The sequence below is a fragment of the Alkalimonas collagenimarina genome, assembly GCF_030717845.1.
GTDB lineage: Bacteria > Pseudomonadota > Gammaproteobacteria > Enterobacterales > Alteromonadaceae > Alkalimonas > Alkalimonas collagenimarina.
In genome coordinates this window covers 1-57,671 of sequence record NZ_JAUZVZ010000023.1, presented here as the reverse complement: position 1 = coordinate 57,671, position 57,671 = coordinate 1, and the positions used below count along the sequence as shown (strand labels likewise).

The 57,671-nt window shown below is 47.7% G+C and carries 52 protein-coding genes (1 of these 52 running past the window's edge); 24 read left to right on the top strand and 28 right to left on the bottom strand.

The window, feature by feature from the left end; translation table 11 throughout:
• The 8 genes from pabB to Q3O60_RS14255 all read left to right on the top strand — a co-directional run.
• A protein-coding gene (gene pabB, locus Q3O60_RS14290) for an aminodeoxychorismate synthase component I (RefSeq protein WP_305894622.1) crosses the window boundary here: on the top strand, positions 1-611 show its 3' end. The gene continues 751 nt to the left of window position 1, outside the view; 611 of the gene's 1,362 nt are visible here — the last part of the coding sequence; its start codon lies beyond the left edge, outside the window; the stop codon is at positions 609-611.
• 61 nt (positions 612-672) lie between these two features.
• Positions 673-1,968: a hypothetical protein gene (locus Q3O60_RS14285; RefSeq protein WP_305894621.1), complete on the top strand. Its 1,296-nt coding sequence runs from the start codon at positions 673-675 to the stop codon at positions 1,966-1,968.
• Between the two features lie 74 nt (positions 1,969-2,042).
• The gene (locus Q3O60_RS14280; protein WP_305894620.1) at positions 2,043-2,549 is read left to right on the top strand and encodes a hypothetical protein; all 507 of its coding nucleotides are present in this window, start codon (positions 2,043-2,045) and stop codon (positions 2,547-2,549) included.
• Between the two features lie 171 nt (positions 2,550-2,720).
• Positions 2,721-3,302: a hypothetical protein gene (locus tag Q3O60_RS14275; RefSeq protein WP_305894619.1), complete on the top strand. Its 582-nt coding sequence runs from the start codon at positions 2,721-2,723 to the stop codon at positions 3,300-3,302.
• A gap of 69 nt (positions 3,303-3,371) precedes the next feature.
• Positions 3,372-3,953, top strand: a complete 582-nt coding sequence (locus tag Q3O60_RS14270) for a CoA pyrophosphatase (RefSeq protein ID WP_305894618.1) — start codon at positions 3,372-3,374, stop codon at positions 3,951-3,953.
• A gap of 75 nt (positions 3,954-4,028) precedes the next feature.
• Positions 4,029-4,508 (top strand): YqhA family protein, encoded by a 480-nt coding sequence (locus tag Q3O60_RS14265; RefSeq protein WP_305894617.1) that lies wholly within the window; start codon positions 4,029-4,031, stop codon positions 4,506-4,508.
• A 95-nt stretch (positions 4,509-4,603) separates the two neighbouring features.
• Positions 4,604-5,827, top strand: a complete 1,224-nt coding sequence (locus tag Q3O60_RS14260; protein WP_305894616.1) for a dipeptidase — start codon at positions 4,604-4,606, stop codon at positions 5,825-5,827.
• Between the two features lie 201 nt (positions 5,828-6,028).
• Entirely contained in the window at positions 6,029-7,405 is a 1,377-nt protein-coding gene (locus Q3O60_RS14255) for an L-serine ammonia-lyase (protein WP_305894625.1), read from the top strand.
• Between the two features lie 47 nt (positions 7,406-7,452).
• Here Q3O60_RS14255 and Q3O60_RS14250 read toward each other — a convergent pair whose 3' ends face one another.
• The 5 genes from Q3O60_RS14250 to Q3O60_RS14230 form a co-directional block, all read right to left on the bottom strand.
• Entirely contained in the window at positions 7,453-10,620 is a 3,168-nt protein-coding gene (locus tag Q3O60_RS14250) for an efflux RND transporter permease subunit (protein WP_305894615.1), read from the bottom strand.
• A gap of 3 nt (positions 10,621-10,623) precedes the next feature.
• A complete protein-coding gene (locus Q3O60_RS14245; RefSeq protein ID WP_305894614.1) occupies positions 10,624-11,835 on the bottom strand; it encodes an efflux RND transporter periplasmic adaptor subunit in 1,212 nt (403 codons plus the stop codon).
• Positions 11,836-12,107: 272 nt separating this feature from the next.
• Entirely contained in the window at positions 12,108-13,277 is a 1,170-nt protein-coding gene (locus tag Q3O60_RS14240; RefSeq protein ID WP_305894613.1) for a beta-ketoacyl-ACP synthase III, read from the bottom strand.
• Between the two features lie 165 nt (positions 13,278-13,442).
• Positions 13,443-14,615, bottom strand: coding sequence for a vWA domain-containing protein (locus tag Q3O60_RS14235; RefSeq protein ID WP_305894612.1), 1,173 nt, complete (start codon positions 14,613-14,615; stop codon positions 13,443-13,445).
• Complete coding sequence (locus Q3O60_RS14230) at positions 14,615-15,454, bottom strand: AAA family ATPase (RefSeq protein WP_305894611.1); 840 nt, start codon at positions 15,452-15,454, stop codon at positions 14,615-14,617. The genes Q3O60_RS14235 and Q3O60_RS14230 overlap by 1 nt, the downstream gene beginning before the upstream one ends.
• 116 nt (positions 15,455-15,570) lie before the next feature.
• Here Q3O60_RS14230 and cysK point away from each other — a divergent pair, with 116 nt between their 5' ends.
• A complete protein-coding gene (cysK, locus tag Q3O60_RS14225) occupies positions 15,571-16,539 on the top strand; it encodes a cysteine synthase A (RefSeq protein WP_305894610.1) in 969 nt (322 codons plus the stop codon).
• 197 nt (positions 16,540-16,736) lie between these two features.
• The gene (locus tag Q3O60_RS14220) at positions 16,737-17,183 is read left to right on the top strand and encodes a hypothetical protein (RefSeq protein WP_305894609.1); all 447 of its coding nucleotides are present in this window, start codon (positions 16,737-16,739) and stop codon (positions 17,181-17,183) included.
• A gap of 38 nt (positions 17,184-17,221) precedes the next feature.
• Here the strand turns inward: Q3O60_RS14220 and Q3O60_RS14215 are convergent, their stop codons facing one another.
• Both Q3O60_RS14215 and ggt read right to left on the bottom strand, forming a co-directional pair.
• The gene (locus Q3O60_RS14215) at positions 17,222-17,965 is read right to left on the bottom strand and encodes an enoyl-CoA hydratase (RefSeq protein WP_305894608.1); all 744 of its coding nucleotides are present in this window, start codon (positions 17,963-17,965) and stop codon (positions 17,222-17,224) included.
• Positions 17,966-17,976: 11 nt separating this feature from the next.
• Complete coding sequence (ggt, locus tag Q3O60_RS14210; RefSeq protein ID WP_305894607.1) at positions 17,977-19,731, bottom strand: gamma-glutamyltransferase; 1,755 nt, start codon at positions 19,729-19,731, stop codon at positions 17,977-17,979.
• 105 nt (positions 19,732-19,836) lie between these two features.
• On the opposite strand from ggt, the gene rrtA reads away from it, so the two are divergent.
• The gene (gene rrtA, locus Q3O60_RS14205) at positions 19,837-20,454 is read left to right on the top strand and encodes a rhombosortase (protein WP_305894606.1); all 618 of its coding nucleotides are present in this window, start codon (positions 19,837-19,839) and stop codon (positions 20,452-20,454) included.
• A 39-nt stretch (positions 20,455-20,493) separates the two neighbouring features.
• On the opposite strand, the gene Q3O60_RS14200 is transcribed toward rrtA, so the two are convergent.
• The 4 genes from Q3O60_RS14200 to Q3O60_RS14185 all read right to left on the bottom strand — a co-directional run bounded on the left by Q3O60_RS14200 (position 20,494) and on the right by Q3O60_RS14185 (position 26,091).
• Entirely contained in the window at positions 20,494-21,288 is a 795-nt protein-coding gene (locus Q3O60_RS14200; RefSeq protein WP_305894605.1) for an NF038132 family protein, read from the bottom strand.
• A gap of 203 nt (positions 21,289-21,491) precedes the next feature.
• On the bottom strand, positions 21,492-23,987 hold the full coding sequence (locus Q3O60_RS14195) for a S9 family peptidase (protein ID WP_305894604.1): 2,496 nt from the start codon (positions 23,985-23,987) through the stop codon (positions 21,492-21,494).
• Positions 23,988-24,131: 144 nt separating this feature from the next.
• On the bottom strand, positions 24,132-24,800 hold the full coding sequence (locus tag Q3O60_RS14190; RefSeq protein ID WP_305894603.1) for an RluA family pseudouridine synthase: 669 nt from the start codon (positions 24,798-24,800) through the stop codon (positions 24,132-24,134).
• 127 nt (positions 24,801-24,927) lie between these two features.
• Complete coding sequence (locus Q3O60_RS14185) at positions 24,928-26,091, bottom strand: DcaP family trimeric outer membrane transporter (RefSeq protein ID WP_305894602.1); 1,164 nt, start codon at positions 26,089-26,091, stop codon at positions 24,928-24,930.
• Positions 26,092-26,331: 240 nt separating this feature from the next.
• Between Q3O60_RS14185 and acs the strand changes: the two genes are divergently transcribed.
• The 3 genes from acs (at position 26,332) to Q3O60_RS14170 (ending at position 29,306) form a co-directional block, all read left to right on the top strand.
• A complete protein-coding gene (acs, locus tag Q3O60_RS14180; protein ID WP_305894601.1) occupies positions 26,332-28,290 on the top strand; it encodes an acetate--CoA ligase in 1,959 nt (652 codons plus the stop codon).
• Positions 28,291-28,387: 97 nt separating this feature from the next.
• Positions 28,388-29,068, top strand: a complete 681-nt coding sequence (locus tag Q3O60_RS14175; RefSeq protein ID WP_305894600.1) for a LuxR C-terminal-related transcriptional regulator — start codon at positions 28,388-28,390, stop codon at positions 29,066-29,068.
• Positions 29,058-29,306 (top strand): DUF1289 domain-containing protein, encoded by a 249-nt coding sequence (locus Q3O60_RS14170; protein WP_305894599.1) that lies wholly within the window; start codon positions 29,058-29,060, stop codon positions 29,304-29,306. Before Q3O60_RS14175 ends, Q3O60_RS14170 begins: the two co-directional genes overlap by 11 nt.
• A gap of 72 nt (positions 29,307-29,378) precedes the next feature.
• On the opposite strand, the gene fabF is transcribed toward Q3O60_RS14170, so the two are convergent.
• The 8 genes from fabF to yceD all read right to left on the bottom strand — a co-directional run bounded on the left by fabF (position 29,379) and on the right by yceD (position 35,659).
• Positions 29,379-30,617 carry a beta-ketoacyl-ACP synthase II gene (gene fabF / locus Q3O60_RS14165; protein ID WP_305894598.1) on the bottom strand — a complete coding sequence of 413 codons (1,239 nt, stop codon included), beginning with the start codon at positions 30,615-30,617 and terminating at the stop codon, positions 29,379-29,381.
• 176 nt (positions 30,618-30,793) lie between these two features.
• Positions 30,794-31,030: an acyl carrier protein gene (gene acpP / locus Q3O60_RS14160; RefSeq protein WP_305894597.1), complete on the bottom strand. Its 237-nt coding sequence runs from the start codon at positions 31,028-31,030 to the stop codon at positions 30,794-30,796.
• 128 nt (positions 31,031-31,158) lie between these two features.
• Positions 31,159-31,905 carry a 3-oxoacyl-ACP reductase FabG gene (gene fabG / locus Q3O60_RS14155; protein WP_305894596.1) on the bottom strand — a complete coding sequence of 249 codons (747 nt, stop codon included), beginning with the start codon at positions 31,903-31,905 and terminating at the stop codon, positions 31,159-31,161.
• A gap of 9 nt (positions 31,906-31,914) precedes the next feature.
• Positions 31,915-32,850: an ACP S-malonyltransferase gene (fabD, locus tag Q3O60_RS14150; RefSeq protein ID WP_305894595.1), complete on the bottom strand. Its 936-nt coding sequence runs from the start codon at positions 32,848-32,850 to the stop codon at positions 31,915-31,917.
• An 88-nt stretch (positions 32,851-32,938) separates the two neighbouring features.
• Positions 32,939-33,898 carry a beta-ketoacyl-ACP synthase III gene (locus tag Q3O60_RS14145; RefSeq protein ID WP_305894594.1) on the bottom strand — a complete coding sequence of 320 codons (960 nt, stop codon included), beginning with the start codon at positions 33,896-33,898 and terminating at the stop codon, positions 32,939-32,941.
• A gap of 6 nt (positions 33,899-33,904) precedes the next feature.
• Entirely contained in the window at positions 33,905-34,945 is a 1,041-nt protein-coding gene (gene plsX, locus Q3O60_RS14140) for a phosphate acyltransferase PlsX (protein WP_305894593.1), read from the bottom strand.
• A gap of 6 nt (positions 34,946-34,951) precedes the next feature.
• On the bottom strand, positions 34,952-35,116 hold the full coding sequence (rpmF, locus tag Q3O60_RS14135) for a 50S ribosomal protein L32 (protein ID WP_305894592.1): 165 nt from the start codon (positions 35,114-35,116) through the stop codon (positions 34,952-34,954).
• A gap of 18 nt (positions 35,117-35,134) precedes the next feature.
• Positions 35,135-35,659 (bottom strand): 23S rRNA accumulation protein YceD, encoded by a 525-nt coding sequence (gene yceD / locus Q3O60_RS14130; RefSeq protein WP_305894591.1) that lies wholly within the window; start codon positions 35,657-35,659, stop codon positions 35,135-35,137.
• Between the two features lie 141 nt (positions 35,660-35,800).
• Here yceD and Q3O60_RS14125 point away from each other — a divergent pair, with 141 nt between their 5' ends.
• The gene (locus Q3O60_RS14125; protein WP_305894590.1) at positions 35,801-36,397 is read left to right on the top strand and encodes a Maf family protein; all 597 of its coding nucleotides are present in this window, start codon (positions 35,801-35,803) and stop codon (positions 36,395-36,397) included.
• A 36-nt stretch (positions 36,398-36,433) separates the two neighbouring features.
• Here Q3O60_RS14125 and Q3O60_RS14120 read toward each other — a convergent pair whose 3' ends face one another.
• Entirely contained in the window at positions 36,434-37,099 is a 666-nt protein-coding gene (locus Q3O60_RS14120) for an HAD-IA family hydrolase (RefSeq protein WP_305894589.1), read from the bottom strand.
• A gap of 7 nt (positions 37,100-37,106) precedes the next feature.
• Positions 37,107-38,060 (bottom strand): 23S rRNA pseudouridine(955/2504/2580) synthase RluC, encoded by a 954-nt coding sequence (gene rluC, locus Q3O60_RS14115; protein ID WP_305894588.1) that lies wholly within the window; start codon positions 38,058-38,060, stop codon positions 37,107-37,109.
• 488 nt (positions 38,061-38,548) lie between these two features.
• Here rluC and rne point away from each other — a divergent pair, with 488 nt between their 5' ends.
• A complete protein-coding gene (rne, locus tag Q3O60_RS14110) occupies positions 38,549-41,839 on the top strand; it encodes a ribonuclease E (RefSeq protein WP_440132265.1) in 3,291 nt (1,096 codons plus the stop codon).
• 108 nt (positions 41,840-41,947) lie between these two features.
• Here rne and Q3O60_RS14105 read toward each other — a convergent pair whose 3' ends face one another.
• Positions 41,948-43,357, bottom strand: a complete 1,410-nt coding sequence (locus tag Q3O60_RS14105) for a sodium-dependent transporter (protein WP_305894586.1) — start codon at positions 43,355-43,357, stop codon at positions 41,948-41,950.
• 175 nt (positions 43,358-43,532) lie between these two features.
• On the opposite strand from Q3O60_RS14105, the gene Q3O60_RS14100 reads away from it, so the two are divergent.
• A complete protein-coding gene (locus Q3O60_RS14100) occupies positions 43,533-43,832 on the top strand; it encodes a YciI family protein (RefSeq protein WP_305894585.1) in 300 nt (99 codons plus the stop codon).
• Between the two features lie 9 nt (positions 43,833-43,841).
• Positions 43,842-44,855, top strand: coding sequence for a UDP-glucose 4-epimerase GalE (gene galE, locus Q3O60_RS14095; protein ID WP_305894584.1), 1,014 nt, complete (start codon positions 43,842-43,844; stop codon positions 44,853-44,855).
• Between the two features lie 74 nt (positions 44,856-44,929).
• On the opposite strand, the gene rluB is transcribed toward galE, so the two are convergent.
• The 5 genes from rluB to Q3O60_RS14070 all read right to left on the bottom strand — a co-directional run bounded on the left by rluB (position 44,930) and on the right by Q3O60_RS14070 (position 48,866).
• Positions 44,930-45,874: a 23S rRNA pseudouridine(2605) synthase RluB gene (rluB, locus tag Q3O60_RS14090; RefSeq protein ID WP_305894583.1), complete on the bottom strand. Its 945-nt coding sequence runs from the start codon at positions 45,872-45,874 to the stop codon at positions 44,930-44,932.
• On the bottom strand, positions 45,871-46,458 hold the full coding sequence (gene scpB / locus Q3O60_RS14085; protein ID WP_305894582.1) for an SMC-Scp complex subunit ScpB: 588 nt from the start codon (positions 46,456-46,458) through the stop codon (positions 45,871-45,873). The genes rluB and scpB overlap by 4 nt, the downstream gene beginning before the upstream one ends.
• Positions 46,455-47,282 carry a segregation and condensation protein A gene (locus Q3O60_RS14080; protein ID WP_305894581.1) on the bottom strand — a complete coding sequence of 276 codons (828 nt, stop codon included), beginning with the start codon at positions 47,280-47,282 and terminating at the stop codon, positions 46,455-46,457. The genes scpB and Q3O60_RS14080 overlap by 4 nt, the downstream gene beginning before the upstream one ends.
• Before the next feature lie 9 nt (positions 47,283-47,291).
• On the bottom strand, positions 47,292-47,912 hold the full coding sequence (locus tag Q3O60_RS14075) for an L-threonylcarbamoyladenylate synthase (protein ID WP_305894580.1): 621 nt from the start codon (positions 47,910-47,912) through the stop codon (positions 47,292-47,294).
• Between the two features lie 93 nt (positions 47,913-48,005).
• Positions 48,006-48,866: a PHP domain-containing protein gene (locus Q3O60_RS14070; RefSeq protein ID WP_305894579.1), complete on the bottom strand. Its 861-nt coding sequence runs from the start codon at positions 48,864-48,866 to the stop codon at positions 48,006-48,008.
• 362 nt (positions 48,867-49,228) lie between these two features.
• Here Q3O60_RS14070 and Q3O60_RS14065 point away from each other — a divergent pair, with 362 nt between their 5' ends.
• From Q3O60_RS14065 to trpA, 6 genes are read left to right on the top strand one after another with little or no spacing between them, the layout of a single operon-like run.
• A complete protein-coding gene (locus tag Q3O60_RS14065; RefSeq protein WP_305894578.1) occupies positions 49,229-50,815 on the top strand; it encodes an anthranilate synthase component 1 in 1,587 nt (528 codons plus the stop codon).
• On the top strand, positions 50,812-51,405 hold the full coding sequence (locus tag Q3O60_RS14060) for an aminodeoxychorismate/anthranilate synthase component II (RefSeq protein WP_305894577.1): 594 nt from the start codon (positions 50,812-50,814) through the stop codon (positions 51,403-51,405). The genes Q3O60_RS14065 and Q3O60_RS14060 overlap by 4 nt, the downstream gene beginning before the upstream one ends.
• Positions 51,402-52,412, top strand: coding sequence for an anthranilate phosphoribosyltransferase (gene trpD / locus Q3O60_RS14055; RefSeq protein WP_305894576.1), 1,011 nt, complete (start codon positions 51,402-51,404; stop codon positions 52,410-52,412). The genes Q3O60_RS14060 and trpD overlap by 4 nt, the downstream gene beginning before the upstream one ends.
• Positions 52,405-53,784, top strand: coding sequence for a bifunctional indole-3-glycerol-phosphate synthase TrpC/phosphoribosylanthranilate isomerase TrpF (gene trpCF / locus Q3O60_RS14050; protein ID WP_305894575.1), 1,380 nt, complete (start codon positions 52,405-52,407; stop codon positions 53,782-53,784). The genes trpD and trpCF overlap by 8 nt, the downstream gene beginning before the upstream one ends.
• Positions 53,777-54,988, top strand: coding sequence for a tryptophan synthase subunit beta (gene trpB / locus Q3O60_RS14045; RefSeq protein ID WP_305894574.1), 1,212 nt, complete (start codon positions 53,777-53,779; stop codon positions 54,986-54,988). The genes trpCF and trpB overlap by 8 nt, the downstream gene beginning before the upstream one ends.
• On the top strand, positions 54,985-55,797 hold the full coding sequence (gene trpA / locus Q3O60_RS14040; protein ID WP_305894573.1) for a tryptophan synthase subunit alpha: 813 nt from the start codon (positions 54,985-54,987) through the stop codon (positions 55,795-55,797). The genes trpB and trpA overlap by 4 nt, the downstream gene beginning before the upstream one ends.
• A 17-nt stretch (positions 55,798-55,814) precedes the next feature.
• Here trpA and Q3O60_RS14035 read toward each other — a convergent pair whose 3' ends face one another.
• On the bottom strand, positions 55,815-57,428 hold the full coding sequence (locus Q3O60_RS14035; protein WP_305894572.1) for a serine hydrolase: 1,614 nt from the start codon (positions 57,426-57,428) through the stop codon (positions 55,815-55,817).
• Between the last annotated feature and the right edge of the window lie 243 nt (positions 57,429-57,671).

Here is a 57,671-nt window from a genome sequence, read left to right as displayed (position 1 = left end):
GTGTCTTGAGTATTTCGCCCGAGCGTTTTATGCAGCTGCATGATCAGCAAATTGAAACCAAGCCGATCAAAGGCACCATGCCGCGCCATCGCGACCCGGAGCAAGATGATGCTCATGCCGAAACCCTGCAGCAATCAACAAAAGATCGCGCCGAAAATGTGATGATTGTCGATTTGCTACGCAACGATATTGGCCGGGTCGCGCAGCCCGGCTCAGTGCGGGTGCCCAGTTTATTTGCCATTGAAAGCTACCCGGCAGTGCATCACCTGGTTAGTACCGTGACCGGTTTGCTGGCCGATGGGCTGGATGCCACCGACCTACTGCGAGCAGCGTTTCCTGGCGGATCCATTACCGGCGCCCCTAAAATCAGCGCTATGCACATCATAGAGCAACTAGAGCCACACCGACGTTCAGTGTATTGCGGTTCTATTGGTTACATTGATCACGGCGGCGATATGGACACCAACATCGCCATCCGCACGCTGGTCGCCAGTGATGGCAAGCTGCACTGCTGGGCTGGTGGCGGCATCGTTGCTGATTCCACTCTGGATAGCGAGTATCAGGAAACTTTGGATAAAGTTTCAAAAATATTACCTGTATTAAACAATTGACACAAAGTTCGAGGGGGGGGATATAGTCATGATTCCATTTAATTAAGAAAGGAATCATAAGATGTTACGAAATTTTTTTGTTACAGCTCTCGCCACACTTAGTATTGGCTATGCCAGTGCCTCCTGTATTGAGCTACGAGAAAACAGTGAAATAACTCTATCCACCGCATCCAGCAGTAATGGCGAAATTTGCATCACCTTACGGGATTTACACCCAACAGAAACGTATTTTATGGTGGATAAATCCTATCCGGGCATGAACAGTCCTGCATTGGTGGGCTATGATGCCCGTTGGCAACTGACCAATGGCAGTACCGTGTACAACAAAAACATTTACACTGACTTTGATATGGCTAAGGTCAATATCCAAAACCATGACCGAGCTACACTACGACTGAAAAAAGCGCAGAATGGTGCCAATTACGATTACACCTTCAATATCATTAATAATCGGGAGGTCCAAGGACTAAGCATGATCTCAGTCGTAGTCAGTGCTAAAGCCAAAAGTACATCGCAACCAACCCCACCACCTGGTGGTGGTGGATGTTATGAAGTTCACGGTGAACTCATATGTACAGATCCTTTCAGCCAACCAAGCCCAACATGGATATCACCGCTATCAACCAATGCAGTAATGATCGGTGATGTAGTGGCATCTTCTGGCTCGCAATGCAATGCTGATAACAGACCACCTACACCAGCACCTTATGCACGTGATGGTTCGGGAAGGCAACTAAACTTAAATCAGATACTTAGGAATGAGCGAACATGGCGCGCAAGAACAAAAACAGCTTTCTCTTCAAACCCTTTCGCGATTCATACTGCAACCTACCAGCGCCTGTATCAAAATCATAAGACAGGTGCTCAATTCGATGTAAAATCAGGTGATAGCGAGTGGGATGGTGGTATGGAGTTTGGCAATTATCTCTACGGTGCCGTTTTGCATACTCACGGCTTTAGCTTAAGCGCATCTCAACGCTATGCTGCTGCTTATCAGGCAATACAAGATAATGGAGGCGAGCTTTCAATGGGTGTAATCACACAAGGGATATATAATTATGTTACAAACTCAGGTGATAGCCCCGGTGATGACGAGTTAATAGCTAAAGGCTGGCGCTATGCAAGTGAAGTACATAGTCAAAATCCATCAGATTCCCAGTCATTATCTTGTATTGACGATAGAACCTTGGACCAAGCGCCTAATCCGGGAACGGGCGGTACTGGTGGTACTGATGGCGGTAATCTTGGTGGTAGTGGTACCTATTGGTCTAGCTGTGAGCTTTGGTACTTTCCGTCAGGCCTAACCAACGGCATGTTTTACATGGAAAAAAACTGCAGTTTCTGGATGATACCATAAATTATTTGAGTTTAATTTCACATTCTATGCCAGAGGATTAAGCTCTGGCACAGTTTACCTGCCATGGAGTTCGCATGAATCATCAAAACCGGCTGTATTTTTTAATAATAAGCGTGTTGATACTAGCAGCTTGTGACAAACGACCAGACATCGAAGTGCTGGAGCAACGTTTTTATCAACATCAAACACAGTTTGAAGTCATTTCTAAAGTCGCTTGCTCGATAAGGAGCGAGCTTAACACCCGCTGGTTGCGCTATGAGGTCAACAGTGGCGAGCAGTTCAGTGATTCACTGTCCGAAGAATTTCAAATGCTTGACCAACTAATGACAAAGATAGGCGCTGAACACATTGTGTTACAACAAAAAGGTGCGCCGGGCTGCACATTACATATCACTCAATGGTCGTCTGCTTTTGCCGGCAGTGGAATTACCATCGGTTTTAGCTTTCAACCTACTGAGATTATCGAATACCATCCCGATCTTTACGATACTAAAGGCACTCCAGAAGTGGAACGAAAGGAAATCCGTTTTACCAAGCCGCTGGCCAGTGGTTGGTACATTGAATACCATAAATATGGATGAACTGATTGCACAGCTCTTATGATCAACTGCGAACTTTGGTACTTTCCTTCAGGCTTACCCAATGGCATGTTTTACATGGAAAAAACCTGTAGTTTTTGGATAATTCCATAATTATTATAGTTAATTTGTCAGGGCTGTTAAGCTCTGGCAAACGCAGCCAAGGTGTTCAGTATGGGTCATCATAACCATCTATATTTTTTAATGATCAGCGTATTGACACTTACCGCTTGTGACAAACGGCCAGACGTCGAAGTGTTGGAGCAACGCTTTTATCAACATCATGCGCAGTTTAACGCTTTAGCGAACATTGCTTGTTCCATAAAAGCAGACTTAAATACACCTTACTTTCGCTATTATATCCATACTGAGATGGAACGTGAGCCATACTTAAAACCTCGATTAGAGCAGCTAAAACATAATCCTAACTTTCAGCCTCATCTAGAACAGCTGGATCAGCTCTTACATCAGATTGATGTTGATGTCATTGTGTTACAACAAAATGATAGCCATGAATGCTCAATTTTCGTCCCTGAATGGGACATTAGTTTTGCGGGCAAGGGAACTAGCCTTAGTTACACGTATCAACCCGCCAAACTGGCTGATTATAATGCTGATGTTTTCTTTCAAGGAGATCCTGATACCATTGAAAACTCTCATTTTACCAAACCTCTGGCAGATGGTTGGTACATCGAGTATCAGAAATACTCTTCTGCTCTGTCTAAGTTAAGAGAACAAGCAGAAACCAACCAATAGTGCTCCATAGTATGGTTTAAACTACGTTCACTGGTATAGTGTGCATTCGTATATTTAGACTGTATTACTGTGAATTACTCAATCGACTGGCTGTTAACACGTTATTCCTTCCAGGCTTCGCCCAAAGTTCAGCAGAACTTTATTGCTGGGCCTAACCACCATCGTGCCGCGGTGCTACTGCCTATTCTATCGGGCGCCAATGGCCTGGAGCTGGTGCTGACTCAGCGCGCGGCTCACTTACGCCATCACCCTGGCCAAATCAGCTTTCCGGGAGGCAGGTTAGAACCCGGTGAATTAAGTCAGCAGGCGGCGTTGCGCGAAGCTGAAGAAGAAATTGGTTTGGCGCCAGCTCAAGTGCAATTATTGGGCGCCCTGCCACACCAACCCACCAGCACCGGTTTTGTTATTGAGCCATGGCTGGCATTGATCGAGCCACCAAAAGAATGGTTATTGCAGCATGACGAAGTAGCAGACTTATTTCACGCCCCCCTCAAGGAGTTATGGGAAGAGCGGCGCTGGCAGCAATGGAACTGGCAGCACAAGGGCAAACAACTTCCAGTCCACTTTTTGCACTGGCGCCAACAATTAATTTGGGGCGCAACTGCTGCTATTTTGTATCGCTTGAAACAACAGATTGGAACCCCTTTTTAATTCGTATAAGATGAATTTTTAACGAACGCATCATATGCTGTTGTTTCAGACGTAGTCGCTGATGGAGACTTGATAGTGGAAAAACTTTTACAAAGTAGCCGTATCTTAGTGCTATTGACCATTATCACTTGTGCAACTGCGGCCTGTCTGCTTTATGCCTCAAGTGTGGTCATCGTTTATCAAATTGTCATGGATACCCTATCGCAACTACCGACACACGCAGATGAAGGTAAACGGCTTGCCGTAAAGTTACTAAAAGTCCTCGATACACTCCTTATTGCACTTACCTTCCAAATTATTGCCAGTGGGTTGTATCGACTATTTTTAGCCAAGGAAGAGTTGAAGAATAAGGGACTTCTAAAAGCAATGGATATCAAAAACTTCCATGACCTTAAAATCACCCTTCTTCAAGTCGCTAGTGTTATTATGGTTATTCTCTTTTTGGAGCAAGCCGTAGAAGTTGGGGCTACCATAGAGACCCTTTATTTCGGTATCGCTATTGCTGTTGTGATTTTGGCTAGTGTGTTTGCTGCAAAAACAATGAGCCATTCATGATGGATATGCACTACCAACCTACGGTTACCATGCGCACATTCTCTCAATGAGTGAATTATAAAATAAAACAATAAATCAGGAACAGGAGACGCTTTATGCCTCGCTTACTCAGCGCTATCGCTGCAAGCAGTTTATTATTCATGGGATCCGCCTTGGCGGAACGCCAGATTCAGGATGTTAGTGAAAAAGAAGCCTGGGACGTGCACTCCCGAGTGCTGACTCTGGATACACACGTCGATATTGGCCGGGGTTACGCCACCGAACGACTGGATCCGGGCCGCTTTACTTCTGCTCAGGTCGACTTACCCAAGATGCGTGCAGGAGGTCTGGATGCAGCTTTCTTCATTGTTTATGTAGGGCAAGGCCCGATGACTGAACAAGGCTATGCCAATGCCCGCCAACGGGCTGAAGAAAGCTATCAAGCGATTAAACGTATGACCCGCGCGTACCCCGACCAAATTGGGTTGGCTCGTACCGCAGATGAAGTCGAGGCACTGCATGCTGAAGGCAAACTGGTTGCCTTGATCGGTATGGAAAACGCGTATCCGCTTGGTGAGAGTGTGGCTGAAATTCCACTCTGGGCCGAGCGCGGTGTACGTTATGCCAGCCTGACCCACATGGGCAACAACCAGTTTGGAGGCAGTTCAAACCCACGCTTTGATCAGGGTGATGATAAACGAGAACAAACGCTAACCGACCTGGGCCGCCAGTTGGTTGCTGCATTAAACGACTATGGCATCATGGTAGATGTGTCTCATGTAGGCAAGAAAACCATGCTGGAAGCCATTGAACTGTCACGCGCACCGGTCATCGCTTCGCACTCTGGTGCAACCGGGCTTTATGCCAACCCACGGAATCTGGATGATGAACAACTCAATGCCATTAAAGCCAATGGCGGTGTTGCTCAGATGGTGGCATTCAGAAGTTATGTCGCAGCTATCGACCCACTCATTCAAAAAGGCCAAGAAGAGTTACGTCAGCAGTACCTCTCTGCAGGCTGGGGTGGCGCCAGTGAGGCCGATGTAAAAGCCTATACCGAAGGTTTAACGGAACTTCGGCGAACTCACCAAGACGTCACATTAGCTCAATTTATCGATCATATTGATTATGCCGTGAAGCTGATTGGTATTGAGCATGTCGGTATCGTTTCCGACTTTGACGGCGGCGGCGGTGTTGAAGGCTGGGATGATGCGACCGAAACCATCAATGTGACCTGGGAGTTGATGCGCCGTGGTTACAATGAAGATGAAATCCGCGCACTGTGGAGCGGCAATGTACTGCGCGTGATGCGTGCCGTAGAAGCTGCAGCGAAGTACTAACTGCTCATTTGTAACTCACATCATGCAGCACCAGCTGCATGATGATTTTTCCCTTAGAAAATTTCATGTCAACATAATCATACAGCACTGGCAAGGGCTGTAGCCTGTAACCACGTCTGTTCTCATTCATGACGGCTTACAGACCTCTTGGCTTTGGTATACAATCAAACTATGTATTTTTAATTGCATTAGTTTTTTATGATCATCAGCGCATTTGATATGTTTAGCATTGGCATCGGGCCATCCAGTTCTCATACCGTTGGACCAATGCGGGCCGCTCACCAGTTTACTGAACAACTCAAACAACAAGGTGTACTGCAAGATGTCACACGCATCAAGGTAGAGCTTTATGGCTCGCTGGGGCAGACCGGTGTTGGACATGGCACTGGCAAAGCCGTGATCTTAGGGTTGTGCGGTTACTTGCCCGAAAGCATAGATCCGGATGTAATCCCGGGGTTATTGCATCAGGTGCATACCGAGCAAACCCTAAAGCTTGGTCAGGAACACAGCATTAAATTCCCCCGTGAAGGGGCTATTACCTTTCATCGCCGTAAAACGCTGAAAGCTCATTCCAATGGCATGGAGCTGGTGGTTTGGCAAGGAGATAAAGAAATAGCCCGGGAAGTCTATTTCTCTATCGGTGGCGGCTTTATTGTCAAAGCAGAAGACTTTGCCAAGGAAAAAGAAGCCGCAAGTCAATTTGCAGCTGAAAATCCACCGCCCTACCCTTATGAGAGTGCAGCGGAATTACTGGCATTATGCAAAGAACATGGCTTATCCATTTCCAGCCTGATGCTGGAAAACGAAAAAGTACTGCGCAGCCCACAGCAAATCAAAGATGAGTTGTTTCATCTGTGGCAAACCATGCGTGATTGTGTCGATCGCGGGGTTCGTACCGAAGGAATTTTGCCCGGTGGTTTAAAAGTGAAACGACGGGCGCCGTCGTTGTATCGTCGTTTAAGTGTAGAAAAAAGCTCTGATCCCTTGCAAGTGATGGACTGGGTTAATTTATTTGCTTTGGCGGTGAACGAAGAAAATGCTGCCGGTGGCCGGGTGGTGACAGCCCCCACCAATGGCGCTGCGGGTATTATTCCTTCTGTGTTGATGTATTACGATAAGTTTATTCAGCCAGTGACTCCGGAAATCGCCATGCGCTATCTACTGACGGCTGCAGCCATTGGTATTTTGTACAAGAAAAATGCGTCTATTTCAGGTGCTGAAGTCGGCTGTCAGGGTGAAGTGGGCGTCGCTTGTTCGATGGCTGCAGGTGCTATCACTGAAATCTTAGGTGGCTCGGTGCTGCATGTAGAAAATGCGGCTGAAATTGGCATGGAGCACAACCTGGGGCTGACCTGCGATCCGGTCGGTGGCTTGGTGCAAGTGCCTTGCATTGAGCGCAATGCCATGGGCGCCGTAAAAGCCATTAATGCCTCCCGTCTGGCGCTGCGCGGTAGTGGTGATCAAAAAGTGTCGCTGGATAAAGTGATTAAAACCATGTGGGACACCGGCAAGGATATGCAGACCAAATACAAAGAGACTTCACGCGGTGGCTTAGCCGTGAATATTATTGAGTGCTAAAAAAAATGCCCCTGCGATCAGGGGCATTGTTACATCAGCAAAACTTATCAGCTTAACTCACCCACCCGGGTATCTACTTTCAGTTCTTTGCGCCGGAACAAGTTCTTCACGTCTTCTAAAATCACATACAACGCTGGGATCAGTACCAAAGTGATGATGGTGGCGAACAAGATACCGAAAGCCAATGATACCGCCATTGGCACCACGATTTGAGCTTGTAGGCTGCGCTCAAGCACAATAGGCGTTAACCCTAGAAAAGTGGTGGTTGATGTCAGTACTATGGCTCGAAAGCGCATGGTACCCGCTTCTTCGACCGCTTGACGGATGCTGTGTCCTGTCGCTCTGGCTTTGTTGACAAAGTCGACCATGATCAAGCTATCGTTCACCACCACCCCAGCCAAGGCAATTAAGCCAAACATCGACATGATGCTCATACTTAACCCCAACACCATATGGCCGACCACAGCACCAATTAAGCCAAAGGGGATCACACTCATGATGATCAATGGCTGGCTGTAGGATTTAAGTGGAATCGCCATCAAGGCATAAATCATAAACAATGCCAGTACGGCTGCTTTCATCATGTCTTTTTGCGCATCCACTTCATCCTGACTACTACCTTCAAGGGCGGTGGTGACTCCGGGATAGCTTCTGGGTAACTCTTTCATGATGCCCTGACGAACTTCACGGATCACCTGACCCGGCTCGATGCGGTCTTTATCGGCTGAGGCGGTAATGGTGACCGCCCGCTCGCCATTAACCCGGTTGATGGCATTAAAAGCAGGTTGCAGCTGATAACTGGCCACCATATCAAAAGGAACCTCACCACCATCCGCGGTACGAATGCGCATTTGTTCCAGATTACCTAATGAACTGCGTTCGTCTTTCGGGTAACGCACCATCACTTTGACTTCTTCACCATCGCGTTGCACGCGCTGTGCTTCCGCGCCATAAAAACCATAGCGTACCTGACGAGCAACATCTGCTAACGTCAGGCCAAGCAAGTCGGCTTCTGGTTTTAACGCCAACACCACTTCATCATTACCACCGCTTAGGTTGTCCTGAATATCGAATATGCCTTCGTACTGTGATAACGCAAATTTCAATTCATCAGCGGCCGCTTCCAGCATGGCTAAATCATCACCGCGAATTTGCAGTGCAATGTCGGTACCTCCTCCGCCTCCGGTGGAGGCACTGATATTAAACGAGCGCACCCCAGCCATTTCTGGCATTTCTTCGCGCCAAATGCGAGCAATTTCGAAGCCATCAATTTCGCGGCCTTCACTTTTTTCCAGCTCAAGCACCATTTGACCACGGGTGTCGCTGTTTAAGAACACCAATCGGTGTTGAATCACATCAGCATTGTATTCAGACTTAAGTCGCTCGTTCGCACGAAGCAAGGCGGCTTCCATTTCGTCCAATGCCAGCTGCGTTTGCAAGCTGGATGTGCCTTCTTCCATTTGGATATTGGCTTGAATGAAATCGCTTGGAATATCCGGGAAAAACACCCAGCGAACGAAACCGCCACTGAGTAACCCGATCATCACCAGCATCATGGCAAAAAAAGCAGCCAGGGTGACATAACGGAACTCGATGCAGCGACGGATCAAGGGTCGATAATGGTTCTGAATAATATTCTGCAACCAGCGAGCCACTGCTTCACGTATACCCCGCAAAAAGTTACTGGCACCGCGGCCTGAGGCGTAAAACAAACCATGTCGATCAGGATCCCACGGCTTGGTGTCCATATTGGCAATATGAGCCGGTAAGATCAGTTTAGATTCAACAATAGAGAATACCAGACACAGTACGACAACCCACGCAATGGATTCCCAAATAGGCCCCATGCTTCCGCCCACCATCAACATCGGTGTAAAGGCTGCAATGGTGGTCAGAACACCAAAGGTTGCAGGCATGGCGACTTTTTTCGCCCCGGCTATGACCGAGTCCAGCGACTTGCCTTTTTTCTCTATCTCACTAAAGGCGCTTTCACCGATAATAATGGCATCATCTACCACAATACCCAGCACCAATATGAAGCCAAATAAGCTGATCATATTAATGGAGACACCAAACATAGGCAGTGGCATCAGCGCCAAGGCTCCAAGGAAACAGACAGGAATACCGACCATTACCCAAAAGGCAATACGGAATTCAAGAAACAGAGTAAGCGCGAGCAACACCAGTAATACACCATAGAATAAATTACCGGTCATCAAATCAATCCGGCCTTCCAGGTAATAACTGCTATCTCCCCAATGATCTAAATAGATGCCCTCAGGCAATACTGAGCGCTTTTCATCAACAAAGCGTTTTACATTTTCGGAGATTTGCAGGCTGTTATCATCACCCACGGCATCAACACGGATCGAAATCGATGGGTAACCATCAAAGGTCGCATCGCCATCTCGTTCAATAAAACCATCATTGATGCTAGCAATATCGCCCAGCCGCAGGCGAGTTCCATCATTAAAGCGCAGCAGAATAATATCGGCAAACTCACTGCCACGATAAGCCTGACCTTTGGTTCGCAATAAGATAGTGCCAGCATCGGAGCGAATACTACCACCAGGGATGTCTACCGAGCTGTTGCGAATGGCTTGCACCACCTGTTCGAACGTCAGGCTGTATTCACGCAGCCGTGCCTCAGATAACTCAATAGATAATTCGTAGTCACGCGCACCTACCACTTCAACCTGACTGATGGCATAGCGTTTTTTCAGTTCATCCCGGACATCTTTTGCCAGTTCTTTTAATGCCCGTTCGTTGGCATCACCATACAGCGACAACCAAATAACCGTACTTTGGAAACGCTGTCGATACACCAAAGGTCGTTCAGCCTGCTCAGGAAATGTGGCTATGGCGGCGACTTGGGTTTTAATTTCATCCATCACTTCCTGGATATCATAACTGCTGGCGATTTCGGCCCGTACCGTACCCATACCTTCGACAGCAGTAGAACGAATTCGTTTGATGCCATTGACGGCACGCAGCCGCTCTTCGATTTTATCGATCACCGCTGACTCGACCTCTTGCGGCGCTGCTCCTAAATAGGGCACGCGTATGGTCACTTCATCCAGGGCAATTTCAGGGAAAATCTGTTTTTTGATGGTCATTAAAGAAGCAATACCAGCAATGATCAAAATAATCATTAGCAAATTGGCAGCGACACTATTGCGGGCAAACCAGGAAATAATACCTTTGTGCGTATCCATCGTTTACTCCTGCTTATCCGTGTCAGACGTTGCAGAGGTCACGGTTGATTCCAACCACTCTCCGTCAACCCGTCCCAGCCGAACCTGCATGCCTTGCAATGGATTCGGCATAGCAGAAATCGCCAGCAGTTCACCTGCTTCCAACCCCGAAGCCACATAGGCGTAGCGCTCATCGGTGCGCTGGACGATGACATCTCTGAACTCCAGCTTGTACTCGGCATCAACCAGTAACACCTGATTTTGCGGGCGTAATAAATTACGTGGCAGCATCACTACCTGTTGTGAGGTAACCCCTTGTACTTGAGCTCGCACAAAACGACCAAATCGCAGCGGTTCATTTTGATGGTCCAATGCAAGTTGATAAGGATCTTCCACCTGCACCACGCCATAAATCACCCGACTGCGCTCATCAAGCACACCTTCGGTTCTGATCAGCTTGCCCTGCCACTGTTGCAGACGGCCAGCAATCACGGCAGAAAGTTGAACATCTGGATAATCCCCTTGCCCTCGGGTAGGTAAGCGAATAAAGGCGGTATCATGATCGGTCAGAGGCAAGCGTACTTCGGCAATATCGGTACCGTAAATCATCCCCAGAGTAGTACCTCGGCTAATAAACTGACCAATATTGACTGAGCGGCTTTGCAGAATGCCGGCATAAGGGGCTCTGATTTCAGTACGACTTAAATCACGTGCTGCCCGCTCTAACTCGGCTTCGGCTGAACGAACATTGGCTAACTCTTGCGCCAATTGAGGCCGCCGTAAACCCAACTCGGGAGCCACACCTTCAGTAAATGAAGCCCACTCCCCTTCTGCAACCCGCACCCGGGCCTTTTCTTCCTCTAACGAGGCGCTGGCTCTGGCAAGGTTTGCTTCCGCTGCTTTCACCGCCGTTAAGTAATCGTCCTGCTCAACTTTAACTAATAATTCGCCTTTGGCAAAAAAGCCACCCTCAACAAAGTTTGGAGACACTTCAATGATGCGCCCATTGACTTCAGAAATCAGACTGGTCATTAACTTTGGCTGCACAGTGCCCTGAGAAACAATGCGATATTGAATGTCTTCAACGTGAGCTGTGATGGCATCCACCAAGATCCCTGTTGGCAATTCTTCTCTTTGCTCGGCTGGCTGACGCGCATTACTGAGGACGAACAGCAAACCAGCAGCTACAACCACAATGACGATAGGCAAGACGATTTTTATTAGTTTTGGTGACATCGCTACTCTCTGTAAAAGTCTATTTTTAGTTCAATACTGACTTATACTAACTGAGAATAGAAATAGATGGGCCTGCTAAATGTTGCATCCTATAACGAACGGCATGCGGCCTGCCTTGAGCACACAGCCAATAAAAGGCTAAAAATACAACAAAAACAACAAGATAAATTGAAGGCTCTATCTGGGATCGAATCAGGCGGCTGAATTTTATCAGTACAACTGCAATACTTTGTTACAACTGAGCTGCTCCAGCTCAGTTGTAGGGTTAGCACTCAGACTTTTTCCAGCACCAAACAACCAATCGAATAACCAGCGCCAAAGGAGCAAAGAATGGCTTTATCACCTGATTGCAGCCCTTCTTTATGCTGATGAAACGCTATAATAGAACCAGCCGAAGCAGTATTGGCGTATCTATCAAGCACTAAAGGAGCTTCCTCTGGTTCTGGGTCACGACCAAGGATTTTCTTGGCAGCAAAGATATTCATATTGATATTAGCCTGATGCAACCATAAGCGCTTTAAATCATCTGCTTTGACGCCCTGCGCTGCCATCTCGGATTGAATGACATCGGCGACTAGAGGCAACAGCTCTTTAAAGACTTTACGTCCTTGCTGTTTAAAAAAGGCCACTTCAGGATCCTCGTGCTCAAAACAGTGTTCGGTATAGCCCACATCGCAACGGATATTATTCGAGAACTCCGTTTTCAGTTGCATGCCCAGAATGCGATACGCCTTGGTAGAAGTAGCCGTTGCTTCTGCCTCGATAATGGTAGCGGTACAGACATCACCAAAAATAAAGTGACTGTCACGACTTTTGTAATTAACCTGCGGAGAAGCAAATTCAGGGTTGACTACCAAGACCACACCAGCCGTGCCACCACGGATGGCATTAACAGCATTGCTAATAGCAAAAGTGGCCGATGAGCAGGCTACGTTCATATCAAAGGCATAGCCTGATGCACCGAGCAATTGCTGCAGTTCAACAGACAGTGCTGGATAAGGCCGCTGCATATTGGACGCAGCACAAATAATTAAATCGACATCACTGGCTGTTTTTCCAGCTTGTTGCAAGGCTTCTTGCGCTGCTGCCAAGGCCATTTCAACCATTTCAGGTGGTGTTTCTTCTCCACGACGGGGAAACACCGGGTGCATCACGGCAGGGTCAAGAATCCCCTCTTTGTACAAAACATGACGGGATTTGATGCCAGACGCTTTCTCGATAAACTCACAACTCGAGTGCGCCAAGGCATCCAGCTCGCCTCGCTCAATTTCAGCTGCATGTTCGGCATTAAATTGATCAACATACTGATTAAAGCTCGCGACCAGCTCTTCATTAGAAATGCTATCAACCGGGGTAAAAACACCGGAACCACTGATCACCACATTTTTATGTAGTTTTTCTGCAGCTCGTTCATTGGTTTTTTGGTTTTCTGAGGGGGTCATATAAAACTAAACCTTGTCTGACTGTGCTCTGGTCAGCTGCATAGTCGCGCTGCGAGAGCTCATATAATGAATGAAGTGATTATAACGCCTGATCCGACCTCTGGCACGGTAAAATCGCCGCTCTATCGTTTCTTTCTATCGCTACTCTTACTTTCTATCGCTACTCTAGTTCAATAAAGCACGCATCGCACGATTAAGCCCATCCAGAGTCAGTGGATACATGCGCTGCGTCATCAGCTGCTGAATCATATCAATCGACTGATAATGTGGCCACCATGTTTCTGGCTGCGGATTAAGCCAAGCTGCTTTTGAGTACTGTTGTAATAAACGCTGCATCCATGCGGCACCTGGCTCTTCATTCCAGTGCTCGACACTACCGCCGGGATAGCTAATTTCATAAGGCCCCATCGTGGCATCACCAACAAAAATTAATTTGTAATCCGATCCGTAGGTATGAATAATATCTAATACGGAAGTTTGTTGTTCACGACGTCGTTGATTGTGCTTCCACACTCCTTCATACACACAGTTGTGAAAGTAGAAGAACTCCAAATGCTTAAATTCAGCTTTGGCGGCCGAGAATAACTGTTCGCATTCCTGTATGTAGTCATCCATCGAGCCGCCTACATCAAGAAACAACAAGACTTTGATGGCATTATGCCGTTCCGCTTGCCACTGCAAATCGAGCCAACCGCCCTGTTGCGATGTCGCGGTAATGGTGGCAGGTAAATCCAACTCCTGACTAGCCCCGGTGCGGGCAAAACGACGCAATTGCCGCAGCGCAATTTTAATCGAGCGGTTATTTAGCTCGGCATCACTGTCTAAATCACGAAACTCTCGTTTATCCCACACTTTGACCGCGCGACGGGCACCGGATCCCTCCTGACCGATGCGTATCCCCTCTGGATTATAGCCGTAGGCACCAAAAGGCGAAGTTCCGCCGGTCCCAATCCACTTGTTTCCACCGGCATGTCGCTTTTGTTGCTCACTAAGACGTTCACGAAACTGCTTAAGCAGCTCATCCAGACTACCGGGACCTTGCAAGGCGGCTTTTTGTTCTTCACTGAGTTGTTTCAACAAACCAGGCTGTAACCACTCATCGGGGATGCTGGCCGCGATCTCAACTTGAGCCACACCTTCAAAGTAATCCGCAAAAGCGCGATCAAACTTATCGTAATCACGCTCATCTTTCACCAGCACCAGCCGTGCTAAATAATAAAAGGCTTCGGTATCGGCAAAAATAACCTGCTTATCCAGTGCCGCCAACAGATCAAGCAACTCTGTCAGGCTAACGGAAAGGCCGTGCTTGCGAAGCGTTTGAAAAAATTGGATCAGCATCAGCGGCGCCGTGCCATAAACGCTAACTTCTCGACCAAAGCAACATCCTGCTCATTTTTTAATAAAGCACCAAACATTGGCATCAGGCCACCTTTTTTCTGGCTATCGTGCAATACTTCTGGCGAAATATCTTCAGCAAGTAACAACTTTAACCAATCCAGCAACTCTGAAGTCGATGGCTTTTTCTTTAAGCTCGGTAGCTCGCGTAGCTCAAAGAACACCTCTAATGCTACGCTCAGTAACTGCTGCTGAATGTGAGGAAAGTGCACCGCCACGATCTGGGATAATAAATCGGCATCCGGGAAACGGATGTAATGAAAAAAGCAGCGGCGTAAAAATGCATCCGGCAATTCTTTTTCATTGTTAGAGGTGATAATCACAATGGGTCGCTGCGCAGCTACGATCTCTTCGCCGGTTTCGTGGACAAAAAACGCCATACGGTCCAGCTCGTACAGCAAGTCATTGGGAAACTCGATATCGGCTTTATCGATTTCATCAATCAATAATACCGGACGCTCGTTAGCAACAAAGGCCTGCCACAGTTTACCTTGCCGAATGTAATTACTAATATCATGAACTTTGTCACTACCAAGTTGACTGTCACGTAGCCTCGATACCGCATCGTACTCGTACAAGCCATGCTGTGCCTTGGTAGTGGATTTAATCGGCCACGTCAGCAATTGACGGCCTAATGACGCAGCTAACTCTTCAGCCAGTCTGGTTTTTCCGGTACCAGGCTCCCCTTTAATCAACAGTGGTTTTTCCAGGGTAACCGCGGCATTCACGGCTAACGCCAACTCAGGAGAAACAATATAGTGCTCAGTACTTTGAAAAGCCATTTATCCACTCTTAGTTTAAGGTTGCTTGGGTATAACATATAGCAAAACGCTACTTGGAAATAAGCGCTCGAAGTCTTATCTTACCAGTATCTTGCTAGTCAATCGGAGTTATTACCATGGCAACTATTTTTGAAGACAACTCATTGTCGATCGGACGTACCCCTCTGGTCAAATTGAAACGTGTGACAGGCGGCAATGTATTCGCCAAAATTGAAGCACGCAACCCAAGCTTTAGTGTTAAATGTCGTATTGGCGCCTCGATGATCTGGGACGCTGAAAAAAAAGGGCTGCTGACTGAAGGCAAAGAATTGATTGAGCCAACCTCAGGCAATACCGGTATTGCTTTGGCTTTCGTCGCTGCTAGTCGCGGTTATAAGCTCACCTTAACCATGCCTGCGACCATGAGTTTGGAACGCCGCAAGTTATTAAAAGCATTAGGTGCAAATGTGGTGTTGACCGAAGGTCCAAAGGGCATGAAAGGTGCCATTGAAAAAGCCAAAGAAATTCAGGCGTCTGACCCGGAAAAGTATGTACTGCTACAACAGTTTGATAACCCGGCAAACCCGCAAATTCACTTTGAAACCACGGGCCCAGAGATCTGGAACGATATCGATGGCAACATTGATGCCTTTGTCGCTGGTGTTGGCACCGGCGGTACCATCACTGGTGTCAGTCGCTTTATTAAGTTAGAAAAGAAGCATCCGTTGGTCAGTGTCGCGGTAGAGCCAACTGACTCGCCGGTGATCACGCAACAGCGTGCAGGCGAAGAGTTGAAGCCTGGCCCACACAAAATTCAGGGCATTGGTGCAGGCTTTATCCCGGGTAATCTGGATTTGGAAATGATCGATCGGGTTGAGCTTGTCAGCAATGACGAAGCCATTGCTATGGCCCATCGCCTGATGAAAGAAGAAGGTATTTTGGCCGGTATCTCATCAGGTGCCGCGGTAGTGGCTGCCAAGCGTTTAGCCGAAACGCCTGAGTTTGCCGATAAAAATATCGTGGTTATTTTACCAAGCTCAGCTGAGCGCTACCTGTCCAGCCCATTGTTTGCCGATGTATTTACCGAGCAAGAGCTGCAAGCCTGATTGTTGTTCGTATCGTAGGGGCGCATGATTGCGCCCTTTTCGTAGGGATTTGTGAAATACGGGCGCAATCATGCACCCCTACCGATACGTGGCTTTTCAAGAGTCAATCACGCGCCCCTAAACATTATCTCCTTTACAGCAGCGTAAATTCTGTCCACACTTAATGTCATCTGATTTTTTAGCACATTTGAGATTGCATGACTAAACCATGGTTGATCGTCCCCTTTCTACTTCTGCTGTTGAGCTGTGCAGAAGATAATACTGCGCTATCAGGCAATTTTGCTGCACCTGAACACGCTGCGGCTGAATTCTTTGATGCCATTTATAATCAAAATGATCTGGAGCTTGCCAAGAGTCTGAGCAGCCAATCTCTGGCTGAACTAATCGAGCACTATGCAACCCCACGCCAAGTTGCAAGAACCGTGATCAATATGTCGTACGATGAAGTGACGATAAATGTGAACCGCGCAGGCCAGAACCTTCGGGAACAATATGGGGATGCTACCGAGGTGATGCTGGTATTTACCGGAACTTTTGATAACCGCACCGTCAATGAGATGCGGGTGGTGCGAATGGTCCGGGTCAGAGGCCGCTGGCTGGTGGATGAAATCCTCAATGACCCTTACAGCAAGGTGCAAACCTAAACAACATTGCTAACTAAACAACACTGCCAGTGCAGTGGTTACTTTTTCTGAAAAAATTGCTTTACTGCCTGCTGACAAGCATCTGAGTGCAGTAGTTGCTGAAATTCATTCAGTTCTTCCCGCAAGGTATACTGCAAAGCTTCGCGTTGATTTGCTTTCATCAGGTGCTTGCTGCTTTGAACGGCTTGCGCTGGCAGTGCAGCCAATTGCTGAGCTTTTGACATCGCGTAATCCAATAGCTGTTCAGGCTCGACCAATTGATTGACCAATCCCATCCGATAGGCACTTTCGCCATCAAACGCCTCGCCAAGCAGTAAGTATTCACAAGCACGATGATACCCAATTAATTGCGGCAACAACAAACTAGAGGCGGCTTCGGGGCACAGCCCTAATTTGGTAAACGGCAATTGAAAGCGAGTTGTACGGGTCGCATACACCAAGTCACAATGCATTAATGCAGTAGTACCAATGCCAATAGCCAAGCCACCAACAGCAGCCACCAAAGGCTTAGAAAACTCTGCCAATTTATACAAGAAGCGTACCGTTGGATGCTGCTCATTGAGCTCTCCACCATCGATAAAATCCTGTAAATCATTACCGGCGGTAAAACAATCCTTCTGGCCTTGCAGCAAGACGACATGCACTGCATCATTTTCAGCCGCCTGCTCTAGTGCTTCTGCGAGCTGTTGATACATCTGCTGGCTCAAAGCATTTTTTTTATCGGGTCTTTGTAACGTCAGGCACAGCACATTACTTTCTAACTTTGTTTCAACCTGGCTCATAACATGCACTCCTAGTGACCAAGTACCCGACCTTCTCGACGAGGGTCTGCTCCACCTTCTAAACCAGACTCAGTAATGACGATACCGTGTAGCCCACTGTTTAAATCGATTACCCGAACCTGATGCCCCATCTGCTCTAAAGCAGCCTGGTGCTCTGCGATTGGCGTATTTTTTTCCAATGCGAGAAAATCATTGCGGTGGGTAAACTTGGCCATGTTAATCGCTGACTGTATATCCAACTGCCAGTCAATCAAGCCAACCAGAGTTTGTGCCACATAGTTGATAATGCGACTGCCACCCGGTGAACCTACTACAAAACGCAGCGCACCATCTTCATCAAACACCATCATAGGAGCCATCGATGAGCGTGGGCGTTTGCCCCCCTCAACCCGGTTCGCGACCAAGTGCCCATCCAGCTCAGGTGATAATGAAAAGTCCGTTAACTGATTATTGAGTAAGTAACCATTGGCCATTAAACCAGAGCCAAACACATTTTCTATGCTTGAGGTCAAACTAACTGCATTGCCATCCGCATCCACAATAGAGAAATGGCTGGTATTTTCCAGCTCCGGGCTTGCGCTACTAATACGAGCCATGGCTTCGGCATGCTTAGGAACACCCGGCTGAATCACCGTTAACGCCTTTTCGCTACTGATCAACGAGCTTCGTTCAGCAAGATAATCTGGATGGATCAGTGGCTGTACAGGCACCTCAACAAAATCAGTATCAGCCAGATAGTGGTCTCGATCGGCAAAAGCTAACTGAGATGCCTGGCTAAATAAGTGGATTGCATCGACACTATCAGGCGCTAGCGCGGCGATATCAAAACGCTCCAGTAAACCTAAAATTTGCAAGACGGCCACCCCTCCTGAACTAGGGGGAGGCATGCCACAGACTCGATAACTGCGATAGGAACCACACACAGGCTCACGCTCAACAGCGGTATATTCAGCTAAATCCTTCAACGAAAGTTGACCGGCATTGACCTTCGCTTGTTGCACTGCTTGTACAATCGCCTTGGCATTGTCGCCTTGATAAAAAGCAGCAGGCCCGTCACTAGCCACTTGGCGCAGTACCTTTGCATAGGCGTGATTGGTGATGATTTCATTTGTTTTTAATGGCTGACCTTCAGGATAAAAGTAGTCACTAGCCGCCGGGCTATGTTCGATGCCACGATTCCAGCCAACAGCTAGCTGCCTTGCCATACGGTCGGAGACAGGGAAACCATCTTCGGCCAAACGAATAGCATCACTGAATAAATCGGCCCACGGCAAGGTCCCATAACGTTGATGGGCTTTGTACAATGCAGCAAATAAACCAGGTACACCGACAGACTTGCCTCCGACATAAGCTTCACGCCAAGGCATCGCGGTGTCTCCTTGCATAAACAAGTGAGCATTTGCTGCTTCTGGCGCGGTTTCCCGACCATCAAAAGTGGTCATATGCTGCTCGGTTTGATCCCAGTGCAGAATAAAAGCGCCGCCGCCAATGCCTGAGCTTTGCGGCTCAACCAGCCCCAGTACCAGCTGAACGGCAACCGCAGCATCAAGAGCACTACCCCCTTTAGCAAGGATAGTAGTTCCGGCTTCCGTAGCCAGAGGATGGGCGGCTGCAACCATATAGTCACTCGCCTGAACCAGTGCTTGCTGATAGATACCAGTAGCAGCCTCTGGCTCACGATCAGCCTGAGCAGGAACCGAACCAAGGGCTGATGCAGTCCAAAAAGCACTAGTTACCAGTAACGATGAGAAAAGTGGATACTTCATAGCAACCTACAACTGGACAAAATTACATTTACCCTAACCAGAACCAGCCAAAAGATCAATCAACATCTGGATGACAAGCAGGTAAAGTCTGGCTAGTATGCAGGAATGAACAAACCCACCCACTCCCAACGCAAGTTATCCTTGCTACAACTAACCCTGCTACCCAGCTTAGTTGCTGTGCTGGTACTTGCCCTGCATAGCCTTCCCGAGTCGGCATGGATTCGACTAAACTTTCAGCGTGACTTCATTTATGCTGGTGAGCTATGGCGCTTGGTAACGGCCAACTTTATTCACAGTAATATTTGGCACCTATGGCTCAATCTGGCTGGTTTTGGCGTACTTTGGCTGCTGCATCACATTCACTTTACGGCCTGGCGCTATACCAGCCTGCTGCTGGCTGCCTCGCTGCTGAGCAGTATCATGATCCTGTTCCTTGCTCCTGAGCTAAATCACTATGTTGGCTTATCTGGTAGCTTGCATGCCATGGTCATACTCGGCGCTTTGTATGATATCCGAGCAAAAATGCTGACCGGCTGGCTGTTACTGCTCCTTACGGTAGCAAAAGTTGGCTATGAGCAATGGCAGGGGCCAGATCCGGAGCTGGCGCAATTGATTGAAGCAAACGTCGCTATTGATGCTCACCTATATGGAGCCATTAGCGGCTTGCTCATCTTTGTAGTCCTGCAACTATGGTATTTTACACAACAAAAAAGGCAGGTGTAGTCACCTGCCTTTCCATACCAACATTCGTCTGTTGTAAAATTACTTTTGCTTACGACGTAAACGCAAACCTAGTAAACCCAAACCCAGCAAACCCAACGTAGCTGGAACAGGCACAGGGTTGGTATCAATCGGGTTACCACCAACGGTAATACCATCAAAAGCTAAACCAGATTGAAATGATGTATCGTTCCAGTTTACTACACCAAACTCCAGAAAGTAGTTACCCGCGGCTGAAATATTATAACTGGACTCAATCCAGCCGGTATACCCACAACCAGTACTAAAACAAGAACCACTATCTCCACCCAGAGGAGACCAGTTTGGCGCGCCTGGGTTCATCATTACTGAGTCAGGATTTAGCGTAGCGGTTGGGTCCGGCATACCAAAGCCAGGCACAATACTTCCACTATCAGTGGTACGGGCAGTAAATAAAATGGCTACTTCTTCATTTAACTCATTCAATAACCGTGCCCAGGCGTAATCAGCATAACCTGCGCCATCTGATGAAATGTAGTTAAAAATAAAGTTTAACTCGTCACCGTCCTGCGCTGAAAACAGGTTTGATTTCAGTGTAGAGCCGGTCGTTCCAACTAAGCCGTCCAGACCAATGCCGGTTGGGCCATTGCTTGAAGAAACCACATAGCCATACTGACTTGAGCCTGTTGGCGGAGCTGTGACATCGCCATCTGCGCCTAAAGCACCACAGGTGCCGACGCAATCCCAGCCTGATGGTAAGCCAGAGTCAAATAAAGAGGCTGATGCCGTACCGGCAAATGCCAGTGCCGCGACCAAAGCTGAATTAAGTAACGTTTTTTGAATTGTTTTCGTTTTCATGTTGCATTCCTTTGTGTGCAGAAGTTTACTGATTTTGTATTCAGTAGCTCACCAAAAACAATGCAATAATCGATCCAACATTAAAATCAATTAAAAAACAATAACATAAGAATCAAATCTACTTGTTAAGTCTTATTTTGTAAAATATACCGACAAAAAGTAACATTCACCCACAGCACACTCCATTTTTTCACGCCCTGACCTTATTCACTTAAATAGTGCCACCATTCGGCTTCATCTTTTAAATGCAAATCGAACCAAGCCAATAAATGATCCCACCAAACATAGCGTTTTTCCCGGTCAATGATGTGATGATCCTCTCCGGGGATCTCGACCAGAGCAACTTCCCGCCCCAGTAACTTAAGGGCAGTAAACATTTGCTGTGATTCACCAGCAGGTACATTGACATCGGAATCGCCTGTAATCAGCAATAACGGGGTATTGATTTTATCGGCCATATACAAAGGGCTCTGTCCGACATACAACTCGTGGTTATTCCATGGAAAGCTATCCCGGCTGGCAACACCTGAATACAGGAACCCCCACCAACCTTGCCCCCAGTAGGAACTAAGTGCACTGATCCCCGCATGCGAGACGGAAGCTGCGAACAGATCGGTCTGCGTCGCAAGATACATGGTCATAAAGCCACCATAAGAAGCACCAATGTTGCCTAAACGCGCACCATCAACAAAGTCATGCTGTGCAACAAACTCCTTAGTGGCATGAATAATATCATCTGCAGTGTATTGCCCCCAGGCGTTCACATGCAATGCCGAGAAATACTGACCATAGCCAATGGTGCCCCGGGGTTGCACCACATAGACAATGTAGCCATTGGCAGCCCAGTGATGAAATGGGTAGCGGCCGGTAAATTGCCGATTGACCGTGGTGGTGCCACCATAGTAATACACAATAGTCGGGTAGGTACGACTGGCATCAAAATCAGGTGGCAGGTAGTAACGTCCCTGGATCAGGTCCCCTTCCGGGTTTTCAACATTGAAATCTCTGACCTCGCCCAATTGAATGTGCTGATACAGTTTGCTGCTATCATGCAATACCGTTGGCCGGCGCTGGCCAGGTCGGATTAGCTCGAGTTGTTGTGGAGTCGCCACGGCAGAGCCTGCAGCCACTACCGTTGCACCGCGATCATTAGCAACCGCAAAGCGTTCGATCACATCCAACGACAATGCCAACTTTTGATAACGTGTTCGATTGATATCCACACTGTATAAAGCGGAACGGTCAGCCTCATTCACCAGTGCAATCACCTGGCCCCGGCCATTCACTGTGACATTACTGATACTTGGGGTAAAGTCTTTCGACAATGGTTGGATGTGCTGACCATCAAGATCCATCAGGTATAACTGACCGTCGTAATCGTTAGCGATGAGATCAGCGGAGGGCAAATTCACACCGGCACCATCAGCAAAGTTGGGACCACCCACCACCAATAATTTGTCCCGATAATAACTGATCTGATTTAGATGCCGGAACTGCCCTATTTCACGGTGCTCCAGCGTGGCTAAGTCCAACTCAAAGACTGCAGTGGCCGCATGCGGAGCTACTGTGCGATCCAATCGACGCTGGGTATACAACAACCGCTGATTATCTTGATGGATATCCGCCAGGCTGCTGCTATCGCCGCCGGGGGTCAGTGTTCGTACGAAACCACTGTCAACATCAAGCTGATACAGCCGGCTGATATCGCGAAAACCGCGCCAACGGTCTTCGAGCGCACGGTAATTTTTGGCCTTGGCCTGCTCCAGACTTTTATCTGGTTGTGTCCAGCTAAAAATAATGGTTTTGCTGTCAGGTGCCCATTGATAACTGCCAAGACCAGATTGGTTTTGTATAACCGCAGTTAACTTGCCATCGCTCAGGTTCATCAACCACAGCGTGTTACCGTCAACATAACTAAGATACTCACTATTTGGACTAAACTGAGCCCGGCTCATGGCTTGATTGGGCCAACTATGCTGGATACGATTCCGGCTCATTTCCCGCAGCTCAGTTCGGCTTACGTCAGTATTGGTTGCATCCGAACGCCCGGAAAAGCTGAGTAGCATCCAGTTCGTGTCTGGTGAAAGCGCCAGCTGGCTAATGGTTTCTGCATTAGTAAGTAAACGATTGTTCATACTTTCTTTAGCAGATAATGTGAAACGAATATCTGTTTGCTGTTGATGCGTTAAAGCCAGCTCAACGCTTTGCGGCTCGCCTCCATCCACAAATAGCACCAATTGCTGCCAACCAGTACTAAGATTAAGTGCATGCCGCTGACCGTCTCCCAACTTTTGAAAGTTCAAATAAGCAACCGGGGCCGTCAAACCAGCGAACTGCAGCTTACCTTGGTAAAAAGCATCGTGCTGTACTTGAGTAAACCAAATACCAGGGCCTGCGGCTGCGGCTTCAGCGGGACTCATCTCCCGCCATGACAATGATTGCCCCATAAAGCTGGTTGATTGTCCGGCAACAGGGACGGCTTGCTGTTCCAGATGGTGCAATACTTGTTGACGCAGCTCATCGGCTTTACCACTTTGTTGCAGCGCTTCAGATGCAAAGGCAGGAACCGGCCCCAGGAATAGGACTTTTTCAGCTACAACTCTATGTTCTGTTAAAGACTGGTTGTTCGTATCAGCTGCCGCTGTAAAGGAAATACAGGCGAAGCCAAGTAGTAGTAACCCAATGCATGATGTTTTCATAAAGCTGACCTGTGTTGTCATTTATGTTGTTTAGGAAAATTGGTGTATCGCGGATAGTAGCAGCCCAGTCATATAGCTGCAATTGAGTGCCGTTAGAAGGCGCTTAGCCTGCGATGAAGCTGATTAGCGGGTTAAGCTTGTTAATTAAAACTCAGCGTCAGAGTTGTACTCCAACTCCTTTAAAGTGGCAGGATGCTGAAAGCGGATCCAGCTTGCATGCAATAATAAACGCTTACTTTTGGCTACAAGCTCTGCTGAGGCATAAAACGGATCGCCCAAAATTGCGTGTCCCAACGCCATCATGTGCAAACGCAGTTGATGCGAACGCCCGGTTACCGGGCTTAATTGAACTCGGCTGCAGTCAATCAGTGGATCATAAGACAGTACTTTATAATCCGTAATTGATGATTTTCCATCTGGGCAAATTTTATATCGAGGCCGTCGCTCAGCATCAGGAGCAATGGCTAAATCAACCCGTCCTTCATTTTGAGCTAGCTGCCCACCAACCACTGCCAGATAGTGTTTTTGTATGGTTCGGGCTTGAAATTGCTTGCTGATGGCAGATAGCGCTGCTTTGTGCAGCGGAATAATCAGTAAGCCACTGGTATCGTAATCTAACCGATGCACCACCGCAGCCGTTGGAAACTCCTGATGCAATCGATGGATCAAACAATCCTGATTGTCCGGGTGCCGCCCCGGAACTGTTAACAGCATCGAGGGCTTGTTCACTATCAGCAAATGATCATCTTGATAGATAATGCGGTAGGCTTCTGTGCTGGCGGGTAATACTTTTAAGGCATCGGCTACAGGCATAAGTAAACTTAGCGGCTAAAATAAGCCGTCATTATACCCAAACCACCTGAAGATGCGAGCGACAGGTGGCCTGGGTAAAGACGAGCAACTCATTCAGCCAGGCCTTCTGAGCACGGAAACCATCCGATTAAAAGTCGTATTTCGCCATAAATTGCAAACGGTTTAAGTCACCATCGGCGCCTGATTCAAGTTTGCGGGTGGCATGCCTAAACTCAACACCAAACTGTAAATGCCGTGATGCCTGATACATCATATTGGCACTGAGACTTTCGGTACTTTTGGTGGCAGATAGGCCGGTTAATTCTTCATCATTATCAACCCGGAGCGTGGCATAGATCAGGTTAGTGCGCCAGTTTTCATCCCAGACATGCCGATAAGCCAGTGTCATCCCGGTAGACTGAATGGCCTGCAGCTCCCCATTGGCATCAAGCACTGCACCGTTCGAAGTATTTAAACCAATGTAACGCCCTAACCCTTTGCCGGTATTGATGGTAAAGCGAATATCATTACTGTCAGTCACCATCACTTTACCGGTTAACGACAGGCCATAGCCCATGACCCGATCATTAATTTGCAGCGCTCTGTCTTCGTACGCTAGTTGCCGTACCAAGCCAGACAAAGAAAGACTGCCCCACTCTGCAGAATGGTTATAACGAGCGACCACATCAGGCATGGTGTTGTCATCACTGACAACCCGACCACCATCAGGCGATGGTGTGATGGTACTTTCCGGGTTTTCTATAGCAAATTGAAAACTGCCATTGGTGTAACGAACTTGTGGTTGCCGAACGAAGATCTGTCCATCGGTATTGCCAACAAAATCGACGCTTTCAGGCAAAGAGGTTAGATCCATAAACGTGGACCAGGTTTGACCAAACAGCCACTTGTCATAGGTAAAAAAGGCGTGACGAATGCCAGGTGAGTAACCATTGGAAATACGCTGATCGCCTCCCGGCGTCGACATCATATCGAACTCAAGTCGTCCTCCAACAGTTTTGCCATTCTCTAATTTTGTTTGGGTGGTAAAAAAGAAACGCGACTGCCGGGCATGCATATCAAACTTAGTGCTCTCGCCTTCACCACCGACTGGCGTCAGAGATGGCACATAAAAATCACGGCCAATATTGGTGCCCAGATTTCCATCCGGCGTATCATTGAGCATCATATCAAGTTTGACAAAGCCGCCAAAACTAATGTCGGTATTACCGACGGTAAAGGAGGCCTGAGCCTGCGATAATCCAAGTGTCATGCTCGCTGCCAGCAAACTGGCGGCAAAGGGTAGTTGTTTCATGCGGTGCTCCCTAGTTTATCTTGTTCTTGTTGGTTGTTTTGTGAACAAGGTTGGGTCAGCAACGCAATTCCCGCAATTAGCCTTTAGTCGCATCCGTTGTTACAGTAGCTTTGATTGCAACAGACCTCTAATCGATTGCTTTATTGTATCAAGCTAGACAATGGTCTAATTTCTTTCTAGAGCACAATTCGTTAGAACATAGGTTCTAGTTATGAATACAGCAAACATGGGGACATCGTTATGACACAGCCAAGCCTTTTTCCGGTTCCAGCGGCCGCTAAAGCACGCTGCTTGATTGATAATGAAACGTATCAACGTATGTATCAGCAATCTATACAGGATCCGGAGTCGTTTTGGGCTGAGCATGGCAAGCGTATTGACTGGTTCAAACCCTACAGCAAAGTAAAAAATACCAGCTTCGAGCCCGGTAATATCGATATCAAATGGTTTGAAGATGGTGTGCTGAATGCCAGCTACAACTGCCTCGATCGCCACCTGCCTGAAAAAGCAGATGATATTGCTTTTTATTGGGAAGGTGACGAGCCTGGTATTCAAAAAAATATCAGTTATCGTGAACTGCATGAGCATGTCTGCCAGTTGGCCAATGGCATGAAATCTCTTGGTATCGGTAAAGGCGATCGAGTAACCATCTATCTACCGATGATCGTTGAAGCGGTTGTTGCTTTGTTGGCTTGTGCTCGTATTGGTGCTGTGCATTCCGTGGTGTTTGCTGGTTTTTCACCGGATGCGCTTGGCAGCCGTATTCAGGACTGTAACTCTAAACTGGTCATCACTGCAGATCAGGCGCCTCGCGGTAATCGCCTTACTGCACTAAAAGACAACACGGATTTGGCCTTGGGTCACCTGGGTAAAGACAGTCCGGTCAAACACGTTATTGTCGTTAAACATGTTGGTAAAAATATCGATGAGCACGCTGGACGCGATGTCTGGTATCACGAGTTACTGGCTAAACAATCGAACGAATGTGAACCAGAGCCAATGAATGCTGAAGACCCTCTGTTCATTCTGTATACCTCCGGTTCCACTGGTAAGCCCAAAGGAGTGCTGCATACCACAGGTGGCTATATGGTGTGGGCATCGATGACGCATCAGTACGTGTTCGATTACCATCCGGGCGACGTATACTGGTGCGCTGCGGATGTCGGTTGGGTCACAGGCCATACCTATATTATTTATGGTCCGCTGGCCAACGGTGCCACCAGTGTTTTATTTGAAGGGGTACCGACCTACCCTTCCATTAAGCGTATGGCGCAAATCGTCGATAAATACGACGTCAATATTCTGTATACCGCCCCCACGGCCATTCGGGCATTAATGTCCCATGGTGATGCACCGGTCGAGGGAGCCAATCTTACGTCTTTACGAACCCTTGGTAGTGTTGGTGAGCCTATTAACCCAGAGGCGTGGAGCTGGTATCACGAGAAAATTGGTCGTGGTAACTGTCCGATTGTTGATACCTGGTGGCAGACTGAGACTGGCGGCATTTTGATCACGCCATTACCCGGTGCCACCGATTTAAAACCTGGCTCGGCAACACGACCATTTTTTGGCGTTCAGCCGGCGATTGTCAATAACAAAGGCAAGGTATTGGAGGGAGCAGCCGAGGGTAACTTAGTGATCCAAGACAGCTGGCCGGGTCAGATGCGAACCTTGTTTGGCGATCATGCTCGTTTTGAACAAACCTACTTCAGTACCTATAAAAACTCATACTTCACAGGAGATGGTGCGCGCCGGGATGACGATGGTTATTATTGGCTAACCGGCCGGGTCGATGATGTATTGAATATTTCAGGCCACCGACTAGGCACCGCTGAAATTGAGAGCTGTCTGGTGGCTCACGAAGCCATTGCAGAAGCTGCAGTTGTCGGCTATCCACACGATATCAAGGGGCAAGGAATTTATGTCTACATTGCCCCTCGTGTTGGCGTAGAGCCCAGTGAAGACCTGACCAAAGCCGTGCGGGATTGGGTCCGGCAGGAAATATCGCCCATCGCTTCACCCGATATTGTGCAATGGGCTCCTCAGGGCTTGCCAAAAACTCGCTCGGGTAAGATTATGCGTCGCATTTTACGCAAAATTGCAGCGAATGAGCACGATCAATTAGGGGATATTTCTACCTTAGCTGACCCGTCAGTCGTTGATCAATTGATTGAAAACAGGTTGAATCGCAAATCGTGACAATATACTGTTTGTAATTAATCAAAAATCAAGGCCGCTTTACGCGGCCTTTAGTTATATACTAAGCCATAAGGTATGATAATAATAACGAGGACTCATGGCCAAATTGATCGTTGCAGACGACCACCCACTGTTCCGAAATGCGCTCATCAATGCTATCAGTAATACCTTTAGCACCAAAGCCACCATCGAAACTGATTCATTTGAATCCACCTGTCAGGCACTGGAACAGCACCCAGATACCGATTTATTACTGCTAGACTTACACATGCCTGGTAATTGTGGTTTTTTGGGGTTAATTCAGCTTCGTAAAAATTACCCTAGCTTACCCATCGTGGTTATTTCAGCCAGTGAAGAACTCGATGTGGTTAAACGGGTCATTTCATTTGGTGCCTCAGCCTATATCCCTAAATCTGCCAATCCATCACAGATCAGCGAAGCATTGAAGGAAGTTCTGGCCGGTGAGCTCTGGGTACCTCCCTCGATGCAAAAAGCGCTGGATGAACAAGATGCGCAAGAACATGATCTTGATCTGGCAGCTCGTGTTGCTCAACTAACCAATCAACAATACAAAGTGTTGTATTATTTAACGGAGGGTTGGCTCAATAAGCAAATTGCTTACGATCTGCACATTTCAGAAGCCACAGTTAAAGCACATATTACCGCTATTTTTCGCAAGCTTGGTTGTACCAACAGAACTCAGGTTGTCATTCAGGCACAGCGGTTGACCCTTGAGCCGCCAGTAGATAAAGCTCTATCCGTCAATCATGAGTATTGATTCCCCCTGCATTGCCTGCTGCAAGCTGGACGCAAAGAAAGTCTGCATTGGTTGCTATCGACATATCAGCGAAATCGCTAATTGGAACCGAAAGTCAGATGCAGAGTTGCAACAAATTATGCAGCAGGTCGCTCAACGGAAAATGCAGTACCAACAGCATGATCTAACAGAGATTGAAACCAGTCCTATCACTCAAGCAGAATGGCAAGCAGCAAAAGTGAAAGCGCGACTAAGTTAGTACATGAATACAGCCCCAGATACAACAAAGCCCGCTTAAGCGGGCTTTGTTGTATCTGGGCAAATCAGCTTATCAAACGCGTTTAAATAAGATGGAGCCGTTGGTTCCACCAAAGCCAAAGGAATTACACAGTGCGTAATCCAGTTTAGCATCACGGGCCTGATGAGGCACATAATCTAAATCACAGCCTTCGTCCGGGTTATCCAAATTGATGGTTGGAGTGACCACTTGATCACGCAGCGATAAAATACTGATGATCGACTCAACCGAACCTGCCGCACCAAGTAGATGACCAATCATCGACTTGGATGAGCTGACCATGATGCTATCGATATTGGCGGCAAAAACAGATTTAATGGCACGAGTTTCAGCAACATCCCCAGCATTGGTCGAAGTACCATGCGCGTTGATGTAGCCAACCTGCTCTGCATTAACGCCGGCGTCATTCAAGGCGTTTTGCATTGCCATCGCACCACCACGACCATCTTCAGGCGGTGACGTCATATGGTACGCATCGCCACTCATACCAAAGCCAGCCAGTTCAGCGTAAATTTTCGCTCCACGGGCTTTAGCATGCTCGTATTCTTCCAGCACAACAACACCAGCGCCATCGCCAAGTACAAAGCCATCACGGTCTTTATCCCAGGGACGACTTGCCTGCTCTGGTGCATCGTTGCGGGTCGACAAGGCTCGGGCTGCTCCAAAACCACCCATGCCCAAAGGAGCGGATCCCTTTTCAGCACCACCAGCCAGCATCACATCGGCATCGCCATAGGCAATCATACGAGCAGCTTGGCCAATGTTGTGCACCCCCGTGGTACAGGCGGTCACAATGCTGATATTTGGTCCTTGCAGCCCCAACATAATGGATAATTGGCCAGCAATCATATTGATGATGGTTGAGGGGACGAAAAAGGGTGACAAACGACGCGGACCGCTATTCAGCAATTTGGTATGGTTTTCCTCAATCAAGCCAAGACCACCAATGCCTGAACCGATAGCAGCACCAATTCGGCTCGCATTTTGTTCAGTAATTTCAATGCCAGAGTCGCGGAATGCCTGAATACCAGCAGCAACCCCATACTGGATAAACAAATCCATTTTTTTGGCTTCTTTAGCCGGGAAGAAAGGTTCTACATCAAAATTTTTGACCATTGCTGCAAACTTGGTGCTATAAGCATCAGTATCGAAATGCTCGATCATGCTTACACCACTTTTTCCTTGCTGCAGAGCGTGCCAGCTGGAAGCCACATCATTTCCAAGCGGCGTTAATAGCCCTAAACCCGTCACCACTACTCGACGTTTTGTCACTGCGTCCTCCACCGGAATAACCTATTCATTCCGTTGCAGCACGATACTGAACGAACAATGCTGCAGCGGAATGAATATGAATTGTAATCGCAAAAAATAATGGTCGCACTTTTGGATACTATAAACCGTAAAACGAAAAACGGGTAGCCTCGCTACCCGTTTTCAGTACAGCAGGCTTACTCTGCGTTTGCTTTGACGTAATCAATAGCAGATTGAACCGTAGTGATTTTTTCTGCTTCTTCATCAGGGATTTCAGTGTCGAATTCCTCTTCCAAAGCCATAACCAGCTCAACGGTGTCCAGTGAGTCTGCACCCAGATCGTCAACGAAGGAAGCTTCAGATTTCACTTCTTCTTCTTTAACACCCAGTTGCTCAATAATGATTTTTTTTACGCGTTCTTCGATGTTGCTCATCTTTTCTTCCTTTTTTCATCTAAATCGCAACAGTTCGTGCAATTTTATGTGGCGCTAGTTTATGCGTAAGCTTTGTCTGTTGCAAGTCATGTAACCGGCATTTTTTCGCTGGTCTGACATGCCACGGCTTACACCATATACATACCGCCGTTAACGTGAATAGTTTCGCCTGTAATGTAAGCAGCTGGCTCTGAAGACAGGAATGCAACGGTAGCTGCAATTTCTTCCGGCCGCCCCAAACGGTTGGCTGGAACCTGACCAAAGATAGCTTCTTTCTGGTCATCCGATAACTCTTTTGTCATATCCGTATCGATAAAGCCTGGTGCAACCGCATTCACGGTGATCCCTCTGGACGCCACTTCGCGTGCCAGCGATTTAGTAAAACCAAGTACACCGGCTTTTGCAGCAGCATAATTGCTCTGGCCCGCATTTCCCATGCTTCCGACAACGGAACCTATGGTAATGATACGACCATAACGCTTTTTCATCATGCTACGCAATACTGCTTTGCTAAGGCGGAACACTGACGTCAAATTGGTTTGCATAATATCAAACCATTCATCATCTTTCATCCGCATTAACAGGTTATCACGGGTTATTCCGGCATTATTGACTAAAATATCAATATCTCCAAAGCTATTTTTAATGCGAGCTAAGCAGTCTTCAATTGATGCAGTATCGGTGACATTGAGGACCAAGCCTGCCGCTGGATTGCCAAGATAATCGCCTATCGCCGCAGCACCTTTTTCACTGGTGGCTGTACCCACCACTGTCGCGCCTAACGCCTGAAGTTGCTCAGCAATGGCTCGGCCAATACCACGGCTTGCGCCTGTAACTAAAGCCACTTTGCCTTCCAAAGAAAATAATGTTGACATGGTTTTTCCTTATTCTGCGGCCAATGCTTGCTGTAAAGAAGCACAATCGTTCACTGAACGAGCCGTTACATTTTTATCAATTCGCTTAATTAAACCAGACAACACTTTACCGGCTCCCAGCTCGACAAAGTCGGTCACCTCTTGAGCCACCAGCCACTGGATAGTTTCAGTCCAACGAACCGGGCTATACAGCTGACGAACGAGCGCATCTTGTATGGCTGCTGCATCATGAGCAATAGCTACATCGACATTATTGACGACCGATAAAGTTGCTGGGTTAAAATCCATCGCAGCCATATCACGAGCCAAGGTCTTTGCTGCTGGCTTCATTAATGCGCAATGGGAAGGGACACTGACAGCTAATGGCAATGCCCGTTTGGCACCAGACTCTTTGCACGCTATAGCTGCACGTTCAACCGCGGCCTTTTGGCCCGCGATGACCACTTGACCTGGGGAGTTGTAATTAACTGGAGCAACAACTTCATCGTTGGCTACTTGAGCACAGGATTCAGCTACCGCCTGATCATCCAGCCCGATAATGGCATACATAGCACCGGTGCCTGCCGGAACTGCGTCTTGCATATATCGACCACGATTGGTCACCAGTATCACCGCATCTTGCAAGCTCATAACGCCAGCACAAACCAAGGCAGAATATTCACCCAAAGAGTGTCCAGCCAAATAAGAAGGTGTTGCGCCACCTTGCTGTCGCCATAAACGCCAGCAAGCCACTGAAGCCGTCAATAAAGCAGGTTGGGTTTTATCGGTTTCATTTAATACGGCTTCGGGCCCATTGGTAACCAAATCCCATAAATCGTAACCCAGTGCTTGTGAAGCCTCTGCGAAGGTTTCACCTATAATTGCATGCTCAGCATGCAGCTCACTTAACATTCCAAGGCTTTGCGAGCCCTGCCCCGGAAACACAATTGCAAGTTTGTTGCTCATAACTTAATTCCCGTCCCATAATCGAATGAACAAGGTTGAATCATCACGCGACGTATTTTGATACCGCACCAAATTTTAGTGCTGCGTTTTAATACCGTACCAATGCGGATGCCCAGGCAAAACCACCGCCAAAGGCTTCCAGTAACAGTGTTTGACCTCGTTGAATACGGCCATCACGGATCGCTTCATCCAGCGCTGTTGGTACCGTTGCCGCAGAGGTATTGCCATAACGATCCAGATTGATCACCACCTGTTCCATTGGCAAACTTAACTTTCGGGCTACAGCAGAAATAATGCGTAAATTAGCCTGATGAGGCACCAACCAATCAATCTCTGATTTATCCATGTTATTGGCGGCGAGCGTTTGTTCAACCACTTCGGATAGTTTATTCACCGCGACTTTGAACACATCGTTGCCTTTCATTGATCCCCAGGAGTTATGCACAGAATCTACATCACCACGGATTGGATTGTTGACATACAACAATTCTGAGTACTTGCCATCTGCATGAATATGAGTAGATAAAATGCCGGGCTGCTCAGAGGCTTCAAGTAATACAGCGCCGGCCGCATCACCAAATAAAATCACCATGCTACGATCTTCAGGGCTAATCAATTGCGATAAACAATCGGAGCCTATCACCATAATACGTTTGGCCATGCCAGTACGAATGTATTGATCGGCAACACTGAGCGCATAACAAAAGCCTGCACAAGCCGCTGCGATATCAAAAGCAGGAATCGCGGGAATAGCTAACTCTCGCTGCACTTCGCAAGCCGAACTTGGTAACGACCGTGCGCCACTGGTCGTCGCCACTAAAATCATATCGATGCTGTTTTTGTCGATCCCAGCAGCATCGATGGCCTGACGTGCTGCAGCGGCTCCCATGGTTGCAACAGACTCATCAGCACCAATAATTCGACGCTCACGAATGCCTGTGCGCTCAATGATCCACTCATCCGTGGTTTCCACCATGGTTTCCAGATCGGTGTTCGTTCTTACTTGAGACGGGAAATAACTTCCGGTTCCGATAATGCGTGAATACATGGCAACCTACGCTTTTCCAATTAATACCTGTTCCAGCCGGTGCTTAATTTTGGCTGGTACCTGACGTTCAACTTCTCTGACCGCTTGCCGTATCGCACTTAGAAAAGCTTCTTTTGAAGCATTTCCATGACTTTTCACGACAATTCCGCGCAATCCTATCAGACTTGCGCCATTGTACTGGTCGGGGTTCACCCCTTGAACCAGTGATTTGAACCAAGATTGAGCGAGTTTGGCGGTAATTCGACCAAAAAAGCTACTCATCAACCTCGCACGGATCCGACTCATGATCAAGGTAGCGACACCTTCACAGGTTTTCAGCGCAACATTGCCAACAAAACCATCGCAAATAATGACATCCGCTTTGCCAGAAAAAATATCATTGCCTTCAATGTAGCCAATATAATTCAGCTCTTCACACTCAGACAATTGCACCGATGCTTGCTTAATTTGATCAGAGCCTTTGATCTCCTCTTCGCCCATATTCAATAAAGCCACTCGAGGAGCACTGAGTGATTCAACTTCCTCCGACATCACGGCTCCCATCACGGCAAACTGAAACAAGGTATCTGCGTTGCAATTGACGGTGGCTCCAAGGTCGAGCATATAAACGGGTTGATTGGTCGTGGAAGGTAAGGCACTAATTAATGCAGGACGTTCAACACCAGGCAGCATTTTTAATACAAAATGTGCCATGGCAATCAAAGCTCCGGTATTGCCTGCACTTACGCAAGCCGTAGCCTGTCCTTGCTCTACCAGCTCCAGTGCAATACGCATGGAAGAATCACGTTTATTACGCAATGCAGACGATGGCTTTTCAGCCATAGAAACATGCTGGGTACAATGGAGCAATTGCAATCGAGGATGATTGTGAAAACCCGCTTGCTGTAGATGCTGTTGCAATAGCTCAGCATCACCGCACAGGGTGAGGTGTAAACGAGGGTTTTCCTGCACGGCTGCAATAGCTGCAGGCAACGTAGCAAGGGGGCCGTGATCGCCCCCCATCATATCTAACGCGATAGTGATCTTTGTTGGCTGCACCAGGTGCATCCGAACTTACTTAACTTTACGGCCTTTGAAGTAGCCGTCTGCAGTGATGTGGTGACGACGATGAGTTTCACCAGTCGTTGCATCTACAGACAAAGTAGGACCGGTCAACGCATCGTGTGAACGACGCATGTCACGTCTTGAACGAGATTTTTTGTTTTGCTGAACTGCCATGGTCTTTCTCCTAATAAATCATTTTTTCTTCAATTCTTGCAATATAGCAAACGGATTCGGTTTTTCATCTTCATCAACTACCTTGCCAAAACTCGCTGGCTTCTCCGGTGCAGAACAAAATTGTTCGTCATGTACCGGGTACATAGGCAGGGTCAGTATCAGTTCATCCTCAACCATTTGCCGCAAATTCACTTCACCGTGTTCGTCTTTTACGATCACGTCATAGCACTCAGGAATGTGATCCAGTGCCGTATTATCACCGCGAATAGGTGTAAACGCAAACTGGCATGATAATTCCAGCTCTAGTGGTTGTTGGCATCGTTCACAAGCCACCTGGACCGTGCACGCGGCTTTGCCTTTCAGCACAACCAACTTTTGTTCATCTACATCGCAGTCGATACTTACTGTTACATCACCTGCGGTGTCCAGCAAATGCTCGCCTAAACGGGTCAGACCGGAAAGCAAAATCACGCCATCGTAAGATGAACGTTTTTGGGCTGCCCGCACTGGGTCTAAGGTAACAGGTATTTTCACTTTTTGCATAAGGCGCGCATCTTATAGATCCCAGCCTTTGCTGTCAAAGGATTCTGCAGCTTTTCAGACGATTTTCTCGCGATTAAAGACCGGGTTCCGTATAGTAAGCACTTTAGCCAACTTGAAATGGCCACTAACAGGACTTTTTTGATGAGCAACTCCGCTGATTATACACTCTGGCTGGCTTCTACCTCACCTTACCGTCAGCAACTGTTAAAAAAAACGGGGTTGCACTTTACCACCGCCGCACCAAATATTGATGAGAGCGCTTTAGCTGGGGAAACTCCCAGTGACTTGGTGCAACGTCTTGCAGTTACCAAAGCACTAAAAGTAGCCGAGTCTCTTGATGCTGGACTCGTAATCGGTTCGGACCAGGTCGCCGTTTTTGGCGATAGCATTCTTGGCAAACCTCATACTGAAGCCAAGGCCATTGCGCAGCTTCAACGTTTTAGTGGCCACAAAGTGACGTTTTTAACCGGGCTGGCGCTGATCAATGCGGCTGATCAGAGCTATAAGGTATGTTGCGAGCCATTTCACGTCCATTTTCGTCAGTTAAGCAACCATGAGATCAAGCAATACATCACTCTCGAACAACCGCTTGATTGTGCTGGCAGCTTTAAAAGTGAAGGCTTAGGTATCTCTTTGTTTGAAAAGCTTGAAGGCGATGATCCCAATAGCCTGATTGGCTTGCCACTGATCCGTTTATTAGCGATGCTGCGCCAGCAAGGTATCAACCCGCTTTGTTGAATGTTGAATGTTGAATTGTAAATTATGGGCTTTGAGTTAACTACTGCTAAATAGCGTTTTTAGCTGGTGCAAGTCATCAACAATTGCAATGGGTTCAAACTTCGCTAAGACGTCTAAGCCGTGCACACCATGTGTCACTCCGATACGCGGAATACCGGCTTTTTGCGCCATCAGCATATCATGGCTGGTATCGCCTACCATCACCGCTTGCTCAGGTTGAAGACCCGTTTCATGCAGGATCTGCAACAACATGTCTGGGTCTGGCTTCGAACGGGCGTCATCGGCACAGCGGGTAGTGACAAAATAGTGCGCCAATCCAGTCTCTGCAAATATACGAGTCAGCCCTTTTCGCGCTTTGCCGGTAGCAACAGCTAGTTGCCGTTGTTGTTGATGCAACTGTTGAAATAGCAACTCGGCACCCTCAAACATCGGCGTTGGCGTCGGATCATGATGCACGTACTGCTCTCGGTAATGTTTAAATAATGATTGATGCTGCTGCTTGTTCATGCAGGGAAACAAGCTGGTAAAGGCTAAATCAAGACTTAGACCAATAATTTGCTTCACCTCATACGCCGTGGGTACTGGTAACTCAGCCAATTTTGCCGATGTTTGCATGGCAGATACAATACGCCCCACGGAGTCCATGACGGTGCCATCCCAGTCAAAAATAACCAGTCGACAACATTGAAGTGAGTGCTGCATGATAAAATTAAACTCGCTTTAATTGCTGTAGCGCCGCAGAGAGATCTGCATCAAGCGGCGCTTCGACAGCTAAGGTGGTCTCAGTGGCCGGGTGCACCACACGCAAACTGAAGGCATGTAAAAATAAACGCTTTAAACCGAGCCCTTTCATCTGCTCGGTAAAGGCCGCATCGCCGTACTTGTCATCGCAGGCAATAGCGTGCCCTTTGCACGCGGTATGAACTCGTATTTGATGAGTACGTCCAGTGACAGGAAAGGCCTCTATCAGCGTGCTTTGTTGATAACGCTGTAAAATCCGAAAGCGAGTCTCTGACTCTTTGCCTTCGATATGATCAACCCGCACCATCCGCTCACCTGATTGCAGGGTATTCTTGCGCAGTGGCTCTGTCACCTTACGCAATTTGGCAGGCCAATCACCCGCGACCAAGGCATGGTATTTCTTTTCCACCGTTTTATCACGTAATTGCTGATGCATATGACGTAACACAGAACGTTTTTTAGCAATCATCAAACAGCCGGAGGTATCCCGATCCAATCGATGCACTAACTCTAAATGACGATCATCGGGCCGTAAGGCACGTAAAGCTTCTATCACACCAAAACTCAGACCACTACCGCCATGTACCGCCATGCCAGAGGGTTTATTGAGAATAATTAAATGGTCATCCTCAAATAAGATGCAGTGCTCAAGTTGCTTAACTACGGCTAGTTGATTGGAAATTGCATCCGGTTCTTTGCGCACGGTGATGGGAGGGATCCGTAGTAAATCACCAGCCTGAAGCTTGTAATCAGGTTTTATCCGTTTTTTGTTTATTCGGACTTCACCTTTGCGCAACACCCGATAAATGACACTTTTCGGTACGCCTTTCAGCCGTGTGATCAAGAAGTTGTCTACGCGCTGACCTGAAAAATCGGGTTCAATTTCAACAATTTGCACACCTAACTTAATGTCATCTGTCATGAAAGCTTTCAACTCTGCTAAAATTACAATTTAGTTGCTATTGGTTGCTGATTAATGGGATAATACCTAGGCTAATTAAGCCACAACCATGGCAATTAGGGCGCTCTAAGCGACATAAGAGATGATGTGCGGCACCGCTACGAAGGTGGATCATACCGAAATCGTTGTGAAAACCAACGTTTTTCAACCTTCAAAGCAAACAAAACGCCATTTTGTCTGAGGTAATGCTGCGTAATTTATTACCAACATCGACAAAACACGGGATCCAGTCAGCTGAGCAAAATTGAATACGAATAGGCTATAACGCAGCGCACCAGAACATGCGGTGTGTTTCAGATTTGAATAATTACAGCGACAACTGTAAATTTTTACAATAGGTTTCCTCAAACATTCCAGTCGTGAGACTGCACCAGTAGATGTTTGAAAGCGTCTGAGCACCCGCTAAATGGCGTCGTTTCGTTGTGGCCTGAACACAGAGTCACTACACAATGAAAAGAATGTTAATTAATGCAACGCAGGAAGAAGAAATCCGTGTTGCGCTGGTTGATGGCCAGCGATTATTTGATTTGGATATCGAAAGCCCAGGTCATGAACAAAAGAAAGCCAATATTTACAAAGGTAAGATCACCCGGGTTGAACCCAGTCTTGAAGCGGCTTTTGTTGATTATGGTGCCGACCGGCATGGCTTCCTGCCTTTAAAAGAAATCTCCCGCGAATACTTCCCTGCAGGCTACAAATTTGATGGCCGTCCAAACATTAAAGAAGTGGTTAAAGAAGGTCAGGAAGTTATTATCCAGATTGATAAAGAAGAGCGTGGCCAAAAAGGTGCTGCGTTAACTACCTTTGTCAGCCTGGCTGGTTCTTATTTAGTATTGATGCCGAACAATCCTCGTGCTGGCGGAATTTCTCGTCGCATTGAAGGTGATGAGCGTCAGGATCTTAAAGATGCTCTCAATCAATTGGTGATGCCTGATGGCATGGGCCTGATTGTGCGTACCGCAGGTGTCGGTAAATCCTTTGAAGAGCTGGATTACGATTTAAAAGCGTTGTTGAAGCACTGGTCAGCTATTACTGATGAAGCCGCGAAAAAAGCAGCCCCTTTCCTAATCCATCAAGAAAGTAATGTGGTGTTTCGTGCTATTCGTGATTACTTGCGCCGCGATATCGGTGAAATCTTGATCGACAGCCAACGCATTTTTGATGAAGCAAGATTATACATTCAGCAATTCCGGCCTGATTTCGCGCACAGAGTAAAACTGTATACCGGTGAAGTGCCTTTATTTATGCACTTCCAGATTGAAAGCCAAATTGAGTCTGCTTTTCATCGTGAAGTTCGCTTGCCTGCTGGCGGCTCCATTGTCATCGATAGCACCGAAGCATTAACTGCGATTGATATCAACTCGGCCAAGGCCACCAAAGGCGGTGATATTGAAGAAACCGCCTTTAATACCAACCTTGAAGCTGCCGACGAAATTGCTCGTCAATTGCGTTTGCGGGATCTTGGTGGCTTAATCGTCATCGACTTTATCGATATGACACCTGTACGGCACCAACGTGAGGTAGAAAACCGTTTAAAAGATGCGGTTAAGCAAGATCGTGCCCGCGTACAAATTGGTCGTATCTCCCGCTTTGGCTTACTGGAAATGTCACGTCAGCGTTTGCGCCCATCTTTGGGTGAGTCTGCGGGCCATTTATGCCCACGTTGCCATGGTCGTGGCACCATCCGAAGTACCGAATCTTCAGCATTGTCTATTTTGCGTCTGATTGAAGAAGAGTCGATCAAAGAGAACACCAGCCAGATTCAGGCTCAGGTGCCTATCTCTGTTGCGACCTACCTGATGAACGAGAAGCGGGATGCTGTCCGTCGTATTGAAAAGCGTCAGGGGATTGATGTATTCATTATTCCGAACGAGTACATGGAAACACCTCATTTTGAAGTGATCCGTGTTCGTATTGATGAAGAGCTGGATGAAAGCAGCTTCCAGATGGTGAAAACACCTGATCTGACAAAAGACCTGTACCAACCTTTGACGCAAGAAAGCACCCGTGAAAAACCTGCATTGGCTGCTATCAGCATTGTGGATCAAGCGCCAAAAGCTGACAGTAAAGCTGCCCCTGTCGCCAAACAGACGGCCCAAAAGCCGGAAGCTGGATTGTGGCAACAACTCACTGGTTGGGTGAGCAAGCTTTTCAGTGCACCAGAAGAAAAAGCACCTGAGAAAACTGAAAAACCAGTGCAACAGCGCTCAGAGCAAAACCGTCGTCCGGCGGGTCAAAATCAGGACAGCAACCGTCGTGGTCGCAATAACAACCGCCGTCGCGGGGGGCAGGATGCACGCAACCGCAACCAGTCTCGTGATCAAGACTCTGCGAGTTCATCAACTGAAACTGCTCAACCGAAACAAGCAGCTGCGAAGTCGCAAGCAAAGCCAGCAGACAGCAATAAAAAACAGGATGTCAAACCAGAAGCTAAGCAACCAAGCAAAGTAGCTAGTGATGATAAGCCTGTTCAACAACGTAAAGAGCGTCGTCAACGCCGTACCATGCAAAAGTCGGTTCGACTGGAAAAAGCTGAAACTGAAGCAGTGTCTACAACGGATGCAAAACCTGTTGAAACCAAGGCGATTGAAAAACCAGTTGAAACAAAAGCGGTTGAACGTGTTGAAAAAAATGAGCCTGTTCAGACGACAACACCACAAACGGTGAAGCAGGAACAAGCAACGCCAGTAGAATCAGATGCTAAAGCTGCGACTGAGACGACTCAAGCACCAGCAACGCCGTCAAAAGAAGCACAGCTGCCTGCTGAACAAGAAGTCGTCGCGAGTAAAACTACAGATGCAAAACCTGCTCAGGCTGAAACGCAGAAGCCTGCTACAGAGGAAGCCACAGCAGCGGCAACTTCATCAGATGGTGATGCCGATGCGGACCATGCAGAAAAAGAAGCAAGCGATCAGCGTAAGCGTACTCGCCGCTCTCCTCGTCACCTTCGCGCTGCAGGACAAAAACGCAAGAAAGAGCAAAGTGATATAGATGCAAGCGAACAAACGGACGTGAGCGCTGAACAACCGGCTTCTCAGCAACCTGCCATTGAGCCAAAAGATCAGCAGCTTGATCTGCCCATGGCAGAGTCCGTGGACACCAAAACTACTGCTGAGCCACAAAAAGCAAAAGAGCCAGCTAAGAAAGCAAAAGCTAAAGACACTGCAGAGCAGGCTTCAGCTCCAGACGCAACGGCTGCGGAAGATGCTGGCACTACTGCAAAAGCACCGGCCAAGCCACGTAAACGGGCTCCGGCCAGAAGCAAAGCGAAAACCAAAGCGGATACAGCAGACAAAGCAGTTGATAACGCTAGTGAGGCAAAGGTAAGCAGCGATAAAACAGCTAGCAAAGAAACAGCATCAACCGCAAAAGTTGAAACCGAGGCAGCAGTTGCAGCTAAAGCCGCAGATGCAACACCTGTTGAGTCTGCAAAAAGCAGTAGCAAAGCAGCGGATGTAACGGATACAAAGCCTAACGTTGATAAGGCCCCCGTTGCAGAACCAACTGCAGACAAGCCAGCAGCAAACAAACCAGCACCAGCTGCAACCAATCGTTACCAGCAGATGGTGGTATCACAAATGACTAAGCCGACTAAAGTCAGTGATGAACCTTCAGCTGAACTGCCAGGAGCAATGCCAGCAGAACAACGTCCTACGGTTCAAAGCTCTGACCGTCAGGCAGGTTCACGCTTCGCACGTCAAGCGTCATCAGCACCAATGAGTAAGACTGACTCAGAGTAACGAGTCAGGCTACTCAGCTTGATGAGCAAATAAAAAAGGTGCCATTTACAGAAGTAAATGGCACCTTTTTTTATGGCAATTCAAATCACATGAGATTCGTGCGTCAGATCAGAATACCTCAATCCCAAAGAAACGCCCTGCTACATTCAGTAAGAAAATGATCGCCAGTATGGCTGGAATAAAGGTACCCAGTGAGAAATCAATATACTTCTGAATAAAGCTGCCTTCAAATCGCTCATTGCCCTGCACCATTTCTTCATTCAGGTTTGCTTTCTTCCAGCGATAAATCACGAACAGGCAAAGCAGTAAGCCATTTAGTGGCAAGATACTGTAGTAAAACACATCCATAATGACGTCAAAAAAGGACTTGTCACCACCACCATAGCTAATAAAGCTACTCAGCCAATCAACTCGACCAAACGACAAAGCAGACAGCACCGATAAAAATACCATCAACACACCGAGTACGATCAAAGACTTGCGACGAGAGATACCTTTCGAGTCCATCAAACTGGCAACCGGCACTTCTATAATGGAAATCAGCGACGTCATGGCGGCAAAAAATACCAAGAGGAAGAAAAACGAAGCCACAAAGGATGCACCAAAGAAGCCAATATCCTGCTGTAACGCCAGAAATATCTTTGGAAGGAACATAAAGATCATGCCAATACTGGAGTCGGTTAACTCTGCAGGATCAGTGGCTGGGTCAAATGCAAAAACCGCAGGCAAGATTAACAAACCAGCACAACAAGCGACTAATAATGAAAGTGCAGCCACCATTTTACCGGCACCAACGATATCGTTATTTTTCTGAATATAGGAGCCATAGGTAATGAGTATACCCATCGCCAATGATAATGAGAAAAAGGCTTGTGCCAACGAATCGGTAAGCACCTGTACGTTGATTTTCGAGAAGTCTGGTATCAAAAAGAAAGTGACTCCCAACATGGCGTTCTCCAACGTCATGACATAAGCCACCAACAGTATCAACATGATAAATAAAGCAGGCATTAGGTAGGTTGCAGCACGTTCGATCCCTTGACGAACCCCCCCTTGCAAAATCAAAAAGGTTAAGCCAATCACAACGGCCATATAAACATAGAGCTCATTGCTATTGATAAAAACCCCAAAAGCCCCATCCTGAGCCAAGGTCTCTAACTGTCCCATCATCGCTTTGGCTAAATAACCAAAAATCCAGACGGTGATCACCAGATAAAACACGCCAATCATAAAAGGAGTAATTACGGCCAGCCAGCCGACCCCATTCCAAAGCTTATGTTGACCAATTTCACTGTAAGCACCATAAGGGCTTTTCCGGGTATGCCGGCCTAAACTCATCTCGGCTAACATCACCGGCAAACAGATAAAAAACACAAAAATGGTATACATAATTAAAAATGCAGCGCCACCATTTTGGCTGGCCATCACCGGAAAGGCGACCAGATTGCCGATACCGACGGCAGAACCTGCAGCTGCCAGAATAAAGCCTAATTTAGAACTGAACAGTTCGCGTTTCATTTTGGTTGGGACTCCCTGACTTTTATTGTTAGAATTGTATGGTATAGATTTGGTCTATCTTTTTTCATCATGCTAACAGGGCGAAGTTCGAAATCCTAGCATTTCGGTAGGCCGATGCGTTAAAGCCGCATTTTTTATGGTTTAATATAAACAGCATCTCTTCAAAGGACGTACCATGCTTTATATGATTTATTCTGAGGATGTTGCCAATAGTCTTGAGCAACGTCTACAAACCCGCCCTGCTCACCTCGCTCGCTTGCAGACATTACAGCAACAAGGTCGATTGCAGCTTGCAGGGCCATTGCCTGCCGTTGATAGTATTGACCCCGGACCAGCTGGTTTCACTGGGTCTCTGGTGGTTGCTGAATTTGATTCTTTAGCCGAGGCTCAACGCTGGGCCGATGATGATCCCTATCTGGCAGCCGGTGTATATAAATGTTCAACCGTGAAACCCTTTAAAAAAGTTCTCCCTTAAGGACAGCCAATGAGCGCAATATTATTAACCGGTGGTGCAGGCTATATCGGCAGCCACACCGCATTGGCTCTGCTACGAGCTGGTCATCAGGTAATCAGCATCGATAACTTCAGCAACAGCACCCCTGAATCGCTGCATCGTGTTCAGCAATTGGCTAACAGACATCTGCTTAGTCTGGAGCTTGATATTCGTGATCAACAAGGATTACGTGACTTATTTAAAGCCCATGATATCGCAGCAGTCATCCACTTTGCCGGATTAAAAGCAGTCGGCGAGTCGACGGAACAGCCTCTGCATTACTACGATAACAACGTGGCGGGCACCGTTACCTTGTGTCAGGTGATGCAGGAAGTTGGCGTTAAACAGCTGGTTTTTAGTTCATCAGCAACGGTGTATGGCGATGCCAAGCAGGTACCTATCTCTGAGCTGGCTCCTCGTTCGGCGACCAACCCATACGGTCAAAGCAAACTGATGATTGAGCATATTTTAGAAGATTTGGTAGTAGCAGACCCAACTTGGTCTATTGCCCTTTTGCGTTACTTTAATCCAGTCGGTGCCGATAGCAGCGGCCAAATCGGCGAAGATCCTAATGGTATCCCTAATAATCTGATGCCTTTTATTTCGCAAGTAGCGGTGGGTAAACGTGAAAAACTTCATGTATTTGGTGGCGATTACCCAACGAAAGATGGCACTGGCGTTCGTGATTACATTCATGTGGTTGATTTAGCCGCCGGTCACTTGAAGGCGCTTAGCTATCTGCAACAGCATTCAGGCATTGAAGCATTTAACCTTGGTACCGGCGTTGGTTACAGCGTACTGGATATGGCGCATGCTTTTCGTGATATCAACCAAGTCGCCGTTCCATACCAGATTGGAGAACGTCGCCCCGGTGATATAGCGACCTGTTATGCCGACCCGGGCAAAGCTAAATCAGTTTTGAATTGGCAAGCGGAAAAAACGCTGGATGATATGGTACGAGATAGTTGGCGCTGGCAACAGCAAAACCCGGATGGGTATGCGTAACACCTCCCCCTGCTGCGGTTCGTAAAGTTTTGCTGCGATAGATGGTTTCATCTATCGCGGTGTCTCAAGAGTGGCTAGGTACGGGAGGGCTTTTTAGGGCTTTTGCGTTGTGGTGCTCTATCTTTTGTTGCTTCGCTGCGTGCTGGTTTAGCTTTTGGTTTGGTCTCTTTACGGCCTGGTGTTTTAGCCGCAATTTGATGCTTACGCACCGCCCGACGGACACCAGCAATACGACGTCGCCTTTCGGTGCGGTCTTCATGCATGATTAGGCTTTGTGTCTCTTCCGGCAACTTAACCAGCTCTCGTAAGTAATTCACTTCTTTTAAGTCACATTCAGCATAACCACCCGCTGGAATATGTTTCGGCAATTGCAGATCGCCATAGCGTACTCGGATCAAGCGATTCACTACTGCTCCCTGCGACTCCCACATACGACGAACTTCACGGTTGCGTCCTTCAGTCAGCATCACATGAAACCAGCGATTCAGGCCCTCACCAGGCATGGCTTTAATTTTCTTAAAGTTGGCTTTGCCATCTTCCAGCATTACTCCGGTGCGCAAGCGTTGAATAATGGCATCGGTTACTTCACCAAAAACCCGCACTGCATACTCGCGTTCAACTTCAAACTTAGGGTGCATTAAGCGATTGGCCAGCTCACCGTCGGTGGTAAATAGCAAAAGACCAGAGGTGTTAATATCGAGGCGGCCAATGGCAATCCAACGCGCACCTTGTAGTTTAGGTAAACGTTCAAATACGGTTGGACGACCCTCCGGATCGTTGCGTGAACATATCTCTCCTTCAGGCTTATGATACGCAATGACCCGACACACTTGAGCTTCTTCTGCCATGATTTTCACAGGGTGACCATCGACCCGTATCGCCTGCCCCGGCTCTACCCGATCACCTAAAAAGGCGGTTTTTCCATCGACCGATACTCGACCAGCACTGATTAAGCTTTCCATTTCGCGGCGCGAGCCAACGCCTGCCCGGGCTAATACTTTTTGTAATTTTTCACTCATGATGATACATCTCCTGTCATCTCGACGGTGTTGAGCTCAGCATCAGAAACCGGTCTTAACTCGGTAAGCTGTGGAAGCTGGCTTAAGTTTTTCAAACCAAAATAATCTAAAAATTCAGCCGTGGTGGCGTAAAGCCCTGGCCGGCCTGGTACTTCTTTATGGCCTACCACCTTGACCCAGTTTCGGTCCACTAAGGTGCGCATGATCTGTGAGCTCACACTAACGCCACGTATATCTTCAATCTCACCACGGGTAATCGGCTGACGATAAGCAATCAATGCCAAGGTTTCCATCACTGCTCTGGAATAGCGTGGTGAGCGCTCGGGCCACAGCCGGGCCAAGTAATCACTCAACTCAGGCCGACTTTGAAAATGATAGCCTGAGGCGGTTTCTACCAATTGTACACCACGACCGGCATAATCTTGCTGTAATTGTGCAAGGATTTGCTGTAATTTTTTTTTGCTGACATTTAAGTCAGCCAACACGCCAGCTTGCAAATCCGGCATGGACAGTGGTTGTTCTGAAGTAAACAAAGCGGCTTCAACCAGTTGTTGCAACTGAGCTGGCTGGATCTGTCGACTCATGCGTCAGCCCCCACAGCCACTTTCAGATGGATTGGCCCGTATAACTCTACCTGGGTGAGCATAATCAGCTTTTCTTTACTTAACTCAAGCACAGCCAAAAAACTAACCACGACGCCTTCTTTACCTTCTGAGGTATCAAAACAGTCTTCAAAACGTAAATAATCCCGTTGTTGCAATAAGCTTAGGATGCGACTCATGCGCTCACGGGTCGACATTAACTCGCGCTTAATATGATGATGCTGAAAGTCATTAGCACGTTTCATAATATCTTTCAGCGCCAATACCATATCCTCCAGTGAGACCTCAGGCAAAATGATCAAAGGCTGAAAATCAGCGGGTAGCTCTGCATGCCCATGAAAAAAATCACGCTCTTGTCGCGGCAGTAGATCCATATCGGTAGCTGCCTGACGATATACCTCGTATTCTTGCAAGCGGCGGATCAGCTCGGCTCGTGGATCACTTTCTTCGTCTTCGTGTTCCCGATGTTTTGGCAACAACAACCTCGATTTTATTTCTGCCAGCATTGCCGCCATGACCAAGTACTCTGCCGCCAGCTCAAAATTCATCTCCTGCATCAGCTCGATGTATTCCATGTATTGCTGAGTAATTTCATTCACGGGTAAATCAACGATCTCAAACTTGTGTTTGCGGATCAAATACAGCAGAAAGTCCAATGGCCCTTCAAATGCATCAAGTAGCACTTCCATGGCATCAGGCGGGATGTATAAATCCTCAGGCCGATCCAGCACCGCCTCGCCACGCACAAAGGCCAGCGGTAACGGTTGCTGAATCGTCAGTGGCTCAGGAACGAATGGCTCGCTCATGCTGCGGTATCAGAGAAAAGGACTGCAATCACCAACCCCTTCACGCACAATAACAGGCTGGTCTTCGGATAAGTCCACGACTGTGGTGGGCGCCTCGGCAATCACACCACCATGCATGATCAAATCGACCTGCTTTTCCAGTTGCAGCCGCATATCTTCTGGATCGGCTTCAGCAAATTGCTGACCGGGCAGAAGTAAACTGGTCGACATTAGTGGCTCACCTAACTCTTCGAGTAAGGCCAGTGCAATGCGATTTTCAGGAATACGCAAGCCAATGGTTTTCTTTTTCTCGTTCAAAAAGCGCCGCGGCACATCTTTGGTGCCACGCAGAATAAAAGTATAGGCGCCCGGGGTATTGTTTTTAATCAACCGAAAGGCTTTATTATCAACTTTTGCAAATAACGACAGCTCAGATAAGTCTTTGCACATCAGGGTGAAGTGATGATCACCACTGATTTGTCGAATACGCAAAATTCGCTCGTGGGCATTTTTATCACCTAAATGGCAAGCAAGGGCATAGCCACTATCAGTCGGGTACACCACTACTCCGCCTCGCTGAATAATCTGCGCGGCTTGCTTAAGCAAGCGCAATTGAGGTGTATCTGGGTGTAAATGAAAAAATTGACTCATACGATTCTTCTTATTCTTAGTTCTGTTGTTAGTAAAGTAAACTTTTGCTTACAAGGACATGGCAGGCTCTCATAACAACTGAGCTTCGCGAACTTAAAGTGGTAATGCCTGTTGTCCTGCCAACTTCCAATTGCCCCACACCGGGGTCATCTCCTCAGTTAAATATAGGTTTTTTCCCAGCTCATTCCAAGGCGTTGGCTGATGAAAATCAGAGCCCACGGAAGCAAGTAAGCCATACTGCTGGCATAAAGCCCATAATTCAGCCCGTTGCTGAGGAGTTTGCTGTGGCGATACCACTTCCATTGCATCACCACCGGCATTGGAAAAATCTACCACTAGACGGCGTAACCACTTTCCCGACAGCTTGTATTTTAATGGATGAGCCAACACGGCTTGGCCACCTGCTTGCTGGATCCAGCCAATGGCATCAGCCAGCGACACCCATTGCGATGGTACATAAGCCGGTTTGCCTCGGGCTAAGTATTTATCAAAAGCAGCCCCCATGTGTTCGACGGCACCTATTTGCACCAAATAGCGCGCCACATGAGCACGAGTTACCGCAGCTCCAGCTGCCATCTCCATCACACCGGGTAACACATCATCCATCCGGCAACGACGACTCAGACGCTCAGCAATAAGCGCAACACGTTCAATTCGTTTTTGTTGTTGCTCTGCCAGTCGTTGTTGAAAAAGCTCATTAGTGGGGTCAAAGTTTAACCCAACCACATGAATTTCAAAGTTTTGCCAGCTGCTGGATATCTCGACGCCACTGATGAGCTGAAGCTTGGAGTTCTGGCTGTGTAGATAAGCCTGTGCTTCAGGGATAGCAGCAATCGAGTCGTGATCAGTAATGGCGAGCACATCCACGCCTCGCAGTTCTGCCCGCTGCAGTAATTCCTGCGTGGTTAATAAACCGTCCGAGTGGCGGGTATGGCTGTGCAAATCGATTTTCATACAAACTCCTGATTAAAGATTATTATCGCACAAAATGCCGTTGAAAACGAAAGGCATTATAGCCATCCAGACGCATATATGTTTATAATGCAGACCAATTGTTCAGCCAGAATTAATTTTTTCTTGCTGCACTACTTGACCTGAACTGAAATTCGCGGTTTTATAGCACAAACGAAAACTAAGAACGTGATTAAAGCTAATGCAACTTCTCAACGCTTGTTCATTCACTGCAATCAACTGGTGGTGGCACACTCCCAACGGGCGTGTGTTGTAGGCGTTGTTTTAGCTTTAATAACCTGAGCCCGTTTCCAAAAGAAACGGGCTTTTTTTTACCTATTTTTTATGAACCGACAGGAAAACAGATGATTTTCAGTCATATTACCGAGCAAGCTGGCGAAGTAGCGAGCATTGCCATGCCGCTGGATTACCAGCAGGATCCATTATCCTGTTACCAGCAATTAGCAGCAACCAGCAGCTGCTCACTGCTGCTAGAATCGGCCGAAATTGACAGCAAGGACAACCTGAAGAGTCTGATGTTGATTGATGTAGCTTTACGCATTGAATGCATCGGCTCTGTGGTCACACTGCGCGCTATCAGCCCAAACGGTGCCACCTTACTGCCCTTTCTGGCTGAAAAGTTACAAACAGAGGCCAGCGTAGAATTAGACTCGGAGCAGTTGGTGGTTCGCTATGCCGAGGCCGATCCACTGCTGGATGAGGTCAGCCGGTTGCAGGTGCCCAATCCTTTTAGTGTACTGCGTCGTATTCGAACGGAGCTAGTCAGCCAAAGTGATGAAGCCTTTGCAGTCTTTCTGGGCGGTGTCATCGGCTACGATATGGTGGCTAATGTTGAGCAACTACCAGAGGTTCCCACTGGGGATAATCAATGCCCGGATTATCTATTTTATCTGGCTGAAACCATGATGGTGATGGATCATCAAGCCAAAACCAGCAAGGTGCTTGGTAATGTATTTTGTGGCGAGCAAGCTCTGGCCAACTGTTTTGCCATTGGCAAACGTCTGGAGCAGTTAAAACAACTCGCTCAGCAAGGACATCGGTTTCAGCCTGGCACCCCGACTAGCTCAGAAGCTGTGGCAACGGTCGATATTTCTGACGAAACCTTTAAACAGCAGGTCGTCCAGTTAAAGCAACATATTGTCTGTGGTGATATCTTTCAGGTTGTCCCTTCGCGCTGCTTTCAATTGCCTTGCCCTAACCCTTTAACCGCTTATGCCCGACTAAAGCAACTCAACCCCAGCCCTTATATGTTTTTTATGCAAGATCAAGCGTTCACTTTGTTTGGGGCTTCTCCTGAGTCAGCATTAAAGTTTGATGCTAACAACCGGCAGGTCGAAATTTATCCAATAGCTGGCACCCGACGTCGTGGTTTTCATGCCGATGGCCGCATCGACCCTGATTTGGATAGTCGCATTGAACTGGAGCTGCGTCAGGATGAAAAGGAAAAAGCTGAGCATCTGATGCTGGTCGATCTGGCTCGCAATGATGTGGCACGTATCGCCGTACCGGGCAGTCGCTATGTCAAAGAATTACTTAAAGTGGATCGATACTCTTACGTCATGCACTTGGTGTCTCGAGTCATTGGTACTTTAAAGCCTGAACTGGATGCATTGCATGCGTATCAGGCCTGTATGAATATGGGTACCTTGGTTGGCGCGCCGAAAGTGAAAGCGGCGGAGCTAGTGCGTTATGTCGAGAAAAAACGCCGTGGCAGTTATGGCGGAGCCGTCGGTTACCTGACAGGTCAAGGTGACTTTGACAGTTGCATCGTCATCCGATCAGCCTATGTGCAAGATGGAATTGCATCCATACAAGCAGGTGCCGGTGTCGTGTTCGACTCCGACCCACAAGCTGAAGCAGACGAAACCCGGAATAAAGCTCAGGCTGTCATCAAAGCCATTCAAACCGCTGACGCGTTGGAGAAGTTATGACCACCCTGTATTTGTTGGATAACATGGACTCCTTTACCTACAACCTGGTGGATGAGTTTGAGCAGTTGGGCTATCGCTTAAAGCTGTATCGTCATACCGTGCCTGCTGATTTCATTATGCAGCAGATCAATCAAGAGACCGACAACACAGCCTTGGTGTTATCCCCTGGGCCTGGTGCTCCTGAACATGCTGGCTGCATGCCAGAGTTGATCCGTTTAACCGTAGGAAAGATCCCACTCCTAGGCATCTGCCTGGGTCATCAGGCGCTGGTAGAGCACTTTGGTGGTACTGTTGGCCAGGCTGGGCAAACCGTGCATGGTAAAACCTCCGCCATTGAGCTCAGCGATCACCCTGTGTTTGCCGAGCTGCCCCGGCCCTTTCCGGTGGCGCGCTATCACTCCTTAATCGCAACAGAGGTACCAGACACCATGGATGTGATCGCGCATTATCAACATATTCCGATGGCGGTATGCCATAAAACCTTGCCAGTGCTAGGTTTTCAGTTCCATCCAGAATCCATTTTAACCACACTAGGCAAACCTTTACTCAAGCAAAGTTTAGATTACTTAATAAACAGGAGTGCTCCATGATTGCAGCTCTGGTACAAAAGCGTCTGAATGGTGGCAGCTATACTCAGGCTGAAGCCAGCGAGTTTTATGGTGCTGTAGTGCGCGGTGAAGTGGACCCAATTGATTTAACCGCCGTGCTCGTTGCCGGAAAACTCAGCGGCATCGCTGCCGAGGAAGTCGCCGGTGCTGCCAAGGCTCTGCGTGCTGCAGCGGTTCCCTTTCCTGGCGATGCCAGCGATAGCATAGACTGCTGCGGTACCGGTGGCGATGGCAGCAACACCATTAATATCTCGACCACTGCCGCTATAGTAGCCGCAGCTGCTGGTTTGTCGGTGGTGAAGCATGGCAACCGTAGTATTTCTTCCGCCTCAGGTTCGTCAGATTTACTGAGCGCACTTGGGGTGAATATCGAGCTTTCACCAGAGTTGGCTGCACAGTCGCTAGCGCGCACTGGCTGCACTTTTTTGTATGCTCCTTTGTATCATGCAGGTATCCGCCATGCGATGCCGGTTCGTCAGCAGTTAAAAACGCGAACCTTGTTTAATGTGCTAGGCCCTATCGTAAACCCAGCAGCCCCAAGCTATCAATTACTTGGCGTCTATGATCCAGCATTAGCACCAGTACTAGCAGAAGCCTTGGCACAGCTAGGCCTACGTAAAGCATGGGTTGTGCATGGCAGCGGTTGCGATGAAATCGCCTTGCATGGGCCAACCGAGGTAACTGAATTAATGGATGGTACTATCCGCCAATTTACACTGACTCCGGCTGATTTTGGTCTTTCCGAACGACCGCTAACCGAACTGGCTGGTGGGGCTCCGGAACAAAACGCCCAAGCCAGTTTAGCTATCCTACAAGGCCAAGGTATCCCGGCACACCGCGATGCCATTGCAGCCAATGTAGCTGCGATGATGGCGATTTGCGGTAAAGGGGATGATTTGAAAGCCAATACAGCGAAAATACAACAATTGCTTGCAACGGATCAGCCTTATCAAATCCTGCAAGCCATGAAGGAGATCTCCCATGGCTGATATCTTAAAAAAAATCATTGAACACAAACAGCATGAAGTTGCTAAATTAAAAGCCGATCGCCCGCTGGATTCCTTTTTGCATGACGTCAAAGCAACCGAGCGAAAATTCCTTGATGCACTGCGCAAATCTGGCCCTCGCTTTATTTTGGAGTGCAAAAAAGCATCGCCATCAAAAGGCCTGATCAGAGACAATTTCGATTTGGATGAGCTCTCTACCGTGTATGGTGAGTATGCTGATTGCATTTCAGTACTCACTGATCAGGAGTTTTTTCAAGGCAGTTATGACAATCTGAGCCAAATGCGAGCTTTGGTTCAACAGCCATTATTGCATAAAGACTTTATCATCGATCCCTACCAAATCTATCTGGGTCGTTTGTGCGGAGCTGATGCTGTCTTACTCATGCTATCGGTATTATCGGATGATGAATACCGTCAACTGCACGACGTCGCTTCATCCTTTGCCATGACCGTATTGACGGAAGTGAGCAATGAAGAAGAAACCAAGCGTGCAGTCGCTATGAATGCGCAACTAATTGGGATTAATAATCGCGATCTGCGCGATCTATCAACCGACCTGGATACCAGCATACGGCTACGAAAGCTGATCCCAAAAAATACTGTTGTTGTATCTGAATCTGGCATCTATACCAATCAACAGGTACGACAGCTTTCCATGGTCGCCGATGCATTTCTGGTAGGCAGTTCACTGATGGCTCAACCCAATCTGGCTTTAGCCTGCAAAAAACTGACCCGTGGTGAACACAAAATCTGTGGTTTAACCCGGCCAGAAGATGTAGCCGCTGCTCATCAAGCACAAGCCTACTATGGCGGGCTGATATTCTACCCAAAATCACCTCGCGCAGTAGATCTGGAGCACGCGAAAACATTGGTAAAACAAGCGGATTTAAACTTCGTAGGCGTATTTGTCAATGAACCAGCAGACATAGTGAGCCGTATAGCTACTGAACTTAAATTAACTGCCGTTCAGCTGCACGGTGAAGAGACTGATGATTACATCAATACCCTTCGTAGTCTGTTACCGGAGCACACTGAGATCTGGAAAGCTTATCGAGTTAAAAATAAACTGCCTACATTGACTCAGGACGCTGATCGAATCGTATTGGATACTTATCAAGCCGGTACACCTGGTGGTACCGGCGAGCAATTTAGCTGGCAACTGTTAGCACAACTCAACACTAAATTACCTGTGATGCTGGCCGGAGGTTTGCAAGCCAGCAATATCAATGACGCTTTGCAGCAGCCCGTCGCGGGTTTGGACCTGAACTCTGGTCTTGAAACGGAACCCGGGATTAAGTCTGCCGATAAAATTGCAACCGCATTTCAAATCATAAGAGAATTTCATTATGAGTAACAAAACTTTATCCGCCTATTTTGGTGATTACGGTGGCATGTTTGTACCTGAACTACTGGTGCCTGCACTGAAACAACTGGAGCAAGCATTCATTGATGCACAACAAGACGAGTCTTTTCAGCAGGAGTTTTATCACTTACTTAATACCTATGCGGGCCGTCCGACTCCTTTGACGTTATGCCGAAATATTTCTCCTAATCCTAAGGTAAAAATCTATCTTAAGCGGGAAGATTTATTGCACGGTGGTGCCCATAAAACCAATCAGGTGCTGGGTCAGGCATTGCTGGCTAAGCGCATGGGTAAGGATGACATTATTGCTGAAACCGGAGCTGGTCAACATGGTGTGGCCACCGCCTTAGCTTGTGCTTTGCTTGGTCTAAAATGCCGGGTTTACATGGGTGCAAAAGATATGGAGCGTCAGCAGCCGAATGTTTTTCGCATGAAACTGATGGGAGCTACCGTTATTCCAGTAACTTCCGGCTCTGGTACCCTAAAAGATGCCGTCAGTGAAGCGATGCGTGATTGGTCAGCAACTTATGATAAGAGTCACTATTTGTTAGGCACCGCTGCTGGGCCACATCCTTTCCCGACCATGGTCCGAGAGTTTCAACGTATGATCGGCGAAGAAGCGAAACAGCAAATCCTGCAGGCAGAAGGCCGTTTGCCCGATGCAGTGGTCGCTTGTGTCGGTGGTGGCTCCAACGCTATCGGTATGTTTGCCGACTTCATTGAAGAAAAAGGCGTTCGCCTGATTGGCGTTGAGCCTGGTGGCAAAGGCATTGATACCCATCAACATGGTGCGGCCTTAAGCACTGGTAGCTACGGTATCTTGCATGGTGCCTATACCGCTATTATGCAAACCAAAGAAGGTCAGATTGAAGAGTCGTACTCGGTATCTGCTGGCTTGGATTACCCGGCTGTAGGACCACAACATACCTTTTTGCAGCAAAGTGGCCGTGCTGAGTACGTGGCCATTAACGATGATGAAGCTTTAGCTGCATTTCAATTATTAGCTAAAAGCGAAGGGATTATTCCGGCTCTGGAGAGTTCGCATGCACTTGCTTATGCCTTAAAGATGGCGAAGGAAGCAGATTCCGAGCAAATTATTGTGATTAATTTATCTGGTCGTGGTGATAAAGATCTGGCCCATGTCCACGGCATTTTAGCTGCACAAAACAACCCAAGTACAGAGGAGCACGCATGAGCCGTTATCAACAGATGTTTTCGCGCTTAAGCGCAGTCAAACAAGGAGCCTTTGTACCATTCGTCACCATTGGCGACCCTGATTTAGAGCTATCGTACCGCATTATTGAAGCGCTTATTGCCGGTGGCGCTGATGCACTTGAACTGGGGATTCCATTCTCTGATCCAGTAGCCGATGGGCCAACTATACAAGGGGCAAATATCAGGGCTTTAGCTGCGGGTGTGACACCTAGTGCCAGTCTAGAGCTGATTAAAAAAGTGCGTCAGAATCACCCAGATTTGCCAATTGGTCTGTTGCTGTATAGCAATCTGGTGATGGCTAAAGGGTTAGACGCTTTTTATCAGCAAGCGGCTGAGTCAGGCATTGACTCAGTGCTGATTGCCGATGTGCCTTTGCATGAAAGCAAACTCTTCCGCCAAGCTGCGATGAAGCATGACGTAGCACCGATTTTTATCGTACCACCGAACTGTAGCGATGATACTCTTCGTCAGGTCGCCTCCTATGGCCGTGGTTACACCTATTTACTCAGCCGAGCAGGCGTCACCGGCACAGAAACCAAAGCTGCTGCACCGGCACATCACCTGATTGAAAAACTCAGTGAGTATCATGCCGCTCCGGCTTTGCTCGGTTTCGGTATTTCTGCACCAGAGCACGTCAAAGATGCACTGCAAAGTGGTGCAGCAGGGGCCATTTCCGGTTCAGCCATTGTACAGCGGATTGAAAAGCTCAAAGATCAACCTGAAGCACTGCTGCAAGAGCTCACTTCCTTTGTTCAGCAGATGAAAGCAGCCACAGATTTGTCGCGTTAAATGTGGCTGTTTTGATATTAATCGTCGCCTGACTGCTCCGCAGCAGGCGGCTCATTCCCTACTTTGTAAAAAGCCATATCCCGATAAGCATGACGTGCCCCTACCTGCACTCGATGCGGTAATAACTCAAAACCAGTCACCTGACGACGCGCATCAAGTTGGAAGCGGATTAAGGTATCTGCAGCCACATTAGGATCATCCCAGCGAATGACAAAGCTATGATCGGCAAATGGCTCCATCATGCCTACCTTATTCAGCATACGAACAGAACGAAAACGCAGCCCTTCAGTCGTTTGCTGAATATCGATGCCACCAAACCAACGATCAGCAAAGTAGCCACTGTAGGCTTGCAGCGGCAGCAAAACCTCACCAGTGCCCACTGGCAAATCAGGCTTACGCTGAGCTAAGCGTTGTTCACGTTCTTGCCGCTCTTGCTGTAAAAAAGCAACCCAATCCCGGGCTTCTTCAGCGGGTAGGTAAGCATCTAAAATTGACTGGACTACTGCCGTTCTGGCACCACTATCGGAACCATTGTTCAGGACCACCACACCAAGCTGAAGATCTGGTACCAGAGCGACATAGGCCTGATAACCAGATAAAGTTCCGGTATGATGCACTACCTTATAGCCATGCATATCCTGCATTCGCCAGCCCAAACCATAAGCACTGAAACTGGTCTGGTGCAATTCCTGCGTTCTGGTCGTGACCCCCATCAAAGTATTTGGCGACCACATCTGTAACAGTTGTTGTCGGCTAAAGACGCTCTTTTCTGCAGTGTTCTGCTGATACTGCTGTAATAAAAACTGCAGCCACTTACTCATATCCGCAGCACTACAAACCAAGCCACCTGCAGCAGCAGACATCTGGCCTTGACCATTAATGCTATTACGCGGAATATCAAAAAAGACACCACCGCGTCTACCATAGCCCAGCGCACGATTACCTAAGGCTGAGTCCGGCATATCACCGGCGTAACAGTCCATACCAAGTGGTTGAAAAAGACGTTCTGCAATGTAATCTTCCCACGGCTGTTCAGCTACACGAGCGACCAGTTCTGCGGCTGTAATATAGAACACATTACTATAGCCATAGTTGCTACGAAAACTAAACTCTGGAGTCAGATAGCGTAGGTTATGGATCACTTCCTGTCGGCTAAAACCTGAGGGTTCAGGCCAAATCATGCTATCACCAGCACCTCCAACCAAACCACTGCGATGTGATAACAAATCCCTGATGGTAAATTCAGTGGTAACCCAAGGGTCTTGCAACCGAAACTCTGGTAGATAATCCACCACCTTATCATCCCAGTTTAACTTTCCGTCATCTACCAGCATAGCAACCGAAGCTGCAGTAAAGGCTTTACTGGCCGAGGCAAGTCGGAAGTAAGTTTCAGCTGTGACCGGCAACTCCCCTTCCAGCTCACGATAACCATAACCAGCCAGATGGACTACATCGCCCTGATGAACTACAGCAACCGACATGCCAGGTGTATCAAAGGCTTCCAGCGACTGAGCAACCAGTTCAGGAATTAACAGATCCGTAGGCGTTACCTGCTCAGCAACACCAACCGACAACCAACCAGCCGCAACCATGCAGCCAACCAACTTTAGTTTAGGAATCAAATATTTCATAGGAAGGAATAATTTATTACAAGTGAAATCAGCTTATCACAGCGCAGTGACTGCAATCTAGTACAGTGGAGAGATCTTTAAAGCAATATCTAAGTTCTCCTCGGTTCCAAATCCCCCTCGGTCCCCATTTTACAAAGGGGAGGAATGCAGTAGCAGGATAAGGGAATACAGCATGGCGACTAAAACGTCGGGAGCGTTTTAGGACGTTGCGAAGCGACGGCCCGGAGGGCGAAACACAGGGAT

What these genes read in the sequence shown, in the direction of transcription:
- Q3O60_RS14285 (WP_305894621.1), top strand. Translation starts at nt 673, where the DNA reads ATGTTACGAAATTTTTTTGTTACAGCTCTCGCCACACTTAGTATTGGC.
- Q3O60_RS14280 (WP_305894620.1), top strand. Translation starts at nt 2,043, where the DNA reads ATGAATCATCAAAACCGGCTGTATTTTTTAATAATAAGCGTGTTGATA.
- Q3O60_RS14275 (WP_305894619.1), top strand. Translation starts at nt 2,721, where the DNA reads ATGGGTCATCATAACCATCTATATTTTTTAATGATCAGCGTATTGACA.
- Q3O60_RS14260 (WP_305894616.1), top strand. Translation starts at nt 4,604, where the DNA reads ATGCCTCGCTTACTCAGCGCTATCGCTGCAAGCAGTTTATTATTCATG.
- Q3O60_RS14250 (WP_305894615.1), bottom strand. Translation starts at nt 10,620, where the DNA reads ATGGATACGCACAAAGGTATTATTTCCTGGTTTGCCCGCAATAGTGTC.
- Q3O60_RS14245 (WP_305894614.1), bottom strand. Translation starts at nt 11,835, where the DNA reads ATGTCACCAAAACTAATAAAAATCGTCTTGCCTATCGTCATTGTGGTT.
- Q3O60_RS14240 (WP_305894613.1), bottom strand. Translation starts at nt 13,277, where the DNA reads ATGACCCCCTCAGAAAACCAAAAAACCAATGAACGAGCTGCAGAAAAA.
- Q3O60_RS14235 (WP_305894612.1), bottom strand. Translation starts at nt 14,615, where the DNA reads ATGCTGATCCAATTTTTTCAAACGCTTCGCAAGCACGGCCTTTCCGTT.
- Q3O60_RS14230 (WP_305894611.1), bottom strand. Translation starts at nt 15,454, where the DNA reads ATGGCTTTTCAAAGTACTGAGCACTATATTGTTTCTCCTGAGTTGGCG.
- cysK (WP_305894610.1), top strand. Translation starts at nt 15,571, where the DNA reads ATGGCAACTATTTTTGAAGACAACTCATTGTCGATCGGACGTACCCCT.
- Q3O60_RS14220 (WP_305894609.1), top strand. Translation starts at nt 16,737, where the DNA reads ATGACTAAACCATGGTTGATCGTCCCCTTTCTACTTCTGCTGTTGAGC.
- Q3O60_RS14215 (WP_305894608.1), bottom strand. Translation starts at nt 17,965, where the DNA reads ATGAGCCAGGTTGAAACAAAGTTAGAAAGTAATGTGCTGTGCCTGACG.
- ggt (WP_305894607.1), bottom strand. Translation starts at nt 19,731, where the DNA reads ATGAAGTATCCACTTTTCTCATCGTTACTGGTAACTAGTGCTTTTTGG.
- rrtA (WP_305894606.1), top strand. Translation starts at nt 19,837, where the DNA reads ATGAACAAACCCACCCACTCCCAACGCAAGTTATCCTTGCTACAACTA.
- Q3O60_RS14200 (WP_305894605.1), bottom strand. Translation starts at nt 21,288, where the DNA reads ATGAAAACGAAAACAATTCAAAAAACGTTACTTAATTCAGCTTTGGTC.
- Q3O60_RS14195 (WP_305894604.1), bottom strand. Translation starts at nt 23,987, where the DNA reads ATGAAAACATCATGCATTGGGTTACTACTACTTGGCTTCGCCTGTATT.
- Q3O60_RS14190 (WP_305894603.1), bottom strand. Translation starts at nt 24,800, where the DNA reads ATGCCTGTAGCCGATGCCTTAAAAGTATTACCCGCCAGCACAGAAGCC.
- Q3O60_RS14185 (WP_305894602.1), bottom strand. Translation starts at nt 26,091, where the DNA reads ATGAAACAACTACCCTTTGCCGCCAGTTTGCTGGCAGCGAGCATGACA.
- acs (WP_305894601.1), top strand. Translation starts at nt 26,332, where the DNA reads ATGACACAGCCAAGCCTTTTTCCGGTTCCAGCGGCCGCTAAAGCACGC.
- Q3O60_RS14175 (WP_305894600.1), top strand. Translation starts at nt 28,388, where the DNA reads ATGGCCAAATTGATCGTTGCAGACGACCACCCACTGTTCCGAAATGCG.
- Q3O60_RS14170 (WP_305894599.1), top strand. Translation starts at nt 29,058, where the DNA reads ATGAGTATTGATTCCCCCTGCATTGCCTGCTGCAAGCTGGACGCAAAG.
- acpP (WP_305894597.1), bottom strand. Translation starts at nt 31,030, where the DNA reads ATGAGCAACATCGAAGAACGCGTAAAAAAAATCATTATTGAGCAACTG.
- fabG (WP_305894596.1), bottom strand. Translation starts at nt 31,905, where the DNA reads ATGTCAACATTATTTTCTTTGGAAGGCAAAGTGGCTTTAGTTACAGGC.
- fabD (WP_305894595.1), bottom strand. Translation starts at nt 32,850, where the DNA reads ATGAGCAACAAACTTGCAATTGTGTTTCCGGGGCAGGGCTCGCAAAGC.
- Q3O60_RS14145 (WP_305894594.1), bottom strand. Translation starts at nt 33,898, where the DNA reads ATGTATTCACGCATTATCGGAACCGGAAGTTATTTCCCGTCTCAAGTA.
- plsX (WP_305894593.1), bottom strand. Translation starts at nt 34,945, where the DNA reads ATGCACCTGGTGCAGCCAACAAAGATCACTATCGCGTTAGATATGATG.
- rpmF (WP_305894592.1), bottom strand. Translation starts at nt 35,116, where the DNA reads ATGGCAGTTCAGCAAAACAAAAAATCTCGTTCAAGACGTGACATGCGT.
- yceD (WP_305894591.1), bottom strand. Translation starts at nt 35,659, where the DNA reads ATGCAAAAAGTGAAAATACCTGTTACCTTAGACCCAGTGCGGGCAGCC.
- Q3O60_RS14125 (WP_305894590.1), top strand. Translation starts at nt 35,801, where the DNA reads ATGAGCAACTCCGCTGATTATACACTCTGGCTGGCTTCTACCTCACCT.
- Q3O60_RS14120 (WP_305894589.1), bottom strand. Translation starts at nt 37,099, where the DNA reads ATGCAGCACTCACTTCAATGTTGTCGACTGGTTATTTTTGACTGGGAT.
- rluC (WP_305894588.1), bottom strand. Translation starts at nt 38,060, where the DNA reads ATGACAGATGACATTAAGTTAGGTGTGCAAATTGTTGAAATTGAACCC.
- rne (WP_440132265.1), top strand. Translation starts at nt 38,549, where the DNA reads ATGAAAAGAATGTTAATTAATGCAACGCAGGAAGAAGAAATCCGTGTT.
- Q3O60_RS14105 (WP_305894586.1), bottom strand. Translation starts at nt 43,357, where the DNA reads ATGAAACGCGAACTGTTCAGTTCTAAATTAGGCTTTATTCTGGCAGCT.
- Q3O60_RS14100 (WP_305894585.1), top strand. Translation starts at nt 43,533, where the DNA reads ATGCTTTATATGATTTATTCTGAGGATGTTGCCAATAGTCTTGAGCAA.
- galE (WP_305894584.1), top strand. Translation starts at nt 43,842, where the DNA reads ATGAGCGCAATATTATTAACCGGTGGTGCAGGCTATATCGGCAGCCAC.
- rluB (WP_305894583.1), bottom strand. Translation starts at nt 45,874, where the DNA reads ATGAGTGAAAAATTACAAAAAGTATTAGCCCGGGCAGGCGTTGGCTCG.
- scpB (WP_305894582.1), bottom strand. Translation starts at nt 46,458, where the DNA reads ATGAGTCGACAGATCCAGCCAGCTCAGTTGCAACAACTGGTTGAAGCC.
- Q3O60_RS14080 (WP_305894581.1), bottom strand. Translation starts at nt 47,282, where the DNA reads ATGAGCGAGCCATTCGTTCCTGAGCCACTGACGATTCAGCAACCGTTA.
- Q3O60_RS14075 (WP_305894580.1), bottom strand. Translation starts at nt 47,912, where the DNA reads ATGAGTCAATTTTTTCATTTACACCCAGATACACCTCAATTGCGCTTG.
- Q3O60_RS14070 (WP_305894579.1), bottom strand. Translation starts at nt 48,866, where the DNA reads ATGAAAATCGATTTGCACAGCCATACCCGCCACTCGGACGGTTTATTA.
- Q3O60_RS14065 (WP_305894578.1), top strand. Translation starts at nt 49,229, where the DNA reads ATGATTTTCAGTCATATTACCGAGCAAGCTGGCGAAGTAGCGAGCATT.
- Q3O60_RS14060 (WP_305894577.1), top strand. Translation starts at nt 50,812, where the DNA reads ATGACCACCCTGTATTTGTTGGATAACATGGACTCCTTTACCTACAAC.
- trpD (WP_305894576.1), top strand. Translation starts at nt 51,402, where the DNA reads ATGATTGCAGCTCTGGTACAAAAGCGTCTGAATGGTGGCAGCTATACT.
- trpCF (WP_305894575.1), top strand. Translation starts at nt 52,405, where the DNA reads ATGGCTGATATCTTAAAAAAAATCATTGAACACAAACAGCATGAAGTT.
- trpB (WP_305894574.1), top strand. Translation starts at nt 53,777, where the DNA reads ATGAGTAACAAAACTTTATCCGCCTATTTTGGTGATTACGGTGGCATG.
- trpA (WP_305894573.1), top strand. Translation starts at nt 54,985, where the DNA reads ATGAGCCGTTATCAACAGATGTTTTCGCGCTTAAGCGCAGTCAAACAA.
- Q3O60_RS14035 (WP_305894572.1), bottom strand. Translation starts at nt 57,428, where the DNA reads ATGAAATATTTGATTCCTAAACTAAAGTTGGTTGGCTGCATGGTTGCG.